43 protein-coding genes, 1 pseudogene and 1 riboswitch (2 of these 45 running past the window's edge) are annotated in these 57671 nt (G+C 70.1%); of the genes and pseudogenes, 13 read left to right on the forward strand and 31 right to left on the reverse strand.

Features of this window, described 5'->3' with window-relative positions; genetic code table 11:
* From VZL07_RS33865 to VZL07_RS33880, 4 genes are all read right to left on the reverse strand, one after another.
* Positions 1-89 carry the 5' end (the start) of an ELWxxDGT repeat protein gene (locus tag VZL07_RS33865; RefSeq protein WP_426752070.1) on the reverse strand. The gene continues 1273 nt to the left of window position 1, outside the view, so 89 of the gene's 1362 nt are visible here — the first part of the coding sequence; the start codon lies at positions 87-89; the stop codon falls past the left edge of the window.
* A gap of 373 nt (positions 90-462) precedes the next feature.
* A complete protein-coding gene (locus tag VZL07_RS33870; protein WP_426752071.1) occupies positions 463-1566 on the reverse strand; it encodes a CapA family protein in 1104 nt (367 codons plus the stop codon).
* A gap of 29 nt (positions 1567-1595) precedes the next feature.
* Positions 1596-1772, reverse strand: coding sequence for an FmdB family zinc ribbon protein (locus VZL07_RS33875; protein ID WP_426752072.1), 177 nt, complete (start codon positions 1770-1772; stop codon positions 1596-1598).
* Positions 1773-1877: 105 nt separating this feature from the next.
* Positions 1878-3323, reverse strand: coding sequence for an ELWxxDGT repeat protein (locus tag VZL07_RS33880; RefSeq protein WP_426752073.1), 1446 nt, complete (start codon positions 3321-3323; stop codon positions 1878-1880).
* Between the two features lie 213 nt (positions 3324-3536).
* Here VZL07_RS33880 and VZL07_RS33885 point away from each other — a divergent pair, with 213 nt between their 5' ends.
* Positions 3537-5459 carry a membrane dipeptidase gene (locus VZL07_RS33885; protein ID WP_426752074.1) on the forward strand — a complete coding sequence of 641 codons (1923 nt, stop codon included), beginning with the start codon at positions 3537-3539 and terminating at the stop codon, positions 5457-5459.
* Positions 5460-5627: 168 nt separating this feature from the next.
* Complete coding sequence (locus VZL07_RS33890) at positions 5628-6446, forward strand: siderophore-interacting protein (protein ID WP_426752075.1); 819 nt, start codon at positions 5628-5630, stop codon at positions 6444-6446.
* A 21-nt stretch (positions 6447-6467) separates the two neighbouring features.
* Here VZL07_RS33890 and mxcL read toward each other — a convergent pair whose 3' ends face one another.
* From mxcL to VZL07_RS33945, 11 genes are all read right to left on the reverse strand, one after another.
* Entirely contained in the window at positions 6468-7742 is a 1275-nt protein-coding gene (gene mxcL / locus VZL07_RS33895; RefSeq protein ID WP_426752076.1) for a myxochelin B biosynthesis transaminase MxcL, read from the reverse strand.
* Between the two features lie 38 nt (positions 7743-7780).
* The gene (mxcK, locus tag VZL07_RS33900) at positions 7781-9007 is read right to left on the reverse strand and encodes a myxochelin export MFS transporter MxcK (RefSeq protein ID WP_426752077.1); all 1227 of its coding nucleotides are present in this window, start codon (positions 9005-9007) and stop codon (positions 7781-7783) included.
* Positions 9008-9086: 79 nt separating this feature from the next.
* Entirely contained in the window at positions 9087-10361 is a 1275-nt protein-coding gene (locus tag VZL07_RS33905; protein WP_426752078.1) for a hypothetical protein, read from the reverse strand.
* Positions 10362-10393: 32 nt separating this feature from the next.
* Positions 10394-12646 (reverse strand): TonB-dependent siderophore myxochelin receptor MxcH, encoded by a 2253-nt coding sequence (gene mxcH / locus VZL07_RS33910; protein ID WP_426752079.1) that lies wholly within the window; start codon positions 12644-12646, stop codon positions 10394-10396.
* A 227-nt stretch (positions 12647-12873) separates the two neighbouring features.
* Positions 12874-14226 carry a class II 3-deoxy-7-phosphoheptulonate synthase gene (locus VZL07_RS33915; RefSeq protein ID WP_426752080.1) on the reverse strand — a complete coding sequence of 451 codons (1353 nt, stop codon included), beginning with the start codon at positions 14224-14226 and terminating at the stop codon, positions 12874-12876.
* Positions 14227-14269: 43 nt separating this feature from the next.
* Complete coding sequence (mxcG, locus tag VZL07_RS33920) at positions 14270-18613, reverse strand: myxochelin non-ribosomal peptide synthetase MxcG (protein ID WP_426752081.1); 4344 nt, start codon at positions 18611-18613, stop codon at positions 14270-14272.
* 60 nt (positions 18614-18673) lie between these two features.
* Positions 18674-19573 (reverse strand): isochorismatase family protein, encoded by a 900-nt coding sequence (locus VZL07_RS33925; protein ID WP_426752082.1) that lies wholly within the window; start codon positions 19571-19573, stop codon positions 18674-18676.
* 12 nt (positions 19574-19585) lie between these two features.
* Positions 19586-21211 (reverse strand): (2,3-dihydroxybenzoyl)adenylate synthase, encoded by a 1626-nt coding sequence (locus tag VZL07_RS33930; protein ID WP_426752083.1) that lies wholly within the window; start codon positions 21209-21211, stop codon positions 19586-19588.
* The gene (dhbC, locus tag VZL07_RS33935; protein WP_426752084.1) at positions 21208-22413 is read right to left on the reverse strand and encodes an isochorismate synthase DhbC; all 1206 of its coding nucleotides are present in this window, start codon (positions 22411-22413) and stop codon (positions 21208-21210) included. Before dhbC ends, VZL07_RS33930 begins: the two co-directional genes overlap by 4 nt.
* Positions 22414-22559: 146 nt before the next feature.
* Positions 22560-23333: a 2,3-dihydro-2,3-dihydroxybenzoate dehydrogenase gene (locus tag VZL07_RS33940; protein WP_426752085.1), complete on the reverse strand. Its 774-nt coding sequence runs from the start codon at positions 23331-23333 to the stop codon at positions 22560-22562.
* A gap of 244 nt (positions 23334-23577) precedes the next feature.
* Positions 23578-24417, reverse strand: a complete 840-nt coding sequence (locus VZL07_RS33945; RefSeq protein ID WP_426752086.1) for a hypothetical protein — start codon at positions 24415-24417, stop codon at positions 23578-23580.
* Positions 24418-24760: 343 nt separating this feature from the next.
* Between VZL07_RS33945 and VZL07_RS33950 the strand changes: the two genes are divergently transcribed.
* On the forward strand, positions 24761-27160 hold the full coding sequence (locus VZL07_RS33950) for an ABC transporter permease (RefSeq protein WP_426752087.1): 2400 nt from the start codon (positions 24761-24763) through the stop codon (positions 27158-27160).
* Between the two features lie 20 nt (positions 27161-27180).
* Here the strand turns inward: VZL07_RS33950 and VZL07_RS33955 are convergent, their stop codons facing one another.
* Positions 27181-28365, reverse strand: coding sequence for a cytochrome P450 (locus VZL07_RS33955; RefSeq protein WP_426752088.1), 1185 nt, complete (start codon positions 28363-28365; stop codon positions 27181-27183).
* 64 nt (positions 28366-28429) lie between these two features.
* On the opposite strand from VZL07_RS33955, the gene VZL07_RS33960 reads away from it, so the two are divergent.
* From VZL07_RS33960 to VZL07_RS33980, 5 genes are all read left to right on the forward strand, one after another.
* On the forward strand, positions 28430-29179 hold the full coding sequence (locus VZL07_RS33960; RefSeq protein WP_426752089.1) for a helix-turn-helix domain-containing protein: 750 nt from the start codon (positions 28430-28432) through the stop codon (positions 29177-29179).
* A gap of 168 nt (positions 29180-29347) precedes the next feature.
* Complete coding sequence (locus tag VZL07_RS33965; protein WP_426752090.1) at positions 29348-30562, forward strand: aminotransferase class I/II-fold pyridoxal phosphate-dependent enzyme; 1215 nt, start codon at positions 29348-29350, stop codon at positions 30560-30562.
* Between the two features lie 18 nt (positions 30563-30580).
* The gene (locus tag VZL07_RS33970; RefSeq protein WP_426752091.1) at positions 30581-31471 is read left to right on the forward strand and encodes an HpcH/HpaI aldolase/citrate lyase family protein; all 891 of its coding nucleotides are present in this window, start codon (positions 30581-30583) and stop codon (positions 31469-31471) included.
* The gene (locus VZL07_RS33975) at positions 31468-31995 is read left to right on the forward strand and encodes a MaoC/PaaZ C-terminal domain-containing protein (protein WP_426752092.1); all 528 of its coding nucleotides are present in this window, start codon (positions 31468-31470) and stop codon (positions 31993-31995) included. The genes VZL07_RS33970 and VZL07_RS33975 overlap by 4 nt, the downstream gene beginning before the upstream one ends.
* On the forward strand, positions 31982-32983 hold the full coding sequence (locus tag VZL07_RS33980; RefSeq protein WP_426752093.1) for an NAD(P)H-quinone oxidoreductase: 1002 nt from the start codon (positions 31982-31984) through the stop codon (positions 32981-32983). Before VZL07_RS33975 ends, VZL07_RS33980 begins: the two co-directional genes overlap by 14 nt.
* Before the next feature lie 5 nt (positions 32984-32988).
* Here the strand turns inward: VZL07_RS33980 and VZL07_RS33985 are convergent, their stop codons facing one another.
* Entirely contained in the window at positions 32989-33993 is a 1005-nt protein-coding gene (locus tag VZL07_RS33985; RefSeq protein ID WP_426752094.1) for a formylglycine-generating enzyme family protein, read from the reverse strand.
* A gap of 219 nt (positions 33994-34212) precedes the next feature.
* On the opposite strand from VZL07_RS33985, the gene VZL07_RS33990 reads away from it, so the two are divergent.
* Positions 34213-35364: a hypothetical protein gene (locus VZL07_RS33990; protein WP_426752095.1), complete on the forward strand. Its 1152-nt coding sequence runs from the start codon at positions 34213-34215 to the stop codon at positions 35362-35364.
* A gap of 60 nt (positions 35365-35424) precedes the next feature.
* On the opposite strand, the gene VZL07_RS33995 is transcribed toward VZL07_RS33990, so the two are convergent.
* Positions 35425-36042, reverse strand: coding sequence for a hypothetical protein (locus VZL07_RS33995; RefSeq protein WP_426752096.1), 618 nt, complete (start codon positions 36040-36042; stop codon positions 35425-35427).
* A 213-nt stretch (positions 36043-36255) separates the two neighbouring features.
* Positions 36256-36314: riboswitch (guanidine-III (ykkC-III) riboswitch) on the forward strand.
* Between the two features lie 17 nt (positions 36315-36331).
* Between VZL07_RS33995 and sugE the strand changes: the two genes are divergently transcribed.
* Positions 36332-36652, forward strand: coding sequence for a quaternary ammonium compound efflux SMR transporter SugE (sugE, locus tag VZL07_RS34000; protein ID WP_426752097.1), 321 nt, complete (start codon positions 36332-36334; stop codon positions 36650-36652).
* 59 nt (positions 36653-36711) lie between these two features.
* Positions 36712-37902 carry an MBL fold metallo-hydrolase gene (locus tag VZL07_RS34005; protein WP_426752098.1) on the forward strand — a complete coding sequence of 397 codons (1191 nt, stop codon included), beginning with the start codon at positions 36712-36714 and terminating at the stop codon, positions 37900-37902.
* 20 nt (positions 37903-37922) lie between these two features.
* Here VZL07_RS34005 and VZL07_RS34010 read toward each other — a convergent pair whose 3' ends face one another.
* Both VZL07_RS34010 and VZL07_RS34015 read right to left on the reverse strand, forming a co-directional pair.
* On the reverse strand, positions 37923-39509 hold the full coding sequence (locus tag VZL07_RS34010; RefSeq protein WP_426752099.1) for a tetratricopeptide repeat protein: 1587 nt from the start codon (positions 39507-39509) through the stop codon (positions 37923-37925).
* 141 nt (positions 39510-39650) lie between these two features.
* On the reverse strand, positions 39651-41927 hold the full coding sequence (locus VZL07_RS34015; protein ID WP_426752100.1) for a DUF3857 domain-containing protein: 2277 nt from the start codon (positions 41925-41927) through the stop codon (positions 39651-39653).
* Between the two features lie 451 nt (positions 41928-42378).
* Here VZL07_RS34015 and VZL07_RS34020 point away from each other — a divergent pair, with 451 nt between their 5' ends.
* Complete coding sequence (locus VZL07_RS34020) at positions 42379-43911, forward strand: methyl-accepting chemotaxis protein (protein WP_426752101.1); 1533 nt, start codon at positions 42379-42381, stop codon at positions 43909-43911.
* Here the strand turns inward: VZL07_RS34020 and VZL07_RS34025 are convergent.
* The 11 genes and pseudogenes from VZL07_RS34025 to VZL07_RS34075 form a co-directional block, all read right to left on the reverse strand.
* Positions 43899-44513: a cysteine hydrolase family protein gene (locus VZL07_RS34025; protein ID WP_426752102.1), complete on the reverse strand. Its 615-nt coding sequence runs from the start codon at positions 44511-44513 to the stop codon at positions 43899-43901. The two genes, VZL07_RS34020 and VZL07_RS34025, sit on opposite strands and share 13 nt — an antisense overlap.
* Before the next feature lie 86 nt (positions 44514-44599).
* Positions 44600-44869 carry a DUF2277 domain-containing protein gene (locus tag VZL07_RS34030; protein ID WP_426757428.1) on the reverse strand — a complete coding sequence of 90 codons (270 nt, stop codon included), beginning with the start codon at positions 44867-44869 and terminating at the stop codon, positions 44600-44602.
* 81 nt (positions 44870-44950) lie between these two features.
* Positions 44951-46228 carry a TolC family protein gene (locus VZL07_RS34035; RefSeq protein WP_426757429.1) on the reverse strand — a complete coding sequence of 426 codons (1278 nt, stop codon included), beginning with the start codon at positions 46226-46228 and terminating at the stop codon, positions 44951-44953.
* A gap of 36 nt (positions 46229-46264) precedes the next feature.
* Positions 46265-49345: pseudogene (locus tag VZL07_RS34040) on the reverse strand (efflux RND transporter permease subunit); the annotation flags it as partial.
* A 3-nt stretch (positions 49346-49348) separates the two neighbouring features.
* On the reverse strand, positions 49349-50911 hold the full coding sequence (locus tag VZL07_RS34045) for an efflux RND transporter periplasmic adaptor subunit (protein ID WP_426752103.1): 1563 nt from the start codon (positions 50909-50911) through the stop codon (positions 49349-49351).
* Positions 50912-51181, reverse strand: a complete 270-nt coding sequence (locus tag VZL07_RS34050) for a hypothetical protein (protein ID WP_426752104.1) — start codon at positions 51179-51181, stop codon at positions 50912-50914.
* 155 nt (positions 51182-51336) lie between these two features.
* Positions 51337-51639, reverse strand: a complete 303-nt coding sequence (locus VZL07_RS34055; RefSeq protein ID WP_426752105.1) for a hypothetical protein — start codon at positions 51637-51639, stop codon at positions 51337-51339.
* Between the two features lie 34 nt (positions 51640-51673).
* Positions 51674-52183: a TlpA family protein disulfide reductase gene (locus VZL07_RS34060; protein ID WP_426752106.1), complete on the reverse strand. Its 510-nt coding sequence runs from the start codon at positions 52181-52183 to the stop codon at positions 51674-51676.
* Between the two features lie 90 nt (positions 52184-52273).
* On the reverse strand, positions 52274-52651 hold the full coding sequence (locus tag VZL07_RS34065) for a RidA family protein (RefSeq protein ID WP_426757430.1): 378 nt from the start codon (positions 52649-52651) through the stop codon (positions 52274-52276).
* Between the two features lie 198 nt (positions 52652-52849).
* The gene (locus tag VZL07_RS34070) at positions 52850-54868 is read right to left on the reverse strand and encodes a M36 family metallopeptidase (RefSeq protein WP_426752107.1); all 2019 of its coding nucleotides are present in this window, start codon (positions 54866-54868) and stop codon (positions 52850-52852) included.
* Between the two features lie 253 nt (positions 54869-55121).
* Complete coding sequence (locus VZL07_RS34075; protein ID WP_426752108.1) at positions 55122-56609, reverse strand: MFS transporter; 1488 nt, start codon at positions 56607-56609, stop codon at positions 55122-55124.
* 204 nt (positions 56610-56813) lie between these two features.
* Here VZL07_RS34075 and VZL07_RS34080 point away from each other — a divergent pair, with 204 nt between their 5' ends.
* Positions 56814-57671, forward strand: the 5' portion of a protein-coding gene (locus VZL07_RS34080; RefSeq protein ID WP_426752109.1) for a polyprenyl synthetase family protein. The gene runs 141 nt beyond the window's last position; 858 of the gene's 999 nt are visible here — the first part of the coding sequence; the start codon lies at positions 56814-56816; its stop codon lies off the right edge, out of view.

Here is a 57671-nt window from a genome sequence, read left to right on the forward strand (position 1 = left end):
CTCGCGGTCGTGCCTTCACTGCGCCACAGCGCGCCGCGGCTTGCCTCGAAGTCGATGGCGGAGAAGAACAGCTTGCCGCGGAACGCCACCAGGTCCGTGGGGGATGGTCCGCCGATAGGGCCCGGGAACGGATCCTCAGGGGGAGGATAGATGTCTTTCAGAAGGAAGGCCGGCCCGAGCTCGGGGAGCGGTTCCTCCCATTGCGCCGAGACATCCGCTGGAGTGATCGTGTCAGGCGGTGATTCATCCATGCCCGATTCCCCGCAGCCCATCGCCAGAAGCCAGACACCCATCCACTGACGCCATGCACGCATGCTTCCCCCCGCGCTTTCAACTGGACGACCGCGCGCCATGGGTAGGTCTGGCGCCTCGCCGCGGCCACGGAGAAAGCATCGGGCATCCATCATCAATGTTCAGAAGGGGCAGCAGCGCATCAGCGGCGTTCACTGCACTCGCAGGAGGTCACGCCCACTGGAGGAACAGCGCACCCGTGTCGTCGAGGTGCACGCGTGTCCCCAGGCGCCGCCCCTCGCGATCCATCACGCGCCGCAGCCACTCCGCATCTTCACGCGACGCGTGTCGGGGCCGGAGTTGGTGCAACTGCATGGGGCGCATTCTCAGGTGACCGAGCCGTCCACTCCGTGCGTCGAACGAAACGAGGTACATCAAGACCAGGTCGCTCCGGAACGACTCATAACCATGGATGCCCTCGTAGTCGTTCAGGAAGTCTCCGCAGCCATAGAGGATGAGCTTGCCCTGGTGGACCTCGATGCCTCGGGAATGGTGCGAAGAGTGGCCGTGGAGGATGTCCACACCGGCCTCATCGATGAGCGCATGGGCGAAGGTCCGTTGTGCTTCAGGCACGGCATAGCCCCAGTTTCCGCCCCAGTGGACGGACACGACGACGACATCGCCTTCTCGTCGATGGGCGGTCACCTGCCTGCCAAGGTGCCGCGCCGTCTCGACGGACAGGTCGGGCAGGAAGGCCACGCCGGGGCGGTGCTCGGTGGCTGCCCACCGCGGAGGAATGCCACTGCCTTCCTCTCCCACGGAGAACACGAGGACTCGCCCGCGAGGCCCGACGTCCAACACTGCGGGGCGCAAGGCTTCGTCCAGGTTCTCGCCCAGGCCCGCGGTGGCGATGCCCGCGCCGCGCAGCGTGGCCAGGGTCTGCCGGAGTCCTGGATAGCCCCAGTCCAACACATGGTTGTTGGCCAGGACGCAGCAGTCGATTCGCGCCGCCGTGAGGCAGGGCACGTTCGCAGGGTTCATCCGGTAATGGATGCCTTTGTCCGGCCACCACTCGTCGCTCGTGGTGACGCTCGTCTCCAGGTTGATGATCCGCGCATCGGGGGCGTATTGATTCAGCGCGACGAGCGCGTCGCCCCACAGGTCGGCGAACCCCAGGGGCGTGAGGAACGGGCCGTTGCGCTCCTCCGCCAGGGTGACATAGGCGCGAGCATCCCGGATGTAGGACTCATGAAGCTCGGGAGCGGCGGGGTGGGGCAGCGCCTGGTCGATGCCCCTCCCCGTCATCACGTCGCCGCAGAGAAAGAGGGAGACCATTCGCGACGAGCGGACAGGCTGTCAGGCACTCAGTAGGTCACGGACTTGCGGGTCGTGACCGCGTTGACAGTGGAGATGCGCTTCTCCACCTCCTTCGTCTCGTGGCCCTTCGGGCACCTGGGGAGCTTCTCGTCGTGCTCCTTCACGCTCATGACCTCGGTGAAGGGCTCCTTGCACTGGCGGCAGAAGTACTCGTAGACAGGCATGCGTTTCCCCTCCGTTGCACTGGAGGTCACCGCACGGCTCGCGGGCGTGTGACCTCCAGGAAACGATGCGTCGCCCCGGGACTCCGTGCCACGCCAGGGAGGCGCTCACCTGCCAGGGTGAGCGCACTCGCCGAAGGGACGGAAGGGCAGGGCGTAGAGCTCTCGGCCGCTACCGTTGCCTTCGGCGGTGAAGAACACGTCCCAGCCGGAGTGGATGAAGCCGCGCGGCGCGTGCGCAGTGCCCGCGGTGAACCGCCGTGTCCCGGAGGCGGTGCCGTCGCTCATCCAAAGCTCGGGCTCGCTCCCCCGGGTCGTCGCGCCGAAGAAGAGCCAGCCCTGGATGGCCGTCACCTCGGTGGGGGACGCGCCTTCGCTTCCTCGCACCAGGTCCTTGAAGAGCTTCGTTCCCTTCGAGGTCCCATCGCTGACCCACAGCTCGCGGCCGTGCCGGCCATCGTCCGCGGCGAAGTAGATGCGCTCGCCAGCCACGGTCAGGAACGCCGGCGCCGAGCCTTCCGCGCCCGGCCGGATGTCCTTCACGCGCCGCGTCCCGGACACCGTGCCATCACTGACCCACAGCTCCTCGCCCTCTGGCGTGCCCGAGCCCGCGCTGAAGTACAGCTTGCCGTCCAGCACCACCAGGTCATGGGGATACCGGCCCGGGAAGAACCGCAGGCGGCGCGTGCCGTCGGGCGTACCATCCGTGACGTACAGCGTGGCTTCGCCCTCGTCCGGGTCCACCAGGAAGAAGAGCTTCTCGCCCACGGACTTCATGCGGAAGATGACTGTGTCCTCGAAGACCTCGAGGAGCGGCGTGTAGTCCGTGCCGCCTTCGCTGCGCACCAGCCAGTTCTCCTCGTCCACGCTGATGACGAAGTAGAGCGAGCCGGCGTGGACGGCGAAGCGCCGAGGGAACGCGCTGTCTGGCCCGGGGATGAGGTCCGCCACTTCGTGCGTGCCCGCCTCCGTGCCGTCGCTGGTCCACAGCTCGTTGCCATGCGCACCACGGGGGTCCTCCGCGGAGAAGTAGAGCCGGCCCTGGTACGCCACCAGCGTCTGGCCTTCGCCCTGGCCGGCGCCCACGGGGAGGACCCGCTTCAACAAGCGCGTCCCCTCTGTCGTCCCGTCGCTGGTCCACAAGGCGCGGCCATTCACCCCGTCGTCCGCGATGAAGTAGAGCCGGTCTCCGATCCGGGTGAGGTCCGTGGGGTCGGAGCCCTCGGGGCCCCGTGCGATGTCCTTCAGCAAGCGCGTTCCTTCGCCCTGCGTGCCGCTGCTCGTCCACAGCTCGGTGCCATGGCGGCCGTCGTCCGCGGTGAAGAAGAGGGCGCCATCGCCGTGGACGGTCTCCTCTATCAATGCGCCTTCAGGGCCGGGATGGATGTCCAGGAGCCCACGCGCGCTCAGTCCGCAGGGCTCCCACGGGCGATGGTCAGCGGAGGGCCGCGCAGGACCTTCCCCGAAGTACAAGGGCGTGTCGTCCACCGGGAGCGGCTCACAGGCGGCGAGGAGGGACAGCAACATCGGGAACGAACGCCAGGGCTTCTTCATCAGCAGCTCCGTGAGGTCGAGACCACTTGGGAGCGTCAATCTGTGAAGGGTGCGCGCTTGCCCCACCTGCCCAGGGGTCCAGCGAGGCGTTTGTAACGTGATACTTCACACCATCTGTTTCAGGTCCCGAGAAAAAGTAGTAATCATTGAAAAACGAGATTCGGTCCTGATACTCCCAGTGCACCTCCCCGCGGTACCGGAAAGGTGCACTGTATGCAGCGATGTCTCGGACCTGATCCACGGCGTTTTCTGACCCTCTCCCTCGTGTCCGCCCTGACGCTGAGTCAGGGGTGCCAGCCGACCGAAGAGGACATGCCCGTCGAGGAGCCCTCGACGGCCGAGATGGCTCAGCCTGCTGCCGTCACGGGCTTCGCGGAGATGCACCACCACATGTTCGCCGAGGAGGCGTTCAGCGGTGGCTGGTTCCACGGCAAGCACACCGGGAGCCTGGTGAGCTGTGACGGTGGCTTCCCCGAGAGCGACCACGCGCGGGTCCGCATGGACCTGAGCTCCATGCTCAACGTGTGCCCCAACGCGGGCGGGGTGGACCTGAGCGGGGTGCCCGTGCTGTCGGAGATGTTCGGCATCGGCGGCGCGGTGGCCTCGGAGATCATCGGCCAGATTGAAGGCACCGAAGGCGACACGGGCCTGCACCTGGGGCGCATGAGCGTGCCCACGCAATGGCCGCGCTGGGACACCATCGCGCACCAGCAGTCCTGGGAGGGCTGGCTGCAGCAGGCGCATCAGGGTGGCATGTCGCTGGTCACCATCTCCCTGGTGAGCAACGAGTTCCTCTGCAAGGCGCTGCCGTACCAGAACATCAAGCGGCCCTGCGACGAGATGACGGACGTGGACGTGCAGCTCCAGATGGCGCGTGACTTCGACGCCCGCACGCCCTGGGCGGAGATTGCGCTGTCCCCCGCGCACGCGCGGCAGATCATCAACTCCGGCAAGCTGGCGATGGTGCTCTCCATCGAGTCGAGCAAGCTCTTCGGCACCAAGAACTGGCAGACCGAGCTCAACCGCGTCTACTCGCTGGGCGTGCGCTCCATCCAGCCGGTGCACCAGCTCGACAACCGCTTCGGTGGCGCGGCGCCGCACAACGCCATCTTCCAGGTCTCCCAGTTCCTGGAGAACTGCCACATCGACACTGACTGCGGTCTCACGGGCAACGGCTTCACGCTGGGCTTCGACGTGGACGCCAACTGCAAGAACACCAAGGGCCTGACGGCCGAGGGCCGCGCGCTCGTCGCCGAGATGATGAACAAGGGCATGCTCGTCGACGTGGCGCACATGTCCGAGCGCTCGGTGGATGACACCTTCGCCATCGCCCAGAGCCGGAACTACTACCCCATCTACATCTCCCACGGTCACTTCCGCGAGGTGATGCACCCGGGCCTGGCCGCCAACGAGAAGACGACGCCCGCGTCCATCATCCGCTACCTGCGCCAGACGGGCGGCATGTTCGGCCTGCGCACCGCGCACGACGAGACGCGCGACTACACGCGCACGCCGGTGGCCAACAACTGCCAGGGCTCCACGCGCTCGCTGGCGCAGGCCTACGAGTTCGGCCGCCTGGGCCTCAAGGTGAACATGGGCTTCGGCGCCGACCTCAACGGCTTCATCCAGCAGACCCGCCCGCGCTTCGGTCCGCACGGCGCCTGCTCGGCCGGCTTCCCCGCCGAGGCGGCGGCCCAGGCCCAGGCCCAGCTCACCTCCGGTCCGCCGCCGCTGGGCACGGACTTCGACAACTACGGCCTGGCCCACGTGGGCCTGCTGCCGGACGTGGTGCGTGACCTGAAGCAGCTCGGCGTCAACACCACGGGCCTGGAGGGCTCGGCGGAGACGTTCATCCGCATGTGGGAGCGCGCCACCGGCACGCGCACCGGCATGGCGGACGCGGCGACGAACATCGACACCAGCGGCGTGGCGCCCTACGTGCCGAAGTCCGTCCGCGAGGCGAACTATCCGTCCAGCTCCACCTGCTCCACGGACGGCGACTGCGCCAGCACCCAGTACTGCGGCTGGGGCCTCAACGCCGGCAAGTGCATGAACAAGAAGGCCAAGGGCTCGCTGTGCGCCAACAACCGCGAGTGCCTGTCCAACAACTGCCGCTGGACCCTGACCTGCGGCTGAGGCCGTCCACCGGCTCGTGACTCGCGCGACGCGAGGGACACGAGCCGGGTGCTCCCGCGGCTGCCCGCCCGCTCGACAGCGGCCGCCGCGGGGGCGCCTTCATTCGTTGCCCGAGCGGGCTCTACATGGTATCGAAAATGAGAGTCAATATCGATATCTGGAGCATTCGTGACGACGACGACCACAGAGCGTGTGTACCGGCGGGGGCCGTTCCCCGTGAAGTTCCGGCTCCTGGAGGTGAAGCGGGTGACGCGGGTGACGCCGCAGATGGTCCGCATCACCCTGGGGGGAGAGGACCTGGAGGGCTTCTACAGCCCCGGCGCGGACGACCACGTGAAGCTGCTGTTCCCCGAAGAGGGCAAGCGCATGCCCGTCATCCCCACCGTGACGCCCACGGGCCTGGTGCTGAAGGAAGGCGAGCGCAAGCCGGACTCGCGTGACTACACCCCGCGCCGGTACGACGCCGCGGCGGGTGAGCTGGACATCGACTTCGTGCTGCATGGCTCCGGGCCCGCGACGACGTGGGCGAGCAAGGCCCAGGTCGGCGATCTGCTGGCCGTCGGTGGGCCGCGTGGCTCCACGTACGTGGCGCAGGACTTCGACTGGTACCTGCTGGCGGGTGACCAGTCGGCGCTGCCCGCCATTGGCCGGATGCTGGAGGAGCTCCCGGAGGGCACGCGCGCCATCGTGTTCTGCGAGGTCCCCGATGCCTCCGAGGAGCAGCGGTTCACCACCCGCGCCAACGCGACGGTGACGTGGCTGCACCGCAACGGCGCGGAGGCGGGGGCCTCGGATGTGCTCCAGAAGGCCATCCGGGGGCTGGAGTTCCCCCCGGGTGACTACTTCGCGTGGGTGGCGGGTGAGGCGCACACGGTGCGCCCCATCAAGGACCACCTCATCAACGAGCGTGGCGCCAACAAGAGCTGGGTCCGGGTGACGGGCTACTGGAAGCGCGGCACCTCGGACCACCACGACTCGAAGGGCTGAACCGCGGCCCCCGGGGCGGCCTCAGGCCGCCGCCGGCCGGGCGAGCGAGCGGAGCGCCTCGCCCGCCATCTCGATGGTGTAGTCGATCTGCTCTTCCGTGTGCGCCGTGGTCAGGAAGGTGACGTCGCGGCGCAGCAGGACGCCCCGGCGCGCCATGGCCGCCTGGAAGGGCTGCATCAGCCTGGCGTGCTCCGTGGGGTCCTTGGCGAAGAGGAAGAAGGGAATCGCGTCGTAGCCAATCACGCGCAGCGGCGAGCCCACCGCCTCCGCGTGGGCGTTGACGCCCTCGCGCAGCTTGCGGCCCAGCCGGGCCAGGTGCTGGATGTAGGCGCCGTCCTTGTAGCCCTTCAGCACCGCCTCGCACACGTACAGCGACAGCAGCTCGCCGCCAAAGGTGGTGGACACCTGGAGCTCGGTCAGCCGGCTCAGGTGCTTCGTCGGGCCCACGATGGCCGACAGCGGCATGCCCGCCGCGAGGCTCTTGGAGAGGGTGACGAAGTCGGCGCGGACGTCGAAGAACTCCTGGCCGCCGCCCACCGCGAGCCGGAAGCCGGTGACGACCTCGTCCATGGCGAGCAGGACGTTGTTCGCGGTGCACGTGGCGCGCACCTGCTGCATGAAGGCCGGGGTGAGGGGGCGGTTGTAGGGCACCGACAGCAGCACCACCGCGAGCTCGCTGGCGTTCTTCTCGATGCAGGCCAGCAGCGCCGCCTCGTCCGGCGGGGTGAAGAGCGGCATGCGGATGGTGAGCGACGCCAGCGCGGCCGGGACGCCCGGCGTGTCGAACATGAAGTGGTCGTGCCAGCCGTTGTAGCCGACGGTGATGATCTTCTGCTTGCCGGTGATGTGGCGCGCCAGGCGCACCGCGGCGGACGTGGCATCCGCGCCCGTCTTGAAGAAGCGCGCCATCTCCGCGCCGGGGATGATGTCCACCAGCGCCTGCGCGGCGGAGACCTCCACCGGGGTGGGCAGCGAGTGGAGGACGCCTTCCTCCAGGTGCTCACGGATGGCGTTCACCACGGCGGGGTGGTTGTGGCCCAGCATGTTGGCGCCCAGGCCGCCGATGAAGTCGATGTACTCCTGGCCGTCCGCGTCCTCCACCAGCGCGCCCTGGCCCTTGACCAGGAACACGGGGAAGGCGCCGGGCGCGAACATCTCCGGGCGCTTCATCATCGACTGCGTGACGCCGGGGACCAGACGCTTCGCCTCGGCGAGGAGCTGGTTGGAGCGGTCGAGCTTCAGCTCGCCCTGGATGGGACGAGGCAGGGAGGGGTGCTTCTTGGCAGGGGTGTCCATGGACATCTCCTTCTGTGAGGCGAGGCGGGAACTGCGTGTCACGGAGGCGTGGGCGCCGCGTTCAGCGGGACGGCGCCGCGGCCGAAGGTCCAGAGGATGAAGAGCGAGACGGTGGTGACACCCACGGCGAGCCACCCCGCGAGCCCGAAGCCCACGAGCGCGCCGCCCGGTGCGGTGGTCAGCAGCAGGCCGCTGGCCCACGCCGCGAGCCCGGACGCGCCGTCGCTCGCGGCCATGTTCATGGCCATGTAGCGACCGCGCAGCGGCGGCGGCACCCGCGCGGAGATGAGCGCGATGGTGGGGATGGGGCGCGTGGACGTCATCGACATGAAGAGGACGAAGGCGACCATCACCACCGGCAGCGGCGAGGCCGGCAGGTGCGTGAAGCCGAGGTGCGGAACCATCGTTCCAACGAGCAGCAGTCCGAGCACCCGGGCGGGGCCGAACCGGTCCACCCACCGGCCCACCTGACGGGCCGCGAGCAGGGTGGCGGCGCCACCGGCCAGGTACACCCAGGGCAGGTCGGTCTGCGACAGCCCGAGGTTTCCGACCATGAAGGCGCTCAGGTACGGAATCAGCAGGAAGCTGGAGAAGGCGACGCTGAAGGTCAGCAGCCAGCCCAGCGCGAAGCCGGGCGTGAAGAGCGCCGAGACAGGAGGCCCCTGGCGCTCGGTGCCGGCGGTGACGTGTGCGTCGAGCCGCGGGAGCACGGCGAGCAGGCCGAACCACAGCATCACGCCGAGGAGCCCGATGCCCCAGAAGGGGGCGCGCCAGTCCAGCGCGTTGGCCAGGCCCAGGCTCAAGGGGACCCCTGCTACCGCGGAGAGCCCCAGCGACGACATCACCGTGCCAATGGCCCGGCCGCGGCGCTCACCCGGAACGACGTCCGCGATGATGGACATGATGACGGCGCCCATCAGGCCCGCGCAGCCGCCGGCCACACTGCGGGCCACCAGCAGCCACGCGTGGCTCTGCGCCGCGCCGCAGGCCAGCGTGGCCGTGATGAACCCCCCCAGGATGGCCAGCAACGTGTTTCTGCGGCCGAACCTGTCGACCCACATCAGCCCGAGCACGCCCATGGCGGCCGAGGCCAATGTGTAGGAGGACACCAGCGTTCCGAACTGCGCGGCCGACAGACTGAACAGCCGCATGAACTCCGGTCCCAGCGGCAGGACGATCATGAAGTCCAGCAGGTGGGTGAACTGCACGCCCGCCAGCAGCAGGATGAGCAGACGCTCCTGGCGCGGTGAGATGGACGCGGTCACGAAAGGCTCCAGCGAAGGCGGGCGCGGGGAAGGACGGCGCCGGGCGGATGTGGCCACGCCCGGCGCCAGGTGAGTCGGCTCAGCGCAGCTGCAGGAACGAGAACGACATGCCCTGGTGCGTGAAGAGCTCGGTGCCGCTCTCGTCGGTCAGCTCGCGGTAGGCCGTCGCCGACGAGTTGTTGATGAAGTCCACGTAGACCATCCGGTCATCCTCGACGGGGTGGACGAAGGAGCTGCCCGCGCCGGCCTGCAACGCCTCGACGTGGGTGGCCGTGAAGGCGCTCAGGTCGAGCTTCCACCAGGTCCACACCTGGGCGCTGGCGAGCGCGCGGGGGACGGTCTCGGACGTCACGGTGTAGAGGGTCTCATCCAGCACGCGGAGGTACGCCGCGCCGTTGGGGCCCGGCAGCAGCGAGCCGGTGGCCGCGCCACCCGTGAAGGAGCTCAGCTCGCGGTAGAACGCCGCGTCGAACGCCTTGGTCTCGGGGTCGAACTTCAGCAGGCAGGGCGCCGGGGCGCTGCTGGTCGACACGCGATACACCGCGGAGCCGTAGGTCTCCGTGGCGACGTACACCGCGCCATCCGGGCCCAGGACGCCGTCGCGCACGTAGCCGCAGCGGTCATCCGTGGCGAACGTCACGGCGTCCGTCTCCGTGTCCACCACGACCATGCCGGCGCGTGGGGTGATGCCAATGCCCGTGGCGGGGCGCCAGGCAGCCGCCACCATCACCAGGTTGCCGGACGTCACCGGGTGCGTGGTGAAGGACGTCAGCGCGCCGCTGACGGCCAGGTTCGGGATGGGCACGGTGCGCGTGAGCGTCATGTCCGTCGGGTTCCAGACGATGACCTGCGAGGTGCGCCCGTCGAAGTAGTAGGCCTTCGTGGGGGAGACGTAGTGGAAGTTGTGCTGGTACTCGCCAATGGAGTTGACGCCCACGCCCTCGAAGCTGACCGTCTCGCCCTGCTCCAGGCGGTTGCCGTCCACCAGGTCGTACCGGGTGACCGTCGCACCCTCGTCGCTGCTGATGTACAGCGCACCCGCGCCGGGGATGCCGTGGCCGAGCGCGCGGCCGGAGACCTCGATGGCGTTGTCGAGCGACAGCGGCTCCGTGCGCTCCAGCGTGTCGGTGAGGACGATGTAGCTCTGCGAGCCCTGCGCCGTCCGGACCTGGGTGATGACGCTGTACACGGGCGTCTCAGGGGTGCCGCTGTCGGGCGTGCCACTATCCGGCGTACCGCTGTCTGGCGGGTTGGGCTGCGGATCCGAATCGTCGTCACTGCAAGCCGGGGCAAGGCTGAGGGCGAGCGCCGCCACGAACAGGCGCGAGACTCGGAGGAGGGGTGAGTGCTTCATGCGGCGGTCCTTTCAGGGTGAGGGTTGGGAACTCAGAACTCGGCGATCCACTTCGCGGAGACGATGCGGCCGGGCCGCTGCACGCCGAAGAAGTCGAAGGCCCTGGCGTTGGTGAGGTTCTGTACGTCGAGCGTCCAGCTCAGGGTCGTGCCGCCGCTGCGCAGGACGTAGGTGAGCGCCACCGCGTGCAGGAGCTGCGCCTCGACGACGTCCTTCGTGTCCGACTGGCCCAGGTCCTCCCAGGCGCGGAAGAACTCGTGGACGTAGCGGGTGTTCCAAGCCACTGACAGCTCGTCGTTTGGCGTCACGACGCTGCCGAGCTGGAAGCGGGCGCTGGCGTTGGCCAACAGGTGGGGCTGGTTCGGGATGCGCTGGCCGTTGAACTCGCCGAAGGGGCCGCCGTCGGAGCGGTTGCGGATGTCCTGCCAGGTGACGTTCCCGTCGAGCGCGAAGAGCTGCTTCGGTGACGTCCAGCCCGCGGAGCCCGTGACGCCCAGCACCCGGGCGGCGAGCACGTTCTGATAGGTGAAGTAGCCCAGCTCGCCCAGGCGCACGATGAGCTGGTCCGCGATGCGGCCAAAGCCCATGACGCTGCCTCGGAAGGAGCCCGTCGTCTCCGTGGGCAGGTCCAGCGTCAGGCCCAGGTTGACGTTGTGGCTCGTCTCGGGGACCAGGTCGAGGTTGTCGCTCACGAGGATGCCGTCGCCGAAGATTTCATCCGGGCGCGGCTGGCGGGTGGCCCACTCGTAGGAGGCCTTGCCGGTGAGCTCGGGGGTGAAGCGGAAGCGCAGGCTGTCGCCGATTCCGGGCCGCTGATTCGTCCGACGGAAGGGCGTGAACTCGTTGCTCGGCAGCAGCCGGTCCACGCTCAGGTGCTGGATGTACTCCTTCACGAACGCGATGTTCTCCAGCCGCCCGTCGAAGGCGTCGTACTGGTACTCGAGGCCCGCGACCAGCGTGGTGATGTCACGCTTGCCGGAGAGCGGGTCCAGCTCGCCGCGCTCGCGGAGCGCCCGGTCCTCGCCGCTGCGCGACACCCACGTCGGCGCGATGGAGAGCCGGACGTCGTGGTTTTCGGCGGGGCTCCAGCCCAGGTTGATGCGGGCGAAGGCGGTGTGCTGGTTGACGTTGCGGTCGATGGCCCGCGACTCCATCTCCCCGGGCTGCGGGAGCTCGCGGACGCAGCGGCCGTACCAGTCGTAGGCGCACATCCCCAGGTCCTCGAGCGTGGCGCGGCGATAGACGTAGCCGCCCACGGCATCCGCGACGATTCCCGAACTCCAGACGTGTTCGAAGCGGAGCGTGCCGCCAGCGGAGGCGCTGCCGGAGTCCACCTCGCCGTAGCGGGCCTTCATCGTCGTGTCGTGCTGGATCTCCTTCGCGGACGTGCTGGCGTAGGCCCGGAGCAGGAGCCGCCGCGCCCAGGGCTGGTTGACGAAGCCGGCCTCCACGCCGCCGCCCGCCGCGCGGTAGGCGTCATGGAAGCGGGGCAGGCGCGCGTCGGCTTCGCGGCCCGACGTGTCGGTGACCTGCACGTCCACGAGGTAGTTGTTCGGGGTGTCGTCGAAGAAGCCGTTGGCGCGGACGAAGAGCCCGCGCGTCTCGTCCAGGTGCTGCCCGCTCAGCGTGAGGCGGTGGGTGCTGAAGGAGCCGTACTCGTAGGACACCGACGCGCGGGTGCCTTCCACGTCGTCCGCGGTGACGAGCTGGATGGCCCCGCCCAGCGCGTCCGAGCCGAAGCGGGTGGGGACCACGCCTTGATAAACCTCCATTCGCTGGACGAGGTTGACCGGGACGTTGGCGAACTCGGGACCAAAGCCGGCGAACTCCAGTGGCACGCCGTCGATGAAGAAGCGGACCTGGTCATCCGAGAGGCCGGCCAGCGTCAGGCGGCCCGTGCTGCCCAGGCCGCCCGCTCGTCGGAAGCCGACGCCTTGCGTGCGCGCCAGCGCCTGGCCCAGGTCCACGGCCTCGCGCTGGAGTTGCTGCGTCTCGATGACCTGCACGGCTTCGGCGGACTTCTGCCGGCGCTCCGCCGCGGACTCGGCCTCGGCGCTGACCTCGACCGCATCGATGGCGTAGGAGGGGAGCAGGTTCTCCTCGGAGTCGGAATCCGTGGCGGCGCCGATGTCCGTCTCGGACACGGTGGGAACGCCGTCCGTCGTTCCCTGCTGGGGCTCCGTGTTGTCATTGGAGGAGGGGACCGGCCTGGCGCTGCTGTTGGCCTCGGCGGGCGCCGCCGGCGGTGACTCAGGAGACGCTTCCTGGACGCCCGTGTCGCCCACCGTGGGCGCGGAAGAAGTCGAGTGCGCAGCCGCGGGAGGCTCGGCCGCGAGCGCCGTTCCCCAGGTGAGAAGGCCTACCAGCAGGCCTGGAGCCGTCCAGGCCCAGGTCCTCGCACGCCACCGTGTCGGCCTGCCGGCATGAGAATTGATTATGAAAATGGTTCTCATTTGCAGGGCGTGGACGTGTAGACGTTGGGGGAATGGAGTGTCAAGGAATGTCTATGCGTTCACGCGGCCCGGGCTTCGTGGCCGCGAAGAGAAGGCATTGACTCGGCGACCATGAATGCGAGCTGAAGCGCCTGGTCTGCGTTCAGACGCGGGTCGCAGTGTGTGTGATAGCGGCTGGACAGGTCGTCCTCGGTGACGGGCTGGGGCCCACCGAGGCACTCGGTGACGTTCTGCCCGGTCATCTCCAGGTGCAGGCCGCCCGGGTGGACGCCCTCCGCGGCGGCGGCATCCATGAAGGCACACACCTCCAGGAGGATGCGGTCGAACGAGCGCGTCTTGTAGCCGTTGCCGGCCTTGTGGGTATTGCCGTGCATGGGGTCGATGGCCCAGACGACGGGGCGGCCGTCCTTTCGGGTCGCGGCCATCAGCCGCGGCAGGCGGTCAGCGACCCTGTCGGCGCCGAAGCGGCCGATGAGGGTGAGGCGGCCCGGGATGCCCTGGGGGTTGAGCACGTCCATCAGCCGGAGCAGGTCATCCGGCTCCATCGTCGGGCCGCACTTCAGGCCAATGGGGTTCTGGATGCCGCGCATGAACTCCACATGGCCGCCGTCCAGCTGGCGGGTGCGCTCGCCAATCCAGAGCATGTGCGCGGAGGTGTCGTACCAGCCGCTGCCGTCAGGCTCGGCGCGCGTCATGGCCTGCTCGACGTTGAGGAGCAGGGCTTCATGGCTGGTGTAGAAGTCCATTGCATTCAAACCCTGGCGCGGCTCGGGGTTGGCGCCCAGGGCGCGCATGAACGAGAGGGATTCGAGGATGCGGTTCGCGAGGAGGCGATTGATGCCCTCCTGGGGCCAGCGCTGAGGCTCGATGAGCTCCTCGTAGCCGCGCTGGGCGAAGGCGCGCAGCAGGTTCAAGGTGGCGGAGGCCTGGTGATAGGCCTTGAGCAGGCGGCGCGGGTCGGGCGTTCGCGCCTGGGCGTCGAACGCCATGCCGTTGATGTTGTCACCGCGGTAGCTGGGGAGGGTGACGTCGCCCACGGTCTCCGTGGGGCTGGAGCGTGGCTTGGCGAACTGGCCGGCGATGCGGCCCACCTTCACCACCGGGCGCCCGCTGGCGAAGGTGAGCACCATGGCCATCTGGAGGATGAGGCGGTAGGTGTCACGGATATTGTCGGCGGTGAACTCCTTGAAGCTCTCCGCGCAGTCGCCGCCTTGCAGCAGGATGGCCTTGCCCTCGGCGACCAGTCCGAGCCTGGACGTGAGCCGGCGTGTCTCATCCGCGAAGACGAGCGGGGGCAGTCGGGACAGCTCGTCCTCGGTGCGGGCCAGCGCCTGCGCGTCCGGATAGTCGTCCGGCATGTAGCCGACGGGTTTGTGCCGCCAGGAGTCCGGCGTCCAGGTTCGATTCGTCACGGGAGTGCCGTTTCAGTGGGAAGTCGGGTGATGGGCGCGGGCGTCATGCCGAGGGCCGAGGAGGCGGTGGCAACAGGCCCCGCGCGATGCAGGCGTCGAGGTACCGGTGCAGCAGCGCGCGGTCCGCGGGTGGGCAGGTGATGCCCGTTCCATTGAGCGCTTCGTGGACCCGCTCGCTGCGGATGGGGCCCAGGCCGAACACGGGGCCGTCGGAGCCCGAGCGCAGGTCGAAGAAGGCCAGCGTGGATTGGTGCTCGCCCGTGCCGGCGCGGTCCGCCACGCGGTTGCGCCACTCGCCAATGGGGCAGAGCTCCACGGGGTAGCCGTAGTCGCGGACCCAGCCGAACAGCTCGCCGAGCCGGACCTCCGGCGTCGGGCAGAGGTTGAACACCGTGGGAGGCCGCATGTCCCGCGCCATGCGGACAATCGCGCAGGCCACGTAGTCCACCGGTGTCCACGCCTCGGAGACGTCGAGCAGGGGCAGGGCACCCACGGGGATGCCCGCCAGCAGTATGCGCCAGACCAGGTCCTGCGTGTTGACAATGGCGGTGTCGGGCGCGCCGACCACGCGGCCCAGCCGGTAGACGGACACCGGGAGGCCGCGCTCCCCGGCCTGCTCGACGAGCCGCTCGGCGATCCACTTGCTCTGCTGGTAGCCGTCGCGAAGGCCCGGGTGGGCGGGGACGAAGGCCTCGGGCACGTCCGGGCGGAGGTTCGTCTGAGGGGCCACCGCGAGCGTGGACACGTAGTGGAAGGGCTTCGCGCGGATGGCCGCGGCCAGCTTCAAGAGCTCGCGCGTGCCCCGGACATTCACCGCCTGGAGGCTGCCGTACTCACGCACCACGCTGACCACGGCGGCGTTGTGGATGACGGCGTCACACTCGGAGGCCAGTCCGTGGAAGCGCGCCTCGCCCAGGCCGAGCCACGGCTGGGTGAGGTCGGAGGGCAGCGCCACCACGCGCCCGCTCAGGTGCCGCGAGGAGAGCTGCTGGCCTTCCATGGCGGCGCGGAGCCGCTCCAGGGCGTGGGCCTCATCGCGTGCGCGCACGAGGCACACCACCCGCGCGTCTGTCTGCCGCAGGAGCTGATCGAGCAGGTGGGCCCCGACGAAGCCGGTTGCGCCGGTGAGGACCACCTGCCGCAGGCGGTTGCTCTCCATGGCCTCGCCGGTGAGCTGGGGAACGATGTCCGCGGGCAGCACGGCATCCGCGAGCATGCGCTCGGTGAGGCCTCCGGTCTCGGCCGACGCGTCGGTGCCCTGGTCCAGGGCTCGGGCCAGTCCGGCGGCGGTCGGGTGTCGGAAGACGGTGGCGACGGGAATCTCGCGTCCCAGCTCGATGCTGAGCCGGTTCGCGACCTGGATGCTCTGGAGGGACTGCCCCCCCAGGTCGAAGAAGTCGTCCTGAGCCGAGGTCGCCGCCACGCCCAGGACCTCTTCCCAGACCTTCAGCACCAGGCGCTCCAGCGCGGTGTGGTCGGCCGTCGCCACGGCTGCTTCGTCGGTGGGCAGCAGTCGGCGCAGCTCGGCGCGGTCGAGCTTGCCCGTGCTGGTTCGCGGGAGGCGCTCGGAGAAGATGAACGTGCCCGGCACCACGGGGGCGGGGAGCGTGCCCAGCAGGTGCTTCCGCAGCTCCGCCACCGTGGGCGCGGGCTGGGTGGTGACCACGTGCGCGCACAGCCTGCGCGAGCCGCTGGCCAGCACCTGTCCCACGACGGCCGCCTCGCGAACGCCCGGGTGGCCGAGAAGCGCCGTCTCCACCTCCGCCGGGTCGATGCGGTGGCCGCTGATCTTGAACTCGTCGTCGACCCGGCCCACGAACACCAGCTGGCCGTCCTCGCGCAGCCGGGCCCTGTCTCCCGTGCGGTAGGCGCGGGGGCTGCCAGGCAGGTCGTCGAGCGTGACGAAGCGCTTGTGGGTGAGCGCCTCCCGGCCCAGGTAGCCCCGCGCCAGCGCGCCTCCCAGCAGGTGCAGCTCGCCTTCCTCACCCGCGGGAACGATGCCGCCCTGGGCGTCGAGCAGCACCGCGCGGACGCCGGGCAGGGGCCGGCCAATCGGGACCTCGTCCCGCTGGGGCTCCGCCTCAGGGCCACCGCTGAGTGTGGCGACGGTGGCCACCACGGTGGCCTCGGTGGGGCCATAGGTGTTCAGCAGCCGGACGTGAGGGGCCGCGGAGGCCCGCCAGCGGGCGACACGCTCGGGGAGCGCGGCCTCGCCGCCGATGATGACGGTGCGCAGCGACGGGGGCAGCCGGGCCGCGCCCGTGGACACGCTGTAGGCCAGCTCGTGCCAGAAGGCGGTGGGGAGGTCGAGCAGGGTGATGCCGTGGCTGGCGCAGGCCTCGAGCAGGCGAGGCACGGACTGGAGCATCTCGTCGGTGCGCAGCACCAGCGTGGCGCCGGCGCACAGGGTGACGAAGATCTCCTCCACGCTCGCGTCGAAGTGCAGCGGCGCGAACTGCAACACCCGGTCTTCCGACGTCACCTCGTAGCGGAACGTCGCGCCCGCGACGAAATGGGCCAGGGCATCGCGGCCAATCTGCACGCCGTTGGGCTGACCCGTGGAGCCGGAGGTGTAGATGACGTACGCCAGATGCTCGGCCTCGGGCCGGGGCGACGGCTCGGCGGTGGTGCCCGCGTGCGTGTGGATGGCGAGCTGGCCCGGCGCCAGCGGTGGCATGCCGGCGCTGAGGTCCTTGACGCTGCTGCTCACCGTCACGCGAGGGGCGGCATCGTCCAGGATGGCCTTCGTGCGGGAGGCCGGACCGAACGGGTCCACCGGCAGGTAGCCCGCGCCCGCGAAGAGGACGCCCAGCGTGGCGACGATGGCGTCGATGCTCCGGGGGAGCGAGACGGCCACCAGCGTGTCCGCCTGGACGCCTTCAGCGCGCAGCCGCTCCGCGAGCGCCCGGGCGGACTGAAGCAGCTCGCCATAGGTGATCCGGTGGTCGCCGTGTTCCACCGCGATGGCATCTGGCCGTGCGCGCGCCTGTTCCAGGAAGAGCGTCAGCACCGGCCGCGCGGGGACGGGCAGGGGGCCGCCGTCCACCATCGACGGTTGCCCACTGGGGGCAGACGGTGCCTTCCGGCCGCGCGCGCCCGTGCCGATGGCCTGCTCGGGGGACGCCACCAGCGACTCCAGGAGCTGGAGGAAGCCGCGCTGGTGGTTCTCCAGCACATCCGCCGGATAGCAGGCCGGGTTCGCGTCGAAGTCCACCCGCAGGCCGCTGCCGTCCGAGCGGGCATACATGCCGATGGACAGGTCCTCGACGGGGCCGGCGGAGATGTTTTGGGCGAAGGCCGGCATCCCCGCGAAGCGCAGGGCGTAGTCGAACGGCATGATGTTGACCACGGGGCCGAACAGCCGCCGCTGGCCACCCACGCGCTTCAAGTCCCTCCGGAGCTGCTCGTAGCGGTAGCGCAGGTGAGGCCTCATGGCGCGCAGCTCCGCCGCCACCTCGCGAGCGACCGTGAACAGCCCCGCGTCAGGACGCACCGGCACGCGCAGGGGGACGATGTTCATCGCCATGCACGGCACGCGCAGCGCGGCCGAGCCAAGCCGGGACATCACCGGCAGGCCGAGGACGACCTCGGGCGCGTCCGTGTGGTGGTGCAGCCACGCCGCCGTCGTCGCGAGCACCAGGTCCGGCCAGGTGAGCCCAGCCTGCTTCGCCGCGGCCTGCATCCGCTCCAGGTCCGCGGGGGACAGGTGCCGGCTCTGGCGCACGAACTGAGCGGACATGGGCGCGGGCTCCGACAGCGTCACCGGCATGGGACTGTTGGCGAAGCGCTCCACCCAGAAGGCCCGGTCCGCCGCGTGCTGCGCGCCCTCCTGGTACGCGGCATCCTCGTCGAGCACGGCGCGCAGGGCGCCGAACCCGGACGTCGCGGCCTTGCCCGTCACCCGCGCGGTGTAGAGGTCCGCGACACGGCGCGCCACCAGGGAGAAGCCGAAGCCGTCCAGGGCGATGTGGTGCACGCGCTGGAACCAGAAGTAGCGGTCGGGGGCGGCACGGAACAGGGCCTGGGCGAAGAGGGGGCCCTGGGCCAGGTCCACCGTCTTCGTCAGGTCCTCGCGCATCCACGCCTGCGCGGCCGCCCACGGGTCGGGCGTGGCGCTGACATCCGCGACGTGGAGCTGCCAGGACGCGCGAGGCTGCACGAACTGCCGGGGGCCCGAGGCCCCCGGCAGGAAGCGCGCATGCAGCGCGTCCGCCTCATCGATGGCCTGCCGAAGGGCGGACTCGAAGTGCGCGACGTCGAGCGGGCCGCGAATCTCGATGCACTCGCCCGCGTTGTAGACGGCGCTCGTGAGGTCGAATTGCTGGCCTACCCAGATTCCGTGCTGGGCCGCGGAGAGCGGCCAGCCTGCTTCGTGTGAGTCGCCCATCGGCAGAGGCTCCCGTGTGTTCAGGCGTCAGGGGCGCGAGCGGGCTCGCGCTCCGCGGACCTACGCGGCGTTCCGGGAAGCGGTCGGCGCACTCAGGGACAGCATCGAGTACCAATCGGCGAGCGTCGGCCGCTCGGCCAGCTCGACGAAGGTGGTCTCCACGCCGGCGCTCCTCCACGTCTCCACCAGCGTCATCAGCCGGATGGAGTCGAGGCCGCGCTCGAGCAGGTTGTCGTCGTCGCCCAGGGCCTCCGGCGCTTCCTGGAGCAGCTCGGCCACGGCGGCGCGCACCGCCTCGCGGGTCAGCGTGCCGGTGGCCGGGACGGGACCCAGCGCGTCGAGCACCTGCTGCGTGGTAGCGGTGACAGCGCAGAGCTGGGCCGCGTAGCTCAGGGCGAGCTGGTGGTGCGCCAGCGAGAAGTCGCCCAGGGCGTCGGCCACGAGGAAGGGCCGCACGTCGCTCATGAACGCGTCGCTGGCCGTCTGCAGGCAGCCGATGTGCGCGTAGATGCCGGAGATGATGAGCTGATCGCGTCCCAGCCGCTTCATCTGCTCCATCAGGTCCGTCTTGCGGAACGCGCTGTAGCGCCACTTGGTGAGCTGGATGTCACCGTCGGTGGGCGTCAGGGCGTCGATGATGCGCTTCTGGTCCGGCCCGCCGTTGATGCCGGCGCCCCAGAAGTCCAGCAGCAGGCCGCGCTGCTCCGGCGTCTGGCCGCCCGGCTGGGCCGAGTAGACGACGGGGATGCCCAGGGCGGTGCAGTGCTGGCGCAGGCGCTGGATGTTGGCGATCAGCTCCGTCACCGGCGACTGGCCCGCGGTGAAGGCCTCCACGAAGTAGCGCTGCATGTCGTGGATGAGCAGCACCGCGCGACGCGGGTCGGGCGTCCAGGACACCTTGTTCTTGGGCAGGTCCTCCAGGCGAGGCATGGGGTAGGGGGCAATTGCGGGGAGTGCCATGGGAGGGTCCTTTCAGCGGGGAGAGGGAGCGCTGGCGAGCACGTCGCGCAGCGCCTTCTTGCTGACCTTGCCGACGCCCGTCTTGGGGAACGACTCGACGAACTCGACGCGGTCGGGAATCTTGAAGGCCGCGAGGCCCCGCGCACGCAGGAAGGCCGTGAGCACGGAGGTGGCCGGCGGCGGGCCGCGCGGAATGACGAAGGCGCAGGTGCGCTCGCCGAGGAACGGGTCGGGCACGGCCACCACCGCGGCGTCGTGCACGGCGGGGTGGGCCAGCAGGTGGTTCTCGACCTCTTCGGCCGCGACCTTGTCGCCGCCGCGGTTGATCTGATCCTTGTCCCGGCCCTCGACGACCAGGTAGCCCTCGGATGTCACGCGCACCACGTCACCGGTGGCGTAGAAGCCGTCATCGGTGAAGGCCCGCGCGTTGTGTGCCTCCGCGTTGTAGTAGCCGCGAATGGTGTAGGGGCCTCGCGTCAGCAGCAGGCCCGTCTCGCCCGGCGGCACGTCCTCGCCGTCCTCGTTCACCACGCGGATCTCGTCATCCGGGGAGATGGGACGGCCCTGCGTGGTGACGATGAGCTCCTCGGGGTCGTCCAGGCGCGTGTAGTTGACCAGCCCCTCGGCCATGCCGAAGACCTGCTGCAGCGTGCAGCCCAGCGTGGGCTTCACCCGCCGCGCCGCTTCCGTGCTGAGGCGGGCGCCGCCGACCTGGAGCACGCGCAGGCTCGCCAGCTGGTGACGACGTGTCCTGGCGGCGTCCATCCAGACCATGGCCAGCGGCGGCACCACCGCCGTCATGGTGACGCGCTCGCGCTCGATGAGCGGAAAGACGGTGTCCGGACTGGGGTTGGGGGCCAGCACCGCCGTGCCGCCCGCGTAGAAGGTGCCGAGCACCCCCGGCGAGCTGAGCGGGAAGTTGTGGGCCGCCGGCAACGCGCACAGGTACACGCTCGACGTGTCGAGCTGGCAGATCTCCACGCTGCCACGGAGGCTGTAGATGTAGTCGTCGTGCGTGCGCGGGATGAGCTTCGGCACGCCCGTGCTTCCGCCGGAGAGCTGGAAGAAGGCCACGTCGCTGGCGGAAGGGCCCGCTGGCAGCTCGGTGGGCGCGGCGTACAGGCGGCTCAGCGGGGTGAAGGGCCCCGCGTCCCCGACGACGATGACGTGCTTCAGGGTGGGACAGGCGCCGCGAACCTGCTCGGCGAGCGCGCGGTAGTCGAAGCCGCCGTGCTTGTCCGCGATGACGTAGGCCGCCGCCTCGGTGAAGGCGCAGAAGTAGCCAATCTCCGACGAGCGGTGCGCGGGCAGCGCGAACACCGGCAGCGCGCCCAGGCGGAAGAGCGCGAAGATGACCTCGAAGAACTCGGCGATGTTCGGCAGCTGCACCACAACCCGGTCCCGGGCCTTGATGCCGAGCGCGTGGAAGCCGGCCGCGAGCTGGCTGGCGCGCGTGTCCAGGTCGCTGTACGTGAGGCGCCGGTCACCGGAGACCAGGGCGGTGTGGCCGCCGAAGCGCTCGGCGCGCTCGCGCAGCAGCTGACCGAAGGTCTCACCGCGCCAGTAGCCGGCCTGACGGTAGCGGTCCGCGAAGGCCTGGGGCCAAGTGGGGCAGCCAGGGAGGTGCGTGTCGCTCACGAGCTGGCTCCGGCGCTCTGGCCCAGCCCCATGGCGTGGAGCATGGTGCGGAACTTGGCCTCGGTCTCCGCCAGCTCGGACTCGGGCGTGGAGCCCACGACGATGCCCGCGCCCGCGAAGAGGCGGAGCGTGCGCTCGCTGGCCTCGGCGCAGCGGATGGTCACCGCCCACTGCCCGTCACCCGTGGCGTCGCACCAGCCCACGGTGCCGGTGTAGTAGCCGCGATCGAAGGGCTCGATGGAGCCGATGGCCTGGTGCGCCAGCCGCGTGGGATAGCCGCACACGGCGGGCGTCGGGTGCATGGCCGCCGCCAGCGTCAGCGAGGAGATGGACGGGTCGGCGAGCTCGCCGGTGATGCGGCTCGACAGGTGCCACATGGTGGCGGTGTTGACGAGCGACGGGCCCGCGGGCACGTGCAGCGTCTTGCAGTAGGGGCGCAGCGCCTCCGCCACCGCGTCGATGACCAAGGCGTGCTCGTGGAGGTCCTTGGGGGACTTGAGCAGCGCGGCGGCGCGCTCCTGGTCCTCCAGTGGATCCGGGCTGCGCGCGGCGGAGCCCGCCAGGGGGTTGGCCACCACCTGGAAGCCGGAGCGCGAGACGAGCAGCTCCGGGCTGGCGCCGATGAGCGTGCGCAGGCCGCCGTGGGCGCCGTCCGGGACGGGCAGGTCGGCGGCGAAGGTGTAGCCGGAGGGGTTGCGCTGCGCGAGGTTGCGCAGGAGCTTCCGCAGGTCGATGGGGGCGGCGGCGTTCAGGTGGAGCGAGCGCGACAGCACCACCTTCTGCAGCGGACCGTCCTGCATCAGCTTCAGGGCCTGCGCGACACCGTTCAGGTAGGCGGCCGGCTCCGGCACGGGCTGGACGGTGTAGCTGGACGACAGCGGGCGCTGCACCGGGACGTCCTGCTCGAACGCCAGCGGTCCCGCGCGCTGGAGCGTCAGGGGCACCACGAGCTGCGCCGGCACCGAGCCATCGAAGGGCACCGCGCCCACCGCCACCGGGATGTCGTGGTCCGCCTGGCGGGCGTCGTTGAGCACCGCCGTCACGCGCTCGGGCAGCCGAGCCAGGGCGCCCGCGCCGCCCACGTGCGGCACGGTGGCGAAGGTGCCGCGCGCGAGCAGCGTGCGGCGGGGCGTGGCGAAGAAGAACGAAGAGCCAGCCTCGTAGCTCTCGAGCAACTGCGCGGCGAGTGTCTGCGGTCCCATGGGTGCTCCTTCAGCGCTGCGGACGGCCTGCCCGGGAGGTCCACGGGGACGCTCCTGGCTCACAGGGAATGGGGTGGGGGATGAATTGGATCCTAATAATCATTCTCAATTTGAAGATGGACGCAGCCCTCGAAGCCGCGAGGGGACTAAGCGTCGAGCGTCGCGCCACCATCGACGCGGAGGTCATGCAGGGTGATGTGGCGGGCCGCGTCCGAGACGAGGAACCGCACCGCGTGGGCGATGTCCTCGGGGGAGGCGATGCGTTGCAGCGGGATGCCCAGGCGATACGCCTCCGGCGACCCCGCAATCACGGCCTGGGCGCCGTTCTCGTCGGACCAGAGTGCGCGCTGCATCTCGGTGTCGGTGGAGCCGGGCGACACGACGTTGCAGCGGATGCCGTGCGGGGCCAGCTCCAGTCCCAGGCACTTGGTGAACATGCTGGAGGCGGCCTTGGAGGCGGCATAGGCGGCCATCTGCGTGCGGGGCGTGGAGGCGGCGTTGGAGCCCACGGTGACGATGGCGCCGCGCCGGCGGGGCACCATGCGCCGGGCCACGGCGCGCGACACCTGGAACACGCCCAGGGTGTTGACCGAGAAGGTGAAGGCCCAGTCCTCATCGCGGTAGCTCAGGGTGGGGCCGGTGCGGAGCACGCCCGCGACGTTCGCGAGGACCTCGATGGGGCCCAGCGTCCGTTCGACCTGGTCCACCACGGCCTCCACGGCCGTGACGTCACTCACGCTCGCGGGGTACGCCTCCGCGTGGAAGCCCTGGGCGCGGAGGTCGGCAACGCGCGCGGACAGGCGCTCCGCGTTCGTGTCCACCGCGGCGATGATGGCGTCTTCCGCGAGCGCGCGTGCCACCGCCGCGCCAATCCCTTGGGCAGCCCCCGTGACCAGGGCGACCCGCGTGGGCAATCCCATGTGCAGTTCCCTCGACTTTCGCAGCGGGCTCTTCACACTGCGTGTCAAGATAATGATAATGATTCTCATTATCCTGATGGCGCGGATTTGTGCCACGCGGCAGAAGCGGAGTCAAGGCGGGAAGTGCGGGATTATGGGTAAGGCAAATTTCCAATAGGCTGAGACCGGTGTTGTCTCGGTCGGTCCGCGGAAGCAGCCGCGCCGCCGCGATGCTTCGCGCCGCGTGGCTGCGTCGACGGTCCGCTCAGGACTTCGCCCTCTTCAGGGCCTCCTCAATCACCTCCTGCTTGGAGAGGGGCTTGAGGCCGCCGTCCGGACCGCCCTGGGAGAAGTCGAACTCGCGGATGGGCCCCCGGACCAGGTATTCGTTGTCTCGGGCCGAGTTCACCATCGCGCGTTCGCGGAAGGTGAAGCTGGATTGGGCGGGGTCGACACCGACGTGGGGCATGATGGCGCGCTCTTCGTCGGTGGGCGTCCACAGCGGCTGCGGCCGGGGCGCGGTGCGCAGCACGGCCGTGTCGTCGAAGCCGGGCTTGACGGTGGTCCGGAGCTCGCGCTGGATGTCGAACGGGTCGGCCACGACGCCGATACCGGGGTCCCTCGACGGATTGGTGACGATGCGGTCCTTTCCGTAGAGCGGGTTGTCGACCAGGGGGCCCGTGGCCTTGCCATCCACGCCCACCGGCGGGCCGCTGAAGGAGGTCCATGGCGTCTTCGCCTTGACGGACTTCTCGCCGTCGACATGGTCGGCAATCGAGATGTCCGGGCTGTTGCCAGCGGGCCGGAGCGTGCCCGACTTGTCGATGGCGGACTTGGACGTGCCGTAGCCCGGCTGGACGGCGTCAAAGGCGAAGTCCTCCCGACGTGACAGGGGGACATCCGGCGTCTGTCGCGGCATGGCGGCGTTGTTGCCACCATCGCGGCGGTCCACGGCGCCCATGATGCTGCTCATCAGGTCCATGGAGTTGTTCCGGTCCCGGACCTCATGGGCAATCTGCGATGGCGTCTTGGTTGGCGCAGGTGCCTTCGGCTGCGTGAAGATGGGCTCGGGCGCCTTCGGCGTGGGCGCCGGCCGTGTCTCCACGGGGGGTGGTCGAGGCGGTGTCCTGGTGACGGTGGTGGTGGAGAACGTCCGGAGTGGCTGACTCGAACGAGAACCGGCTCTGAGCCCAACACGAAACATGGTGACCTCCCCCTGGGTCGATGAAGCATGAGGTGTGAAAACTCATGCGATTGTAGGAGTTGTCCTCCATGTGCTCCGGAAGTTGCGTGAGCGCGTGCGATGCCCATGACGCGAGGATGGACTGTTCGTTGGTGGGAATTCGCGTGCCACAGCCGAACGCGCTTCACGTGATGGAGCGGTCTGTTTCACCGCTGACCCGGGGCCGCAGTTGATGGCGCTGGAGTTGCATTGCCGCGCGAGCTTCATGTCGCAGCTCCTCCAGGATATCCGTCAGTCCCTGCGCCGCATGCGGCGCGAGGTCGCTTTCACGCTGGCCGTCGTCGCCACGCTGGCGCTGGCCATTGGTGCCACCACCGCGGTCTTCAGCGCGGTGTATCAGGTGCTGCTCCGCCCGCTACCGTATCCCGCGCCGGAGGAGCTGGTGACGCTGTACCAGTCGACGCCGCAGCGTGAGCGGCTGGGGGTGTCGTGGTTGTCGCTCCAGGCCTGGCGCGAGCGCTCGCGTTCGTTCCAGGGGCTGGAGGGCCTGGCCATCCGCGACCTCACGCTCGCGGTGGAAGGGGAGGTGGAGCGGGTGCGAGCGGGCCGGGCGACGGCGGGCTTGTTCTCGCTGCTGGGGGTCCGGCCCTTGCTCGGGCAGGACCTGTCGGCCGTCATGGAGGGGCAGGATGCGGCATCGGTCGTGCTCCTGTCGTATGCCTCGTGGCAGCGGCACTTCGGGGGCCGTCCGGACGTGCTGGGCCGGACCGTGCTGCTCGACGATCAGCTCCACACCGTGGCGGGCGTGCTCCCGCCGGACTTCCGCTTCGCTCCGGACGTCGAGGTGTGGAAGCCGCTGGCCCTGGGCCAGGGGGAGGCCGCCAGCGGCATCTGGATGCGCGTCGTGGGGCGTCTGCGCGCGGGTGTGCCGCTGGAGCAGGCGCGAGCGGAGATGACGGCCCTGGGCACGGCGCTCGTTCGTGAGCCTGGCTTCACCGAGGAGCCCGCTGGCGTGCGGCTGCTTCCGCTTCATGCCCAGGTGGCGGAGGGCGTCCGGGACAGGCTCTGGCTCCTGGCGGGCGTGGTGGCCCTGGTGCTGCTCGTGGCGTGCGCCAACGTGGCCAATCTGCTCCTGGCCCGCGCCACGGCGCGGGAGCGCGAGGTGGCGGTGCGGGCAGCCCTGGGGGCGGGCCGCGGCAGGTTGGTGCGGCAGTTCCTGGTGGAGAGTGGCCTGCTCGCGCTCGCGGGGGGCGCCTTGGGGTTGATGGTGGCGATGTGGAGCCTGGAGTTGCTGCGGGCGCTGCTGCCGCCACAGGTGGTGCGGCCCGAGGCGATGCGCCTGGAGCCGCATGTCCTGGGGATTGCCCTGGTGCTCTCGCTGCTGACCAGCCTGCTCTTCGGTCTGCTTCCGGCGCTGCGGGTGTCGCGGGCCGATGCCCGGGGGGCGCTCGGGGGCTTGCGAGGAGGGGCAGGGGCCACCGGGCGCGGGGGCATGCGGGTCGTGCTGGTGGTGGCCCAGGTCGCGCTCGCGCTGATTCCCCTGGTGGGGGCGGGGCTGATGCTGCGAACGCTCCATGCCCTGGCCAATGTGCCGCTCGGGTTCGAGCCGCGGGGCGTCACGGTGATGGACCTGTCCCTGCCTGCGTCGCGGTACCAGGACGAGGCGGCCCAGCGCGCGCACTTCTCCACCTTGTTGGAGCGGGTCCGTGGTTTGCCGGGCGTGACGTCCGCGGGCATGTCCAGCACGGTGCCGCTGTGGGGCCGGAACGGCCTGGCTCCGGTGCTGCTACCGGGAGAGCCGGCGTCCATGGCGGACACTCGCGAGTTGGTCCACTTCCGCACCGCCAGTGACGGCTACTTCCGCACGCTGGGCATCCCGCTGAAGGAGGGGCGCGCCATCGAGACCTGGGATGGTACGGGCACCGCGCCGGTGGTGGTCGTCAACGAGACGTTCGCCCGCCGCTACTTCCCGGGGCGGAGCGCGGTGGGCCAGCGCGTGCAGCTGATGCTCGACGGAGAACCGTTCCGCGAGGTGGTCGGCGTGGTCGGTGACGTCCGACACAACAGCCTCGCCGAGCCTCCCGTGAGCGAAGCCTTCGTCCCCATGGGACAGCTCTGGGGGCTGCACATGCTCCTCACGGTGCGCGCCTCGCAGGAAAGCGCGGCGCTGGCGCCCCTGTTGCGGGAGCAACTGCGCGCGGTGGCTCCGTCATTGCCGAGGCCCACCGTGAGGTCCCTGCGGGAGGTCGTGGACGCCAGCATCGGGGATACCCGGGTGCTGGGCTCCCTGCTGATGGCGCTGGCGGCGCTGGGGTTGGTGCTCGCCGGCGTGGGGCTCTACGGCGTGCTGGCGTACTCGGTGAGCCAGCGCACGCGCGAGCTGGGGATCCGCATCGCGCTGGGAGCCACGGAGAGCAGGCTGGTCTGGTCGGTGGTGCGCCAGGGGCTCCGGCTGACGCTGGTGGGCGTCGTCCTGGGGCTCGCCGGAGCCGCGGTGCTGGCGCGGAGCCTGTCCAGCGTCCTCCATGGCGTGAGCGCCTTCGATGTCGTCACCTTCGCGGTCGTGCCCGCCTTGCTGGGCGGGGTCGCGTTGCTCGCGAGCTGGCTCCCCGCTCGGCGGGCGGCGCGTGTTCCCCCGCATGAGGCGCTGCGCGCCGACGGCTGACGCGCTCCGGCCACGCGGGCTCACGCGATGGCGCGGCCGCTGGGCGTGAAGAGGAGGGGCAGGCGGGTGGGCCCAAGGACATGGATGGCCTGCCGCGGCTCCCAGGGGGCGTCGCTCGCGAGGCGGAAGTCCTTCAGGCGCTCCAGCAGGACGCCGAGCGCGACCCGACCTTCCAGCCGTGAGAGTGGCGCGCCGATGCAGAAGTGGATGCCATGGCCGAAGGCCACGTGGGGGTTGGGGTTCCGGGTGATGTCGAAGCGGTCCGCGTCCTGGAACCGGCGTGGATCCCGGTTGGCCGCGCCCATCATGGGCAGCACCATGCTGCCCGCGGGAATCACCTGCCCGTGCATCGTCACGTCGCGGCGCGTGACACGGAACATGAACTGCACGGGGGCGCGGTAGCGCAGCACCTCCTCGATGGCGGAGGCGGTGAGCGCGGGCGCCTCGCGCAGCCGGGCGAGCGCGTCCGGGTGCTCGAGGAGGCAGAGCACCGCGTTGTTGATGAGGTTGGTCGTCGTCTCGTGGCCCGCGGACAGCAGGAGCTGGAAGAAGCCGAGGAGCGCGTCGGCGCTCAGGCGTTCGCCGTCGACCTCGGCCTCGACCAGCCGGGTGAGCAGATCGTCCCGAGGCACGCTTCGCCGTTGCTCGGCGAGGTCCTGGAGATATGCGTTCATCTCCGCGGTGACGCGCGAGAAGGCGGCCTGGACGCGTGCCTGCGCCTCGCCGCCCTGGAGCGTGGCCCCTTGGGCCATGATGACGTCGCTCCAGTCCTGGAAGCGCGGCCGGTCCTCGGCGGGGACGCCGAACAGCTCCGCGATGACGCGCAAGGGGAGGGGAAGGGAGAAGTCCTCGACCAGCTCCAGTCCTCCTGACTCGATGCGCGCGTCGAGCAGCTCGTGGGCCAGCGCGCGAATCCGGGGCTCGAGGTTGGCGACCACGCGGGGCGTGAAGGCCTTCATCACCAGGGCGCGCAGCTGGGTGTGGCGTGGCGGGTCGGTGAAGACGAGCCACTGAGACGTCTGGTTGCCCGGCGGGGAGAGGCGGGAGCTGAAGGTCTCATGCTCATGCAGGGCCCGCTTCACGCTGTCGTGGTCGAAGAGCATCCACAGGCCCGTGGCGGAGTCCCGGAGCACGGGGGACTCACGCTGGAGCCGGGCATAGGCGGCGTAGGGGTTGCGGCGGTGCGCTTCCGAGAAGATGTTCATGAGTGCTCATGACCTCCGGGCTTGGCCTTCGTGGCGTCTGCCGGAGACGGTAGGAAGGCGCGGCATGGCACGCTTGAACGAATCCCGGATGGGCGCGGTCCTCACGGAGGCGTTCGCGGTGCGCGCCTCGACGTCCACCCACGCCACGCCGCATGCCCAGCACGGGGCCGCCATCCTCATCGGGCTGGACGCGGACGTCGAGTTGACGGAGGCGACGGGGACGCGGGTTCATGGTCGGGTAGTGGTGGTGCCGCCCCATCTCACCCACGCGGTCGCTTCACCGGGGCCCACGCTGGGGCTGCTCTTCGACCCGGAGCGGATGCCGCGCGCGGCGGCGTATTCACGTGCACGGGGTGGCGCCTTCCCCATGGAGGGTGCGCTGTCGTCGCGTCTCCACGGCGCCTTGCTCGCGCACCGCGCGTCCCTGGCGAATCCCGCCGTGCTGGACGGGCTGGCACGCGAGCTCGCCCACTGGCTCCCCCGCGACACGGTGCCTGCTCCCATCGATGGCCGTGTCGCGCGCGTCCTCGAAGCCCTGCGTGACCCATGCGAGGACAGCCGCGAGGTCATCGCACGCCTTCGCATCTCGCCGGCGCACCTGCAGGCCTTGTTCGTGCGTGACGTGGGAATGCCCATCCGCACGTATCGGCTCTGGCGCCGGCTGCTCGCCGCGGTGGCGTCACTGCGGCCCGACGGCGCGACGGAGGCCGCGCACGCCGTGGGCTTCGCCGACCTCGCGCATTTCTCCCGCACCTGCCGCCGCATGCTTGGCTACTCGCCCACCGGCCTCAGCGGTCAGCTGATGCGCACGTAGGCATCCACCGAGAGCGGGCGGGTCAATCTGGCACCCGTGTCCTGGCTCCAAGTTTCCACTGCGGTTGTGCGCGAGAGCGGTGTCTCGTGAGCAATCCGTGGCCTGGTCTTCACAGGAAGCCGTGAATAGTCAGAACATGGCCAGCGCCGTCTCGCGAAGGAGGCGTCGATGGAAGGGAAGAACCGCTACCGCAACAGCGAGTCGATGATTGTCCATGGCAACCCGTCCTTCCAGGCCGCGAAGGAGGCAGGGCTCCTGGACCTCGTGGTGCACCACACCGGGCGCGGTACGCTCGCGCTCGCGGACGGCCGCGAGTTCATCAACATGTGCTCGTGTTCCTATCTGGGCCTGGACTCGGAGCCGAGCGTGGTCCAGGGGGCCATCGACGTGCTCCAGCAGGAGCGGACCCTGGACATGTCCGTCTCCCGGCTGCGTATCCGGCTGGCCGTCCTGGACGAGCTCGAGGCGCGCCTGTCCGCGCTGTGGCGCGCCCAGGTCATCGTCACCACCACGGCGAGCGCCGCGAGCGCGGGACTGCTGCCGCTCATCGCCTCCGGGCACCTGCTGCCGGATGGCCGGCGGCCCGTGATGGTGTTCGACAAGTCCGCGCACTTCTCGATGAACCTCATCAAGCCCATCTGCGCGGACGAGACGGAGGTGCTCACGGCGCCGCACAACGACCTCGGCTTCCTCGAGGACGTCTGCCGCCGGAACGCCCGTGTGGCCTACGTGGCGGACGGCTTCTACTCGATGGGCGGGGCGGCGGTGGTGAAGGACCTGCTCTCGCTCCAGGACCGCTACGGCCTGTTCCTCTACTTCGATGACTCCCACGCGCTGTCCATCTCCGGCGCGGCGGGGGAGGGCTTCGTGCGGCCGCTGCTGGGCAGCGAGCTGAATCCACGCACCGTCATCATCGCGTCGCTGGCCAAGGGCTTTGGCACCGCGGGGGGCGCCGTCATGCTCGGGCCCCGCCAGCACGCGGACCTGGTGGGCCGCTTCGCCGGGCCGCTGGGCTGGTCCCAGAGCCTGGCCGTTCCGGCCATCGGGGCCGGCCTGGCCTCGGCTCGCATCCATGGCTCGCCCGAGCTGGCGAAGCGGCAGCAGGCGCTGCGCGCGAACATCCGCTACTTCGACGAGCGGGTGCCCACGCGCACCGCGGGCGAGGACTTCCCCATCAAGGTCATCGACGTGGGCCCGGAGGAGGCCGCGGTGGAGCGCTCGCGCCGGTTGCTGGCGCGTGGCTTCTACGCGTCCGCGGTGTTCTTCCCCATCGTGCCGAGGGGGCGCGCGGGTCTGCGCATCATGCTGCGTGCCAACGTGTCGCGAGAAGCGCTCGAGCGGCTGTGCGACGCCGTGCGGGAGATATCCGCTCCGACCGCCTGAGTGAATGGAGGTGGCGTCATGCCGTGGTCCATTGCCTGCAGGTCCTTGCTGGTGACGCCCGCGCTGGAGCCGTCGCGCTTCGACAAGGCGGCCGAGGTGGGGGCGGACGTGGGGCTGCTCGACCTGGAGGACGGGGTGCCCAGGGCCTTCAAGTCCGAGGCGCGCCGCCTGGCGACCGAGCACCTGGCGCGAGGCCGCTGGGCGCGTCCCATGGCGCTGCGCATCAACAGCCTCCGCACCGAAGAGGGGCTGCGCGACGTGCTGGCCCTGCTGGACTCAGGAGCCCGGCCCGACGCGGTGCTGTTGCCCAAGGTGGAGTCGCCCGTGGAGCTCCAGCAACTGGAGGCGTTGCTGGAGCCGCGACTGCCGGACGTGGCCCTGCTGGCCATCATCGAGACGCCGCGCGGCGTGTCCGCGGTGGACGCCATCGCCACGGCCACGCCGCGGCTCCAGGCGCTCGTCTTCGGCGCGGCGGACCTGTCCGCGCAGCTGGGCATCCCGCTGACGTGGGAGCCCATGCTGTACGCGCGCTCGCGCATCGCCATGGCGGCGGGGGCGGCCGGGCTGCCTGCCATCGACTCCCCCTGCTTCGACCTGGACGACCTCGCGGGCGTGGAGGAGGAGACGCGGCGGGCTCGCGCGCTGGGCTTCGTGGGGAAGATTGTCATCCACCCCCAGCAGGTGGCGGCGGTCCACCGGGCGCTGCGTCCGTGCTCGCGCACCGTGGACCATGCACGCCGCGTGGTGGCGCAGGCGGAGGAGGGGATGGGCGGCATCCGCCGGTTGGGTGGCGCCATGGTCGGACCGCCGCTGGTGACGGCGGCGCGGCGCCTGCTGGCCAACGAGCACCTGATGGAAGAGCTGGAGTCGTCCCCGCGGAGGCCGAGCTCCAGGACGGGAGACACATGAAGAAGATGGTCACCGCCCACAAGAAGGTGGGCAAGCAGCGCTACCGCGAGACGCACGGCCTCTACTACGAGGACTTCGAGGTCGGGGACGTGTTCGAGCACCGCCCGGGCCGGACGCTCACCGACGTGGACAACATGTGGCAGTCGCTGCTGTGCCTCAACACGCATCCGCTCCACATCGACGCGGTGTACGCCAGCAAGACGGAGTGGAAGAAGCCGCTGATGTCCAGCCTGGTGACGCTGGCCATCGTCGGCGGCATGAGCCTCAACAGCACCAGCGCCAAGGGCGTGGCGAACCTCGGCTGGGACAAGGTGCGCCTCACCGCGCCCGTCTTCGTGGGCGACACCATCTACGCGGAGAGCCGCGTGCTGGACAAGCGCATGTCCCGTTCGCGCCGCACGCAAGGCATCGTCTCCGTGGAGACGAAGGGCGTGAAGGCGGACGGCACGGTGTTCATGACCTTCGAGCGCTCGTTCCTCGTGCCGCTCAAGAAGCACAGCGTGGACGTGGATGCGAACTACTGACGCGCCCATGCGAGCGGTGGTGCAGGACGCCCCGGGCGGGCCGGAGGTGCTGCGGCTGTGCGAGCTGCCCCGCCCCGTGCCGGGCCCGCGCCAGCTCCGGGTCCGGGTGCGCGCGTCCGCCCTCAACCGCGGCGACCTCCTTCAACGCAGCGGCGGCTACCCGCTGCCGCCCGGCGTCAGCAGCCCGCTGCTGGGGGTGGAGGTCGCGGGCGAGGTGGAGGCCTGCGGCGCGGAGGTGCGCGTCTTCGAGCCGGGACAGCGCGTCTTCGGCCTGGTGGACGGCGGGGGCTACGCGGAGGCGTGCCTCATGGAAGAGGGGATGGCCGTCCCCATCCCCTCCGGCTGGAGCTTCGTGGAGGCGGCGGCGGCTCCGGAGGCCTGGCTCACGGCGCACGAGGCCCTGCTGGAGGTGGGGGGCCTGCGTGCGGGACAGTCCGTGCTGGTGCACGCGGGAGGCAGCGGCGTGGGCACGGCCTGCATCCAGCTGGCCCGCGAGGTGGGCGCGCGGGTGTTCGTCACGGTGAGCACGGAGGAGAAGCGGCGGCGCTGCCTCGCGCTGGGGGCCGAGGCCGGCATCCTGCGCACCGAGCAGGACTTCGCGCGTGAGCTGCCGCGCCTCACCCAGGGCGCGGGGGTGGACGTGGTGGCGGACTTCGTGGGCGGCGCCGCGCTGGCGCGGAACCTGTCGGTGCTGAAGTTCGGGGGCAGCCTGCTCCTGCTGGGCGTCCTGGAAGGCATGGAGGGGGCGCTGGACGTGAAGCAAGCCATCATGCGCAGGCTCCAGCTCCGGGGGATGTCGCTGCGCCCGCTGCCCCTGGAAGAGAAGGTCGCCGTCACGCGCCGATTCCGGGAGCGCTGGCTGCCCGCGCTCGAGGCCGGGCGGGTGCGCACGGTCATCGACTCCACGTTTCCGCTGGAGCGCGTGGCGGACGCGCACCGGCGGATGGAGTCCAATGCCAGCTTCGGGAAGATCCTCCTGGAGCTGTAGCCGCGTCAGGTCCGGACGACGCAGCGGAAGCCGATGTGCGAGGTGCCGCTGTCCACGGCCTGCGGCGAGCGTGCCGCGGGGCGGTAGCGCAGGCAGTAGTTGGGCGCGCACAGGTGGCTGCCGCCCTTGAGCACGCGGCGGGGAATCTTCACCTTGGGCAGGCACGGGTCCAGGCTGCGCTCCGACGTGGCCGGGCCCCGGGGATTGATGGGGATGCAGCAGGGCTTGCCGCCGCTGCCCTGGTGGCGTTCCTGGTACCAGTCCGTGGTCCATTCCCACACGTTGCCGGCCATGTCGAAGAGGCCGTAGGCGTTGGGCGGAAAGCTGCCCACGGGGGAGGTGCCCTCGAAGCCGTCCGTGTTCAGGTTCTGCCAGGGAAACTCACCCTGCCAGGTGTTGGCCATCAGCTTGCCGCCCGGCGCGAACTCGTCGCCCCACACGTAGACCTTCCGGTCCAGACCTCCGCGCGCGGCGTACTCCCACTCCGCCTCGGTGGGGAGCGCCTTGCCGGCCCACGAGGCATACGCGAGCGCATCCTCGAAGCACACGTGCACCACCGGGTGCTGCTCGCGTCCCTCCCACGAGCTGTCCGGGCCCTCCGGGTGCTTCCAGCAGGCGCCCGCCGTGTAGAACCACCACTGCGTCAGGTCGCGCAGGTCCACGCGGCCGAGCGTCTTCCGGAACACGAGCGAGCCGGGGACGAGGAGCGCTGGATTCGCGCCGGGGAAGTCCTCGGGATTCAGCGGCCGTTCAGCCACGGTGACGTAGCCCGTGGCTTCCACGAAGCGGGCGAAGTCGGCGTTCGTCACCGGATGGCTGTCCATCCAGAAGTCCGTCACCGTCACCTGGTGCGCGGGGCGCTCCTCCGGGTAGTGGTGGTCCGAGCCCATCCAGTACGTGCCGCCGGGGATGTAGACCATGCCGGGCAGGGAGCGGGTCTGCTGCCCCGTTCCATTTGTCACGGGGCGCTCGTCCCGGGCCGTGACTTCATCGGCGACGTCGATGCTCATGTGCGTGCCTCCTTCTCTCCGAGAATGGAGGGGCGCGCCGGGCCCCGGACGAAACGTGTGGGGCCGCGCGGCAGGGAACAATCCGGCCCTCGGGGACAGGCCTCGTGTCCGTGCCTGCTCCTCCCCGACGGCCCTGGCATCCGGCCCAGGGGCGCTTGTGCGGTGCTGGACGCATCCCCACCGTGGTGACGGTGCCGCCCGTGCCGGTGCCACCGCGCCATGACCGCACACGCGACGCTTGCCGACTTCTCCCTCGTGAAGGGCGGGCTGCTGTTCGAGACCGAGCGGCGGCTGCGTCGGGCGCCTCGCAGTCGCTATGACCCGATCTGGCGGGCGCTCGCCGTCGCAATGGTCGCCTGGCTCCCCCTGTTGCTGCTCAGCCTGCCGAAGGGTGGACCCAGCGTGGCCTCGCTGTTCAGGGAGATGCAGATCCACGCCCAGCTGCTGGTGGCCCTGCCGGTGCTCGTTGGCGCCGAGCCCTACATCGACGGCCGCCTGGCGTTCGCGGCGCGCCACTTCCTCCATTCGAACCTGGTGAGGGCAGACGGTCTGGAGACATTCGAAGCGGATGCCCGGCGGGCCATGCGCTGGCGAGACAGCTACCTGGTCGAGGTCCTGCTGCTCGTCCTCGCCTATGCGCTCAGCTTCATCACGCCGACGGATGCCAGCCGGCAGTGGACGATGGGGGGCGATGACGTGGGGGGGATGTCGATGGCGGGGTGGTGGAACCTCACCGTGAGCCAGCCCTTGTTCCGTTTCCTGGCGCTGCGTTGGATATGGCGCGGCTTCGTGTGGAGCGCCTTCCTGCTGCGGGTGTCCCGGCTGCCGCTGACCCTGGTGCCCACCCACCCGGACATGATGGGCGGGCTCGGGTTCCTCCCCGTCTGCCAGGCCAGCTTCTCGCCCGTGGTGTTCTCCCTGGCCGTGGTGGTGGCGGCGTACACGTCTCGCGTCGAGCCCAAGGGGCTCGCGGCCAACCCGATGGCCTACGTGATTCCGCTGGCGGTCATCGCGGCCGTCGCGGTGGTGCTGGTGTTCGCGCCCATGGCCTTCTTCGTCCCGCAGCTCGTGCAGGCGAAGCGGCGGGGGGACGCGGGATTCTCGCCGCTCGCGTCGCGGCACTCCCGCCAGTTCGAGCAGAAGTGGTTCCCGGGCGGGCCGAACACCGAGCTGCTGGGGGCGCCCGAGATGTCGTCGCTGGCGGACATCGGGACGGCCTACTCGCTGTCCCGGAGGATGCGCCTGCTTCCCTGGGACTTGATGGCGCTCCAGGCCGTGATCGGCTCCGCGCTGGCGCCGCTGCTCATCCTGCTGGTCCTGGACCGCCAGTTCCTGTCCGTCCTGAAGTTCATCCACCACGGGTTGTGGTGACGCGGGAAGGGCCCGGGTGCCTGTCCGCACCCCGGACCCTCCGCGTGCGCGCAAGTCGCGTCAGAACGTGGCGCCCACGTTCAGCGTGGCGTTGTAGCTGGAGCCGCCCGCGAACGTGACATCGGAGAGGGGCTGGTTCTCCGCGGGTGGCAGGTCGGGGACGAGCTCCTGGTCGAAGAGGAGGTTGTAGTTGGCCCGCAGGTCCGCGGTGAAGCTGCCCGTGTAGAAGCGCAGGCCCGCGCCCAGGGGGACGGAGCCCGCGGTGTCGTCGCGGTAGCCGAGCGCCTCCGCGCCACGCCGGACGTTGTAACGGTTCAGGCCGACGCCGCCGAGGATGTAGGGCTGGATGGCGCTCGCCGTGAGGCCGAGGGTGGCGACGGCCTGACCGCCATTGCGGATGATGTCCGGGTTGCGCGCCAGGTCCTCCAGGCCTCGCCGGTCGATCTTGTTGATGGCGCCGGTGTAGCCCACCTCGAGGCCCAGCACGCGCGTCGGCTTGAGCGTCGCCGTGGCGCCATAGGCCGCGCCGGGGTCGATGCGAGGCGCCAGTCCGCCGCTGTAGCCTTCCACGCCGCCACCCACGGACACCGTCAGGCCGCGCATGTTCGCGTCATCCTTGGCCAGGGCCGCGCCTCCGCACAACGCGCCCGCCACGACCAGTGCCTGGATTCGTTTCATCTCGAGTGCCTCCGACCGCTGGGTTGTTCCGTCAGAAGCTGGGACGGTGGAGAGCCCGGTTCAACCCAAGCCAGCCGTGCTCCGGCGCGAGCCCTCCCACGGGTGCTCGCATGCCGCGCCGCCTGGGCCCCCTCCCCAGGGGACAGTGGCGGTGTGAGGCCAGTTGAACCGGAGGCGCTGGGGCTTTATACAAGGGCCGCCAGCGCCCTCATCGTGAGGCCGCCTGGCCCGGACGAGGCGCGCCGTACCCGGTCAGGACAAGACGACGCGACAACCGGAGTCGTACGTCATGTCCTGGATTCTCCTCATCATCGCGGGTCTGCTCGAGGTCTGCTGGGCCATCGGGCTCAAGTACACCGAAGGCTTCACCCGGCTGGTCCCCAGCGTGCTGACGGGCGGTGCCATCGTGGCCAGCATGGTGCTGCTGGGCGTGGCCGCGAAGAGCCTGCCCATTGGAACCGCCTACGGCGTCTGGGTGGGCATTGGCGCCACGGGCGCCGCCATCCTGGGCATGGTGCTCTTCCATGAGCCCGCCACGCCGCCGCGCCTCTTCTTCCTGGCGCTGCTGCTGGTGTCCATCGTGGGGTTGAAGGTCACCAGCGGCCGGTAGGGGGCCCCAGCGGCGATTTCCCGGGCGCTGACCTCGGGTCAGCGCTACACGTTGGGGCCATGAGCAACGCGTTCCAGTCCTCGGTGCGTCCCAAGCGGCGTGGGTGGTGGCGGTACTCCCTGTGGGGCGTGGGGCTGGGCGTCGCGCTCGGCGGCGTCCTCACGTGGACGACCACGGAGGGGCTCCAGTCCTTCGGGGCGAGCGCGAAGGGCGCCCGGCTGGAGCGGATGAAGGCGTCGCCTCGCTACAAGGACGGCGTCTTCGCCAACACCGCGGGGGACCGGGTCGCGCTCAACGGGCCAGGCTGGGGCGTGATGAAGGAGATGCTCTTCGGCACCCAGCAGCGCACGCCGCCCGCGCCGCTGCCCATGGCGCGCGACGTGGCCGCGGCGCTGGCGAAGCCGCCGGAGACCGGGCTGCGCGTGACGTGGCTGGGGCACTCCACGCTGCTGGTGGAGATCGATGGCTTCCGCGTCCTCACCGACCCCATCTGGGGCGAGCGGGCGTCGCCGTCCACCATCGCCGGGCCCAAGCGCTTCCATCCGCCGCCGCTTCCGCTGGAGGCGCTGCCGGAAGTGGACGCGGTTCTCCTGTCGCATGACCACTATGACCACCTGGACATGCCCACCATCCGCGCGCTGGCGTCGCGCCAGGTGACGTTCTACGCGCCGCTGGGCGTGGGGGCGCACCTGGAGGCGTGGGGCGTGCCCGCGGAGCGCGTCGTGGAGCTGGACTGGTGGCAGGAGGTGTCGTTGGGGGAGGGCCGGCTGCGCATGGTCGCCACGCCGGCCCAGCACTTCTCTGGCCGCGGCCTGACGGACCGCAACAGCACGTCCTGGACGTCGTGGACGCTATTGGGGCCTCAGCACCGCGTCTTCTTCAGCGGAGACACGGGGCTGACGGACGAGTTCGCCGAGGTGGGCCGCCGCTTCGGCCCCTTCGACGTCACCATGTTCGAGGTGGGCGCCTTCCACCCGTCCTGGGGGAGCATCCACCTGGGGCCGCATCAGGCCCTGCAGGCGCATGAGATGGTCCGCGGGCGCGTGTTGCTGCCCATCCACTGGGGGACCTTCAACCTGGCCCTGCATGCCTGGGACGCGCCCGCGAACGAGCTGGTGGCCGAGGCGCGGGAGAAGGGGGTCTCGCTGCTCACGCCCATCCTGGGCCAGCCGGTGGAGCCGACGCGCGAGCGCGCCGAGACGGCGTGGTGGAGCTCCGTCCAGGCCGCTGTCGCGGAGGATGCGCCCTAGGCCCTCTGAAGCGGATTCCGTCAGGGCCGTGCGCTCCTGGTACCAGGGCCACGGCTCAGACGCGTCTGGCCCAGCCGTTGGAACGAGCGTGCGTCCACGCCTGTTGCTGGAGGCATGGCGCGGTAGAGCGTCTGCGCCGCGTCGCGGAGTCCGAACGCGTCGGCCAGGCGCGCCTTCACATAAAGGATGCCGGGGTCCACCATCGCCGAGCTGCTTTGCTCCAGGGCGCCGTCCACCAGCTTCCGTGCCTCTTCCAGCTTCCCCGTCTCCACGAGCACCGTTGCCAGGAGCGCCAGCGCGTCCGTGTCACCGGTGGGGCTCATGCGGACGGCGCGCTGCGCCCACTGGACATCCTCGTTGGTGACGCGCCCTCGGAGCAGCGCTGCCCAGGCCAGGGTCCGGTAGGCGTCCGCGCTCGCGGTGCCTTGACCCACGAGTGACTTGCCGGTGCGAGCCACGTCTTCCCATTGCTGCTCGTTCAACGCCGCAACCAGCAGCGTCTCCATGCCCAGTGCATCGCTGTGGAGCAGGCCAAGCCGGCCATCCGCCGCGGCGCGCAGTGCACGCCACCGGCCTCGCTCTGACAGGAACTCTCGCTTCATGCTGAAGGCCTCGGCAGAGGTTGGGATGTCCTCTCGGACCTCATCCAGCAGGGCTTCCGCGTCAGGCCCATTGCCGGCGGCCTTCATCGCCACCGCGAGCGCGATCATCAGGCGGTGACGCTCGCTGCCCGAGGCGTACGTGGCCTGCTTGCGGAGCGTCGCCAGGACGCGTGCGTCACCGGTGCTCGCGCCCAGATACGCGGAGGCCGCACGGAGGTGGGTCACCCCTTCCAGTCCCGAGAAGCCCCGGAGCGTGTTCGCGAACGACGCCAGCGGAGAGAGCCCTTCGGGAGGGACGCCGCGGGCATCCTCCACGGCCCACCCGATCCACAGCAGCGCCTCCTTGAGGTGTCCGGCGTCCAGCCACCTCAAGGCCTCCGCACCCAGGGGACGCGGGTCATCCGCCGAAGCCAGCAGCTTGTACTCCTTGTTCTCCCGCACGACATACCAGACGTCCTCGAAGGTCTGGTCGCCGAGCAGCAGGTTCAGCCGAACGCGGTACCCGACCTTCTCCTGTCCATCGGGCTTCAGGTCGAGCGCGGCCACCGCGAGCTCCGCCCGGAACTTCGCATCCGTGACGTCCCAGTAGGACTTCGCGTGGCGAGAGGCGTAGGTGTGCAGGGCGTTGAGCTTGCGGTGGAACTCGCTGGTCTTCCTGTCCCGCGAAGACAGGTGGGGACGGATGGCGGCTTCGAACGCCTCCTGGTCAGGCGCAGTCCATGCCGCCAGCACGATGCGGCGAACGACGGACTCGGGGCCGGTGTCTTTCTGAGGTGACTGGGCACGCAACGACAGCCGGGCAAGCTCCAGCCGGGACTGAAGGTCCGGGTCGTAGGCGCCTTTCAGCGCGGCTTCGAAGAGCTTCACCGCGGGGTCGGCACGCCCCTTGGTGAGGAGGTGGTCCCCCGCCAGGGACAGGGCCTCGCGTCTCGCGTCGAGTCCCTCGAGCTCCTGCTCCGCGAGGGAGATTGCGGCGGAGGGGCCCTGCAGCTCCGCGGTGGTCATGACGAGGACGCGGTCTCTCAGGTCGGACGGCGCCGCCGCCCGTGCGGCCTCCAGGGCCTCCTTGGAAGCGCCAGAGCGGAAGAGCGCCCGGATCAGCCGGTCGTCGACGTTCCGAGCACCCAGCGCGTCGCGCAGGTGGCGCTAGGTGGCAATGGCGTCGGTGAGGCGCGCCCCCTGACCGAAGTGCTCACCGTGCGCGTCGAGCTCCAGCAGGTCGGCCAGGAGGATGTTGGCGGCGATGTTCTCCGGCTCCAGGCTGATGGCCTTGCGGGAGGCCGTGATGGCGCCTTCCAGGTCTGCCCCCGGCCTGCGGAGCCTGCCGTGCAGGTCATGTTGAAGCACCCAGGCCAGGACATGGTGGGCCAGCGGCGAATCCGGACGCTGCTCGACAGCACGGCGTGCCTCCACGCGGGCCTGTTCACCATATCCAAGCCGGAGCAGGGTGCCGGCATACCGGGCGCGCACGAGCGCCGAGTCCGGCCGGGACGTCAGCCACTTCTCGTAGCTCGCCAGTCCGTCCCTCACCCTGGCGCCGTCAACGAGCCTTGAGCCCCGGTCCTCGAACTCCACGACGACCGGCTCGCGGCGGACCAGCGCCGCCAGGGCGGTCCTGAACGCGGTGACCTCTTCGGGCGTGTAGCGACGCTTGACGGAGTCGAAGGAGAAGGTCGCGGAGAGTCCTCCGTCCTGCTCACGCACGTAACGGAGTGAGAGGGCGGCGGGGCCCAGCGCCAGGGTTTCGTCCCGGGGAACCGTATGAACGGCGAAGCCGCGGGGTGGCTTCAGCTTGTAGCGGACCTCGGAACGGTAGGCCACGGGGAGTACGAGGTCCGCCTGGCGCCGGGCTGGAGGTGGGCGCAGACGTCCGAGCTCGTCCGGGAGCAGGTCCTGTACGTCGCTGAGCGTGTCCGGCAACCAGGAGAGGGGAGACTCGATGCGCAGGGGGACCTTCGCGCTCCGCCAGCTCGTGCTGGCAAAGCGCGCGGAGGACACAGCCAGCTCGAGGCGGAAGGGGCCCGCGTCTTCCTCCAGGGGCGTGTGCTGCATGCGCTGCAGAGCGCCCTGGTACTGCGCGGTGGCGACGTTCTCCATGCTGCGGCGGAAGTCCGCTGGCCGGATCGCGCGCAGCAGCCGGCGGTACTGAACCGCCAGGGCGCCGCCCAGTTCGCGGGTCTCCTGCACGCTCGCGGGCCCCTCGTCCGGCATTGTCACGACGCGCGTGACGACGGCGGTATTCCGCTCAGGCGCCTGTTCGTCGATGCGGGTCAGGCCTTGCGTGTCGGGCGTCGCCACGAGTGCGTGGCGCCCCTGGAGCTCCGGAGGCAGGACGCCAACTTCGGCCCCAGGGTCCGTCGGATCCAGCCACATGGCCGAGTCACCGGGAACGTGGACGATGGCATGGTTGAAGAAGCCCATGCCCGGGAGCTGGGGAACGTCCTCACGGCCGATACGGACGAGGGCCACATGTGCCGGAATGCCGGACGCTCGCAGCAAGCCCACGAGCAGGGTGGACATCTCCTTGCAGTCTCCGTACTGCCGCGTGAGTACTTCCTGGGGACTGGCCGGGATGATTGCCGCCGCTCCGAACTCGAGCCCGGTGTAGCGGATGGATTGGCGCACGTGCTCCAGCAGGCGCTGGGCGATGACACGCCGGTCCTTGGTGCCCTTGATGACTCCGCGTGCTCTGGCCTGGAGTGGAGCGCCGTCCAGCCGTTCCTCGATGATGCGGTGATAGGCGTTGGCGACGTCGTTCCACGAGCGGCCGGTGGAGAAGGCCACGTGCGGGTAGAAGGCCCGGCTGGGCGGCATGTCCGCTTCCAGCGGCGCCACGGGCGCGTAAGGGCCGCCTTCGAACGACAGGCGCTTGCGGTCGGAGAGATGCTGGGGGAGCGGCTCCAGGGGAAGTCCCTGGACGCGAAGTGTGAGCTGGGTCGTCGGAGGCACGTCGATGTCCAGGCGCACCATGCGGACGGGCACGGGGCTGGCGAAGTAGAAGTGCGTGACGACGCCCGCGTCGAAGAGCGACTTCGTGTCCTCCACGACCGACTCCATCTCGACGATGCTGCCCGGACGAAGGGCGGGAAGCGGTGCCCTCAACGCCCGCGTATCCGTGTAGATGTCGGGGCCCGGGTCCTCCACGGGCGCCTCGTGCAGCGTTTGCTCGTCCAGCAGGTGCACCTTGCCGTCGGGCGAGATGACCCGGGCGCGAATACGGGGCGTCTGTTGACGCCACGGAGACCACTCCACGCGCGCCTCCGCCCATTGACGGACGCCCGCGCTGGTCAGGATGCGGAAGACGGTGCGGTTGGTGGCCCTCCACTGGTGGGGGGCAAGCTCCGTGTAGCGCCCTTCCTTGAGGAGGACCTCTACGTCGGTGCCCTCCTCGGGAGCCGGTAGCTTCGCGGCGGCCCGGACCATGGCGGCGCCCGTTGCTTCGAAGGCGGCCCCTTCCCATGGGGCGCTGCGCTCAACCGCCGTGGCTGGAAGTGCGGTGAGTAAAACGAGACAGACAAGCGAAAGCGGCTTCAAACGGCCCCCGATACAGAGTGGTGGCCATATAACATTTCATTGAGCGTGTATGCCATGGGTGGCGGCGGACTCAGTATTGCCGCAGCTGCCCGAGATCACCGCGCGAGCTGTCCTGGTGGTTCGCGGGCGGCGAACGGGTCGTCGAAGCGAGACAGTCCGTCAAAGGCTTGCATGCCGCTTCTTGTGTGAAATTACGCTGTGAAAGCAGTCATTCGTGTCTGGGGAATAGTGGATTCCCGAGGGATTGCTTCGCCCGCACGCCGGAGCCCACAATGCGCCGCGTCTGGATTGTTGGCTAAAGCATCACTCCCCGTTTTGAGCCCGGATCGGGCACGGTCGGATGCGACTCTCACTGACCCATAAAATCACCCTGGCGCCCACCGTCGTGGCGCTCGTGTTCGTCCTACTTTCCCAGGGCTACAGCGTGCCCCGGCTCCAGGAGGCCTTCGAGGCACAGGGGCGGGAGCTGAGCGGCGCGCTGCCCACGATGCTGGCGTCCGCGCTGGCGGACGGCATGAAGCGAGGCGCGCACGCCGAGGTGCAGCAGACGCTGGACGCCGTGGCCCAGCATGGCGGCGTGGCCTACGTGGCCGCCTTCGACCCGAGCGGCGAGCTGCTGGGCGTGGCCGGCGCGAAGGCGCAGGTGCTCCGCGATGCGCGCGACCAGCTGCTGACGGCGGAGGACGGGCTCATCCTCCGGGACGGCGACACGGAGCTCCAGGACCTGGTGGCGCTGGTGCCGGGCGGCGCGGGCCGGGTGCACGTGGGGTTCGACCGTACCGAGGCGCGCGGCCGGGTGGAGGGGGCGATCGCCAACGTGGGCCTCGTCGTCCTCGTCGCGCTCGTGGTGTTCACCGTGGCGGCCTTCTTCGTCAGCCGCGTCATCGTCGCGCCCCTGGTCCGGCTGGAAGCCGTGGTCCGGCGCATCGCCGTGCATGGTGATCTGCGCGAGGTCATCCGCATCGACTCGGAGGACGAGGTCGGGCAGCTCGCGCGGGCCGTGGGGCTGCTGGTGGGCAAGCTGAAGGAGCTGCTGCACCAGCTCCAGTCCTCCACGGAGCTGCTGAGTGACTCGGTATGGGGCCTGACGGAGTCCGCGGAGCAGCAGTCCGAGATGGTGACCCGGCACGCCGCCGCGCTCCAGGAGACACAGGTGACGGCGCAGGAGATTCGTCAGACGGCGCTGGTCGCGTCGGGCTCCGCGGAGTCCGTCATCCAGGTGGCGGAGCGCGCCGAGCAACTGAGCCGCACCGGCGAGGAAGCCGTGGCCGCCAGCATCGACGGCATGGAGGACGTGCGCAACCAGGTGGCGGAGATCGCCGCGCGCATCACCTCGCTGGGCGAGCGGACCAAGCAGATCAGCGGCATCACCGAGACGGTGAAGGACCTGGCCGACCAGTCCCACCTGCTGGCGGTCAACGCCGCCATCGAGGCCGCCCGCTCCGGCGAGCATGGCCAGGGCTTCGCCGTGGTGGCCCGGGAGATTCGGGCGCTCGCGGACCAGTCCATCCGCGCCACCAACCAGGTGCGGCGCATCCTCCTGGACATCAACGAGGCCATCATCGGCACGGTGGAGATCACCGCCGAGGGCACCGAGCGGATGGAGGCGGGCCTCACCCAGGTCCGCACGTCCGGGGAGACCCTGAAGCAGCTCACCACCATCGTCGAGGACAGCACGGCGGCGGCGCGGCAGATCGCCCGGACCGTCAGTCAGCAGGCCACCGGCATCGAGCAGATCTTCACCGCCGTGAACGAGCTGAACACGCTGATGACGGACACGGTGTCGCGCATCTCCACCACCAGCGATGCCGCTGCGTCCTTGAAGCTGCTCTCCGAGCGCGTGTCCCAGGTGGTCCGGGCCTACAACGTCTGACGGGGCCTGGAAGAACGCCGCGCCGTGGGGCGGCGGCGCTTCGCGTGCAGGCCCACCTCGTCGCTCCGGCACACCCGCACGTGGAGGAAGCGCTGGAGCTGGGACAGCGCCACATCGTGGTCTTCATCGCTCTCCGCCGCGCAGCAGTCGCTCAGCACGGTGAGCTTGTACTCGTGCATGTGGGCGTCATGGGCGCTGAAGAAGATGCACAGGTTGGTGGCCAGTCCCGCGAGGATGAGCTTCTTGGTGCCCAGGTGCTCCAGCAGCGGCACCAGGGACGTGGCGAAGAAGGCCGAGTGCTTGGGCTTGAGGATGAAGTAGTCGTCCGGCCGGGGCTTGAGGGCCCGGGCGACGTCCCGGCCGCGGCTGCCACGCCGGGTGCAGTGCGTGTAGATGTCCCGGAAGTTGCTGCGCCAGTAGCCGAAGTTGTCGTTGACGTAGATGACCGGCACGCCGGCCCGCCGCATTCGCTCGGCGAAGGGGCCCAGGCGCTCCACCATCCTCAGGGCCCAGGGGAGGACCTTCTCTCCGCCGGGGAAGTCCAGGTCGTTGATGACGTCGATGATCAACAGCGCGGTGTCCGAGCGTTTGCTCTTGGACAACCGCTTTCGTGTCGCCACACCCACCCCTCCGTCAGGAGCCTGCTGGAGCAGAAGGGTAAGCACGGCCTCCCGGGACGGGGAGGCGGTCAGCGAGCAGCGGCCTTCTTGAAGCGCAGGCGTTTCAATTCCTCGAACCGGGCCCGGTCCCGGGGCGGCGTCGTGGCCACCAGGCTGTCGAGCATGCGCTTCGAGCTCTCATAGATTTCCTCGACGGCCCGCTCGAAGGCCTCGGTGTTCTGCTTGGAGGGCGCGCGCGTCCCCGCAATCTTCCGGACGAACTGGAGCGCCGCGGCGCGGATGTCAGCGTCGGTGGCGGGAGGCGCGAAGTTGAAGAGCGGCTTGATGTTCCGGCACATGCCCCCAGGGTAGAGCGTGCCCGGTGCGCTGGCCACGGCTTGCTGGGGGCATTTCGACGGCAGGCGGGAGAGGGGAGGTGCTCAGCGCAGCGTGCCCAGGGCCCGCAGGAGCTGGGCACGGGCGGCGTTGAGTTCCTCCAGGGCGTCGATGTAGTCGCGGCGTCCTTCGATGGCCTCGCGCCGGATGATGAGCAGCTGCAGGGCGTCCACCTTGCCGGCCCGGTACGCCTCGGTGACGAGGTCCAGGTTCTCCTGGAGCGCGGTGAGCACGTCGGCGCTGAAGGCCTCCGCGGACGCCTGGGCCAGGCGGTACCGGTTGACGGCCAGCTCGACCTCGGTGCGCACGAAGCGCTCGGTGACGGCGAGGCGCTGCCGGGCCTGTCGCTCACGTGCGCTGCTCGTGCCTCTCTCGGCCTGGTTCCGGTTGAACAGGGGCAGGTCGAGGTTGAGCGTGCCCTGGATGATGGTGTCGTTCTCCTCCCGGCCGTAGCTGACGCCCAGACTGGGGCGCGGCAGGGCGTCACGGTTGGCGAACCGGACCTCGGCCTGCGCGGCTTCCCATTCTGCCCGCGCCGCTATCACGTCCTGCCGCTGGCGGGACGCCTGCTCGACGAGCATTGACGTGTCAGGCAAGGGAACCGCCGTGACCTGTAGCTCGCCCTCCAGGGTGAGGTCCTCGCCCGGGTCCAAGCCCACCAGGAGCTTCAGCTCCGCCAGCGCTTGCGTTCGCCGTTGCGTGGCGCGGACCTTCTCTCGCTGGGCCCGGCCCAGCTCCACCCGCGCCAGGTTCACTTCAATCTGGTTGGCGGCCCCTTCCTTGAACCGCGCCTCCGCCGTCTTTCGGCCTTCCTCGGCGAGCGCGCTGGCGTCTTCGGCCAGTCGCAAGGCGCGATCGGCGGCCAGTGCCCTGCCAAAGGACTCCCGGACCTCCGCCGCGAGCTCCACCTTCAGGGACTCCAATCGCGCGTGGCTCGCCGCCGAGGCGGCGCGTGCGGCGTCCTCGCGAGCGGCGCGCTGACCGAAGAGCTCGAGCTGCTGGCTGAGGCCCACATTGAGCTCGAGGGTGTCCGGCTCGTCGCGGAATCGTGGGCCCACGGAGGCCTGGAGCTGCGGATTGCTCTGGAACAGGCGGGAGGCGGCATCCCATCGAGACCGGGCGGATGCGGCCTCGGCCTGGCCGTCGATGAGGCGGGGGCTGTGCTCGAGCGCGAGCGCGACGGATTGCTCCATCGTCAAAGGGCGAGCCGCGAGGGCCGTCGCCGGAGCGAAGAGCAGCGCGCTGGCGACGAGCCCCGGCAGGAGCATGGGCATCCACAGGGCGCGCATGCCGCTGGCTCTGGCTTGCCCGTGGATGGGCATGGGGGCGAGGGCGGTGTCATCGGTGGAACCCGATGGAGGAACGTCGGTCCGGGAGGTGTCCTGTCCAGCGCCGAAGACCCGATACAGGACCGGGAGCACCAGGAGCGTCAGGAGGGTGGAGGACAGGACGCCCCCGATGACGACCGTGGCCAGGGGCCGCTGGACCTCCGCGCCCACGCCGGTGTTGAGCGCCATGGGCACGAAGCCGATGGCCGCCACGGCGGCCGTCATCAGCACCGGACGCAGCCGGGACACCGCCGCCTGGCGAATGGCGTCGCCCAGGGGCAGCCCTTGCTCCAGCAGCCCGCGGACCCGCGAGACGAGCACCATGTCACCCAGGACGGAGACACCGGACAACGCGATGAAGCCCACGGCGGCGGAGATGGAGAAAGGCAGGCCGCGTACCAGGAGCGCGAGCACGCCGCCCACGAGGGCGAAGGGGACGCCCGCGAAGATGCGCACGGCGTCCAGGACGCGATGGTACGTGAGGTAGAGCAGCACGAAGATGAGGGCCAGGGCGACGGGCACGACGATGAGCAGCCGCGTCCGCGCGCGTTCGAGGTTTTCGAACTGGCCGCCATAGCGGAGGTAGTAGCCCGTGGGCAGGTCGAGCTTGTCGTCGAGCGTGCGGCGGACCTCCGCGACGAAGCCGCCGAGGTCCCGGTCCCGTACGTTGGCCTGGACGACCAGCCGGCGCTTGCCCCACTCGCGCTGGATGGTGGTGGGGCCGGAGGTCTCGCGGAGGGTCGCCAGTCGTCCCATGGGGACGCGCTCGCCTCCAGGCGCGTCCACGGTGACGGTGGCGAGGCGCGCGGGGTCCTCGCGATATTCCTCCGAGAGGCGCACGGCCAGGTCGAAGCGCCGCTCCCCCTCGCGCACCTCGCCGACATGGCGCGTCCCCACCGCTTCCACGACGTCGAGCACGGAGCGGGCGGGGATGCCGTAGCGGGCCACCGCGGCGCGGTCCACCGTGACTTCGAGCACGGGCTGGCCGGTGACCTGTTCCACGGTGACATCGGCGGCGCCGGGAATGGCCCTCACCAGGGTCTCCAGCTCACGTGCCTTCGCCTTGAGCACGTCGAGGTCGTCCCCGAAGAGCTTGATGCCCACATCGCTTCGCACGCCGGCGATCATCTCGTTGACGCGCATCTCGATGGGCTGGAGGAAGGCCATGCGCATGCCCGGCATGTCCGCCAGCTCGGCCTTCATCTCGTTCACCAGCTCCTCCTGGGTGCTGGCGCGCTTCCAGGCGTCCCGGGGCTTGAGGGAGATGAAGACGTCGGACAGCTCGATGCCCATGGGGTCCGTGGCCACTTCCGCGGTGCCGGTCCGCGTCCAGACACGTTGCACCTCGTCCGGGAACCGGGAGAGCAGCACCCGCTCTATCTGGGTGCCATAGCGGACGGATTCGGAGAGGGAGACTTCCGCCAGTCGCACGGTGTTGATGACGATGGTGCCTTCCGACAGACGGGGGACGAACTCACTGCCCAGGCGCGTGGCGGCGAGCCCCGCTCCCACGACGAGGAGCGCGGCGCCCGTCAGGACGATGCGCGTGTGGGCCAGGGCCCATTCGAGCACGGGCCTGTAGCACCGCTGGAGCCAGCGCACGAGCCGCGGCTCGCGGTGCACGCCGCCTCCTCGCTTCAGCGCGAAGGAGGCCAGCACCGGCATCAGTGTCATGGAGAGCAGCGCGCTGCCCAGCAGCGCGAAGATGACGGTGAGCGCCATGGGGCGGAACAGCTTCCCCTCCACACCCTCCAGGGCGAGGATGGGCAGGTACACCACCATGATGATGAGCTCGCCGAAGAGCGTGGGCTTGCGCACCTCGATGGCGGCGTCCCTCACGATGTCCTGCAGGGAGCGCCCGTCCCGGGCCTCGGAGAGGCGCCGCTCCGCGTTCTCCACCAGGATGACGGACGAGTCGACGACGAGCCCGAAGTCGATGGCGCCCAGGGACATGAGCGTGCCGGCGATGCCGAAGCGTAGCATCGCGTTGAAGGCGAACAGCAGGGACAGCGGGATGGCCGCCGCGACGATGAGCCCGGCGCGCCAGTTTCCGAGGAAGACGAAGAGCACCGCGATGACGAGCAGCGCGCCCTCCAGCAGGTTGGTGCGGACGGTGCGTAGCACGTGGTCCACCAGCTCGGTCCGCTCGTAGGCGGGCTCCACGCGGACGTCTTCGGGCAGCGTCCGCTCGAGCTCCTCCAGCCGCTGGGCCAGCGCCTTCGTCACCGTGTGGGAGTTCTCGCCCACCAGCATGAAGCCCAGCCCGAGGACGGCCTCGCCCTCGCCATCCGCGGTGGTGGCACCCCTCCGGATTTCATGGCCCACCTCGACGCGGGCCACGTCCCGGATGCGCACGGGCACGCCCTGGTGCGCCGCGATGACGACGTCCTCGATGGACTTCCCGTCCGCCAGCATCCCCACGCCAAGCACGAGTGTCGCGGTGCCTCCCCGCTCCATCACGCCGCCGCCGACGTTGGCGTTGTTCTCCTCCAGCGCGCGGTAGATGTCGCCGAGGGCAAGGTTGAACTGCAGAAGGCGCCGGGGATCGACGATGACGTGCCACTGCTTCTCCTCGCCGCCCCAGGCGTTCACCTCCGCCACGCCGGGCACGCTGCGCAGCTGGGGCGCGATGACCCAGTCGTGCAGGGTGCGCAGCTCCTCCAGGCTCTTCGTCTCGCTCTTGACGAGATAATGGAAGACCTCGCCCAGGCCGGTGGCCACGGGGCCAAGCGACGGGGGCGCGATGCCCGCGGGCAACCGCACCTGGCCCAGCCGCTCGGACACCTGCTGTCGCGCGAACCACAGGTCCGTGCCGTCGTCGAACTGGAGCGTGACCTGGGACAGGCCGAACTTGGAGAGGGAGCGCAGCTCGCTGACGCGAGGAAGGCCCGCGAGTGCCTGCTCGACGGGAATGGTGAGCTGGCGCTCCACCTCGAGGGGCGTGAGCGCGGGCGCGACGGTGTTGACCTGCACCTGCGTGGGCGTGGTGTCCGGGATGGCGTCGATGGGCAGCGCGCGGAACGCGAGCAGCCCCGAGACGACGATGGCCACCGTTCCCAGGAGGACGGCCCAGCGGTGGGACAGCGACCATTCGATGAGGCGGGTCAGCATGGGCTATTCGCCTCCGCCCGTCTCACAGCAGCCCGCGCCAATGGAGCCCTTGAGAATCTCCGTCTTGAGCAGGAAGGCGCCGGTGGTGACGACCTCCGCCCCCGCCGAGAGGCCCTTGACGACCTCCACCTCCTCGCGCGTGCTGGCGCCCAGCTCCACCGCGACGGGCTGGTAGAGCCCGGGCTGCTTCTTCACGAAGACGAGCGTCCGGCCCTCCGCGCGCTGGATGGCGGCGTGGGGAACCAGGATCGCCTCGTGCTCGGGCGCGACCTGAACCCGCGCCCGGAGGAAGAGGCCGGCCTTGAGGGCGCCATCGGGGTTGGGCAGCTCGACGCGGGCGCGCACCGTGCGGGACGCCCGGTCCACCGACGCGCCCACCCGGGTGAGCGTGGCCTCTCGCGTCTGTCCGGGCATGCTGTCGAAGGTGAGGGTGACGCGCTGGCCCGCGCGCACCTGGGCCGCGTCCGCCTCGGGGATGTCCAGCAGGGCCCACATGGTGCTCAGGTCCGCCACCTGGAGGAGCGGCTGGCCGGCGGACGCGTACCGGCCGGCGACCGCGTCGCGCGCCACCACCGTTCCCGCGAAGGGCGCCGACAGCGCGTAGGTGCCTTGCTGGCCATGGAGCGTCGCGCCCGCGGCGGAGAGCGCCGCGCGGGCCGCATTGCGCTCGGCCTCGGCCGCGGCGACTTCGGCTTCAGCGGTTTCGACGTCCTTTCGCGCGCTGATGCCTCGCGCGGCCAGGGCCTGCTCGCGCTCGAGCGCCGAGCGCGCCACCGTCAGCCGGGTCTGCGCCGCGGCCAGCCGCCCCTGGTCCGCGCCCACGCTTCCGGATGCGACCAGGACGAGCGGCTGTCCCGCCTTCACCTCGTCACCGACGTCCACGCGGACGTCCATCACCAGCGCCTCGCTGCGCGCGGACAGTTGCGCCAGCCGGTTCTGGTTGAAGTCGAGCTGGCCGACGACGTCCAGCGTCCGGGCGAAGACACGCTTCTGGACAGGGCGCGTCTGGATGCCCGCCTCGCGGGCCGTCTCCGCGGAGGCGAGGCGGACGCGCATGCCTGGCTCGGGGAAGGCAGGGGGCTCGGCCCCCGCGGCCTTCACGAGCTCCGGGTGGCAGTAGGGGCAGACGGACTCCGGGAAGCCGTGCTCACGGCAGTAGTCCCCGGCCTCGATGAACTTCGCGACCAGCGCCGGGTTGCACTTCGTGCACCGGGACTCGGGAACCGCGTGCTCCTTGCACCAATCCCTGGGGGCGGTGTCCTGCGCGGTGAAGGTGAGGCCCGGGTTGCACTGGAGGCACTGGGACTCGGGGACGCCGTGCTCGGCGCACCAGTCGTCCATGGCCTTGAAGACATCGATGAGGTCGGGGTTGCACCGGGTGCAGAGCTCCGATGGGACACGGTGTTCGCACAGCGCGACCCCGGCAGCGGTGGGAGCGCCTCCCGCGGCGGCTGGAGGTGGCGACTGCTCCTTGGTCAGCTCGGGGCTGGCTTGCTGGGTGCAACTGGCAGCCCCCAGGGTCAGCAGCACCGCCAGGATGTTGGAGCCGATGCGGGAGGCGCGCATCTACTTCACTCCCTTCTTGGCGAGCTCCGGATTGCAGAGGACGCACTGGGATTCGGGTCGCGCGTGCTCGGCGCACCAGTCACCCTTGGCCTTGAAGACGGGGGCCAGCTTTGGGTTGCACCGGGCACAGAGGGACTTCTGCACGCCGTGCTCGCAGCGCGGCTTCTCGGATGCGGGCGCCTGGGACTGAGGGGCGGGCTTGCTTTCCTCGGCCAGGACGGGAGCGGCGAACAGGGACAGGACGACGGACAGGCGACGCAGCGAGTGCATGATGGGGCGCTCCTGCCGGGGCGGTGCCCACGGCGGTGAAGCCCCGCGCGAAAGTACGCGGAGCGGTTGGACAGGGCTTGGGCGGGCGAGGGCGTACGAGCGCACACGCGCTCCAGCGGCCCGCGCGAGACACACTTCTCCCGTGAAGGGCGGTGTCAGGCTCTGGGCGGCTGGAAGATGTCCGTTCCCACGCCGGAGAGCGTCGGCTCATCCACGCGCGAGGGAATCGGGAGCGGCCTGGGAGCAGGGATGAGTCGCGCGATGGGCGACTCGGGGCCGGGCGCGGCCCTCAGCGGGCAGCACACGCACAGCACGCAGCTTGGAGCGCAGTCCTCGCAATCGTCGGTGACTTCCTCCGCGCAATCCGAGTGCTCGTCCGACGCCAGGGCCAGCGTCTGGAAGACGCCGCCGGTCGTCAGGACCAGGAGCACCGCGAGAATTCGCAGAAGGGACTGCATCCACGAGCGGCTTACAAAAAGGGGGGCGGCGGTGTCAATCCAACGGGGTGGCCGCTGGCGGCGGGGCTTCGTGGATCAACTTCTCCAGCAGACGGCGCATCTCGCGGGAGTCCCAGTCCCGAGCGCCCGTGAAGCGAGCGACCTGGCGGCCGTCGACGAGGAGGAAGCTGACGGGGAGTTGCTCCACGCCGAACGCGCTGCCCGTCTGCTTGTTGGCGTCGAGGCGCAGGTGGAGTGGCGCGGGCGCCGGCCCTCCGAAGAAGCCTTCCACGGCGTGGAGCGAGTCGTCATGGCTGAAGACGACGACCTGGAGGTCCTCGGGCGGTGCCTTGGCCAGGGCCAGGAGCTGGGGCGTCTCCTGGATGCAGGGCGGGCACCAGGTGGCCCAGAACACGACGAGAAGCGCGCGGGATGACGGCGCCTGGTCGAGCGCTGGAGCAGGTCCCTGGAGCCGGACGTAGGCAGGCGGTGGCTCGCGCTTGCACGCCCACGTCAGCGGCGTCAGGGCCAGCATGAGCAGGGGCCAGGCGGTGAAGAGGCGCATCGGCGACGTTGATACCTCATGGCGCGCCGCCTGCAATGCTCCAACCGTTTGCGCTGCGCCGACCTCTCACGCCGAGGTCAGCGCCGCGACTCAGCCCACCGCGATGGCTTCGATCTCGACCAGCAGCGCTGGGTCAGAAAGTCCCTTCACGATGAGCAGGGTGGTCGCAGGCGGCGGCGAAGGGAGCGTGCCGGCCCCAGCGGCCATGAAGCCCGGCAGGTGTGCAGGGTCTGTCAGATAGATGGTGGACTTGACGATGTCGCGGTTCGTCATGCCGGCCTGCTGAAGCAGCGTGTTGAGGTTCGCGAACGCCTGGCGCGCTTGCGCCTCGATACCTTGTGGAACGCTCCCGTCCGGAGCGACGCCGACCTGGCCCGAGATGTACAGCGTCCGCTTCGCGCCGGTGACCTCGACGGCGTGGCTGTAGAACTCGGGGGCGGGCCTGTCCGGCAGGTTGATGACCTTCATCACGCGGATTCTCTCGTTGCGCTGCGTGTGAGATGCGTGATGGGAGGTTCGATTCGCCGAGCGGATGCAGCAAGGCGCTTTGGACGCGACGCGCTCGTCGCTAACGTGCTGGAAACGGAGAAATGCACCGGAGGTAGTGCTTTCTCAGGGAAGCAGGCCGGAGCCCTCGTGGGAGCTCCGGCCCGGAGTGTCCACGGACTAGAGCGTCACGTCCGCCGGAGCCTCGCCCGACGGCCCGAGGGCCGCGCACGCCGCGGGCACCGCGAAGCCGTTGGTGGGCGTGAGGCCGCCGGAGCCACTGGAGACGGCGTCGGTGCCCAGGCCGAAGGCGGCGAAGGCCGTCCACAGGCGGCAGACGTCCTCACCGCCGTGCAGCGCGGTGGCGGCGGCGATGATGCCGTCACGCACCTGCGTGAAGGTGGGGCTGCACGGCGTGTTCTTCAGGCCCTGCGTGAAGTACAGCATCATGCGCTGGTTGCCCGCGTCACCCGTGGCGTCATACAGGTCGGCGTCGAAGCCGTGCTCGTCGACCAGGGCCCAGTAGGCCTCCCACATGCCCTGGGCGAACACCGAGCCCACGCCGTGCGGCACGGCCATGTTGCGGATGCTGGCGTAGGTCCAGGTGTTGACGGTGGGGTCGGTGCTGTAGCGCTGGCCGCGGATGCCCACGCCGGTGGTGGGCTGGTTCAGCGCGTAGGTGCCCACGCCACGGCCCTGCGGGCCGGTGTCGGTGGCCTTCGCCGTGTAGAAGAGCGAGAGGAAGTCGCTGATGCCCTCGCCGGGCTGCTGGCGGTTGCTCAAGCACGACACGTTGCTGGGGCCGCCCACCAGGCGGTTGGAGATGCCGTGGCCGTACTCATGGACGATGATGCCGGCGTCCAGGTCTCCATCGAGGTTCGGGGTCTTCGTGTTCCAGATGTACATCTGCATGCGCGGACGCTGGCCATCCGCCGGGGTGAAGAAGTTGGCGTTGTTGCGGCCACCGCCGTCCTGCGCCTCGGCGCGCACGTCGTCGTTGCCCCTGCCGCCCCGGCCGTAGTTGTTCACCTGGAAGTTGCCGGCCACCTCATCGAAACCGTACTGGTAGTGGACGTCGTGGATGATGTTGTTCCAGTAGAAGAGGTTCGTGACGGCCGCGGGGATGTACGTGGAGGGCGCGTTGTTGAGGTTGATGGTGAAGTCGCAGGCGAGGGACGCGCCGCAGTTGGGCTGCGTGGTGGGCGGCGCGCCATCGTTGTTGGTGTCCTCGTAGGCGTGGACGTTGTTGCCGCGCGGGATGGTGTACTCGGCCCCGGCGACGCCGTTGGTGTCGTGCCAGCCGTAGGGGGAGGCCGTGGCGTTGGCGGGGTTGGTGACCAGCACGCGGCCATCCGAGGGCGGCAGCGGCGTGGTGTGGTTGGGGCTCTCCACAGGCATGGGATAGACGCGGTAGGAATCCGCCGCCACCCAGTCGAAGCGCGTCCAGACCTCGCCCGTCTGCGCGTCCACCGTCACGTCGTAGACGTGGTCGTTGTCGGGCGTGTGGACCTGGAAGCGCCACACCAGGCGCGCCTCACCCTGGCGGATGGGCAGCACCGCCAGCTCCGCGTCGACAGGCTCGGTGGACAGGCCCTCCACCGCGACGCGCGTGCGCTGACGCACCCCGGGCTCAGGCTTCAGGGCCTCGGGGGCCGTGGCGAGCCGCACGCCCAGGTGCTTCGCGAGGCCCGCCACCGCCTCGGCGGCGCTCAGCCGCGGCGTGGCGCCGGCGATGGCGGTCTCCAGGGCCGGCAGGAAGTCGCTGTGCACGCTGAGCACGCGCCCGTCGCGATCCACGTTGATTTGAAGCTGCGCGTTGTACACGGGCAGGCCCCGGTACGTCTGGCGCAGGTACAGGTTGGTGATGCCGCTCACCTTCGAATAGACGCGGTCCGTCACCTCGAGGTTCGCGAGGTCGTTCAGGCCCAGGCCGAACGCATCGCGGTGCTTCTGGACGAAGTCCAGGCCGATGGCCAATGCGTCTCCGCTGCGCGGGCCTGACAGCGCCCCCACCGGATTGGTCAGCGAGCGCACCAGTCCATTGGACGCGTCGAACTCCACCATGAGCTCGGGCACCGCCTGTCGCAGCGCCTCCTGACTGGCCGTCTGGGTGCTCGAGATGCCAAACCGCGCCTGCGCGTTGTAGGCGTCACGCGCGTCGTAGTTGCGATGACCGCGATGATCCGAATTGACTGCCATTGCCGCAGAACCCGAGAGGGTTCCAATGAGAAACACCGCATGAAAAAGGCGCCTTCGGTAAGGACCTGAGGACATGTCGTGCTCCTGCACTGCGGGTTGACCGCTCCCTCTGGGGGCGCGGTACTGGCGCGGCAGAAAACACACTTTGAGTGAAAATGGCAAATCACCAGCTATTCTGGAAATATATGCCTGGGTGCAAAGGAATTGCACAGCCCCGAAGGATGACAAGCAATGCTGCTGTTGTGATTGGCAATCAACGTTTGCCCAGGATGTTGCTTTGAGCAGCGATTGGGCGAGGCAGCAGCCGTTCCAGCAGCGCGCCCACGGAGCGCACGGGCCGGGCGCCGGGCTCGGGGATGCGCACCACCAGCATCGCGGCGCCCAGGCGGGCCGCCGAGGACAGCACGAAGAGGACGTGCAGGTTCACCCAGGCGTGGCCGCCGAGCGTGAAGTTCGCGGGCAGCGCGGCGGCGATGGCGCCCCCCAGCGCGGCCGCGGCGGCATAGGCCAGTCCGCCCGCGGTGGCGAAAGCGGCGAGGTAGAAGGGACGGTTCTTCCGCGGAGCGACGGCGAGCGGCAGCTCGAAGATGGCCAGGCCGTGGCCGCTCCACAGCGCGCCGGCGAGGAGGATGTCGAACAGCAGGGGCCAGAGCGTCCCCGCGGAGGGCAGCAGCCACAGCGCGGGGATGACGCCGATGCCCAGGGAGCACGCCATCAGCACCGGCTGGGCGCCGCACCGGTCAATCGCGCGGCCCCAGAGCGGTGCCGCGAGGATGCGCACGCCGGCCACCGCGGCGGCGTGAAGCGCCATGATGACGAAGGTCATCTTGAGGTTCTGCAGGCTGTGCAACGCGAAGAAGGGCGCGGACACGCCCACCGCCGCGTTCCAGGCCACCTGGTAGGTCAGCACGCGGCGCGCGTTGTCATCCTTGAAAGGCACCAGCGCGCCCTTCAGCTCCAGCGGCGGCGTGGTGCCGGGTGGAGCCGGGTCATGCTGCGTCGCCATCAGCAGGGTGGTGACGATGCCCATGACGCATGCGCCCAGCGCGAGCAGGGGCAGCGCCACGCCGACGCCGGTGGCCGGCCGCAGGCGGTCCATCAAGAGGCCCGCCCCGAGCGAGGCCAGCGTGCCCGCCAGTGTGGTGAGAGCCGTCCTCCTGCCGAAGAAGCGACCCCGGACGGCGCGAGGCACCAGCTCCCCCATCCACGCCACCCATGCGTTGTTGCCCACCACGCTCAGCGCGGCGGAGACGCCAGCCACCATCAGCAGCAGGCGCTGCTGCGACTCGAAGGGCAGGCCCAGCCACGGCAGCACGGCCAGGGGAAACATCACCACGCGCGACAGGCACACCGCGGTGAGCGCCACCCTCCGATGTCCGAACAGGCCGGTCAGCCAGGCCGCGGGGAACTGGACGAACTGCGCGAAGAAGGGCAGGGCGGTCATCACCCCCACCAGGAAGGGGCCCAGCTTCAGCGCAATGGCCCAGGCCGTGAGCGCCGTCGCGCCCGCGCAGGCGGTGAAGACCTCCGAGAACATGCCCTCCACCACGGAGACACCCAGCGTCCGACGCAGGCGGCCGTGAGTCGTCTGCGCGCCAGGACCGGGCCCATCCGCGGGCGGCGCGCCCAGGAGCGGAGCCGACGAGCCGGGCAGCGAGGAGCCCGGCCGGAACAGCGGTACCGCGGTGGCAAGGGAGGCGAAGCTGCGGAGGAACTGCCGACGGAGGGCTGCGCGAGTCACGGGGCCGCGTTCTGTCGCACGCCCCGCCGGGCCCCCTCAATCCACCCTCGAGAGCCCCCAGGAAGGCCGGCCGCTCTCCGGGCGGGACGGACCGGCTGTCCCACATCTCCTGTCACCGGCCAGCGCCTGGCTGCTGAGCAGCGCTGGAATCAGGTGCAGTTCAAGCGGTCTTGAACTATATGAACGAACGAGGAGACGGCGCACATGGACTTGGCTCGGGAGCTGACGGACTTTCTGGGGGCGGTGGAGCAGCGGCTTGGCAGCACCCTGGTTGATGGCGATGCCGGTCCGGGCGTGAAGGGTGACACGTTGATGGAGGCGGCCCGTCATCTGTGTCTGGGCAGCGGGAGCAAGCGCGCGCGCCCCATGCTGGCGCGGCTGTTCGGCGGGGCGGTGGGGGTGCCAGCGGAGCGGCTGGTGGACGTGGCGGTGGCCGCGGAGCTCATCCACTCGGCCAGCCTGCTGCACGATGACGTGGTGGACGCGGGCATGTTCCGGCGCGGCCGCCCCACGGTGAACGCCCGCTGGGGCAACATCGTCGCGGTGATGAGCGGCGACCTCATCCTGTCCACGGGCCTGCACCAGCTGTCCTTGCTGGACGCGCGGCTGACGCGCAGCGCGCTGTCCGTCGTCGCCGAGATGACCCGCGCCGCCATCGCCGAGGTGGAGGCCCGCGGGGATCTGGACCTGCCGCTCAACCGGCTGCGCTTCATCGCCGAGGGCAAGACGGGCTCGCTCTTCGGCTGGTGTGGCAACGCGGCGGCGACGCTGGCGGACCACCCGGAGGCGGTGGAACGCTTCGATGGCTTCGGGCGGCACCTGGGCGTGGCGTTCCAGATTGCCGATGACATCCGGGACATCCTGGGTACGGACGTGGGTAAGCCGCGCTACGCGGACGTGCACTCGCGCACGCCGTCCATGCCCATCCTCCTGGCGGTGGCCAAGGACGAGTCCCTGCGCCGCAAGCTGAAGGACGCGTGGGCGTTCTCCGCCATCACCCCCGAGCGCACGAAGGAGATTGGCGCGGCCATCGAGGCCACGGGCGCGGTGGATGCGTCCATG

This window comes from Pseudomyxococcus flavus (genome assembly GCF_050038885.1).
Taxonomy (GTDB): Bacteria; Myxococcota; Myxococcia; order Myxococcales; family Myxococcaceae; genus Myxococcus; species Myxococcus flavus.

Excerpts from the sequence above, each read along its gene's own strand:
- VZL07_RS33870 (WP_426752071.1), bottom strand. The coding sequence starts at position 1,566 with ATGGTCTCCCTCTTTCTCTGCGGCGACGTGATGACGGGGAGGGGCATC.
- VZL07_RS33875 (WP_426752072.1), bottom strand. The coding sequence starts at position 1,772 with ATGCCTGTCTACGAGTACTTCTGCCGCCAGTGCAAGGAGCCCTTCACC.
- VZL07_RS33880 (WP_426752073.1), bottom strand. The coding sequence starts at position 3,323 with ATGAAGAAGCCCTGGCGTTCGTTCCCGATGTTGCTGTCCCTCCTCGCC.
- VZL07_RS33885 (WP_426752074.1), top strand. The coding sequence starts at position 3,537 with ATGCAGCGATGTCTCGGACCTGATCCACGGCGTTTTCTGACCCTCTCC.
- mxcL (WP_426752076.1), bottom strand. The coding sequence starts at position 7,742 with ATGGACACCCCTGCCAAGAAGCACCCCTCCCTGCCTCGTCCCATCCAG.
- VZL07_RS33905 (WP_426752078.1), bottom strand. The coding sequence starts at position 10,361 with ATGAAGCACTCACCCCTCCTCCGAGTCTCGCGCCTGTTCGTGGCGGCG.
- mxcG (WP_426752081.1), bottom strand. The coding sequence starts at position 18,613 with ATGGGCGACTCACACGAAGCAGGCTGGCCGCTCTCCGCGGCCCAGCAC.
- VZL07_RS33925 (WP_426752082.1), bottom strand. The coding sequence starts at position 19,573 with ATGGCACTCCCCGCAATTGCCCCCTACCCCATGCCTCGCCTGGAGGAC.
- dhbC (WP_426752084.1), bottom strand. The coding sequence starts at position 22,413 with ATGGGACCGCAGACACTCGCCGCGCAGTTGCTCGAGAGCTACGAGGCT.
- VZL07_RS33940 (WP_426752085.1), bottom strand. The coding sequence starts at position 23,333 with ATGGGATTGCCCACGCGGGTCGCCCTGGTCACGGGGGCTGCCCAAGGG.
- VZL07_RS33950 (WP_426752087.1), top strand. The coding sequence starts at position 24,761 with ATGTCGCAGCTCCTCCAGGATATCCGTCAGTCCCTGCGCCGCATGCGG.
- VZL07_RS33955 (WP_426752088.1), bottom strand. The coding sequence starts at position 28,365 with ATGAACATCTTCTCGGAAGCGCACCGCCGCAACCCCTACGCCGCCTAT.
- VZL07_RS33960 (WP_426752089.1), top strand. The coding sequence starts at position 28,430 with ATGGCACGCTTGAACGAATCCCGGATGGGCGCGGTCCTCACGGAGGCG.
- VZL07_RS33965 (WP_426752090.1), top strand. The coding sequence starts at position 29,348 with ATGGAAGGGAAGAACCGCTACCGCAACAGCGAGTCGATGATTGTCCAT.
- VZL07_RS33970 (WP_426752091.1), top strand. The coding sequence starts at position 30,581 with ATGCCGTGGTCCATTGCCTGCAGGTCCTTGCTGGTGACGCCCGCGCTG.
- VZL07_RS33975 (WP_426752092.1), top strand. The coding sequence starts at position 31,468 with ATGAAGAAGATGGTCACCGCCCACAAGAAGGTGGGCAAGCAGCGCTAC.
- VZL07_RS33980 (WP_426752093.1), top strand. The coding sequence starts at position 31,982 with ATGCGAACTACTGACGCGCCCATGCGAGCGGTGGTGCAGGACGCCCCG.
- VZL07_RS33985 (WP_426752094.1), bottom strand. The coding sequence starts at position 33,993 with ATGAGCATCGACGTCGCCGATGAAGTCACGGCCCGGGACGAGCGCCCC.
- VZL07_RS33990 (WP_426752095.1), top strand. The coding sequence starts at position 34,213 with ATGACCGCACACGCGACGCTTGCCGACTTCTCCCTCGTGAAGGGCGGG.
- VZL07_RS33995 (WP_426752096.1), bottom strand. The coding sequence starts at position 36,042 with ATGAAACGAATCCAGGCACTGGTCGTGGCGGGCGCGTTGTGCGGAGGC.
- sugE (WP_426752097.1), top strand. The coding sequence starts at position 36,332 with ATGTCCTGGATTCTCCTCATCATCGCGGGTCTGCTCGAGGTCTGCTGG.
- VZL07_RS34005 (WP_426752098.1), top strand. The coding sequence starts at position 36,712 with ATGAGCAACGCGTTCCAGTCCTCGGTGCGTCCCAAGCGGCGTGGGTGG.
- VZL07_RS34010 (WP_426752099.1), bottom strand. The coding sequence starts at position 39,509 with ATGACCACCGCGGAGCTGCAGGGCCCCTCCGCCGCAATCTCCCTCGCG.
- VZL07_RS34015 (WP_426752100.1), bottom strand. The coding sequence starts at position 41,927 with ATGGTCCGGGCCGCCGCGAAGCTACCGGCTCCCGAGGAGGGCACCGAC.
- VZL07_RS34020 (WP_426752101.1), top strand. The coding sequence starts at position 42,379 with ATGCGACTCTCACTGACCCATAAAATCACCCTGGCGCCCACCGTCGTG.
- VZL07_RS34030 (WP_426757428.1), bottom strand. The coding sequence starts at position 44,869 with ATGTGCCGGAACATCAAGCCGCTCTTCAACTTCGCGCCTCCCGCCACC.
- VZL07_RS34035 (WP_426757429.1), bottom strand. The coding sequence starts at position 46,228 with ATGCCCATCCACGGGCAAGCCAGAGCCAGCGGCATGCGCGCCCTGTGG.
- VZL07_RS34045 (WP_426752103.1), bottom strand. The coding sequence starts at position 50,911 with ATGCGCGCCTCCCGCATCGGCTCCAACATCCTGGCGGTGCTGCTGACC.
- VZL07_RS34050 (WP_426752104.1), bottom strand. The coding sequence starts at position 51,181 with ATGCACTCGCTGCGTCGCCTGTCCGTCGTCCTGTCCCTGTTCGCCGCT.
- VZL07_RS34055 (WP_426752105.1), bottom strand. The coding sequence starts at position 51,639 with ATGCAGTCCCTTCTGCGAATTCTCGCGGTGCTCCTGGTCCTGACGACC.
- VZL07_RS34060 (WP_426752106.1), bottom strand. The coding sequence starts at position 52,183 with ATGCGCCTCTTCACCGCCTGGCCCCTGCTCATGCTGGCCCTGACGCCG.
- VZL07_RS34065 (WP_426757430.1), bottom strand. The coding sequence starts at position 52,651 with ATGAAGGTCATCAACCTGCCGGACAGGCCCGCCCCCGAGTTCTACAGC.
- VZL07_RS34070 (WP_426752107.1), bottom strand. The coding sequence starts at position 54,868 with ATGGCAGTCAATTCGGATCATCGCGGTCATCGCAACTACGACGCGCGT.